At 66.4% G+C, this 54,844-nt stretch carries 56 protein-coding genes and 1 tRNA gene (2 of these 57 running past the window's edge); 40 read left to right on the top strand and 17 right to left on the bottom strand.

All coding sequences use genetic code 11. From position 1 onward, the window contains the following. The 3 genes in view from AC2EAL_RS06470 to AC2EAL_RS06460 are tightly spaced (each overlapping or abutting the next) and all read left to right on the top strand, a layout consistent with a single transcriptional unit that may run on beyond the window. On the top strand, positions 1-872 hold the end of the coding sequence (locus AC2EAL_RS06470; RefSeq protein ID WP_484723346.1) for an ABC transporter ATP-binding protein. Its footprint begins 889 nt before the window's first position; only the last 872 of its 1,761 coding nucleotides appear in the window; its start codon lies off the left edge, out of view; its stop codon occupies positions 870-872. Next, positions 869-2,107, top strand: a complete 1,239-nt coding sequence (locus AC2EAL_RS06465) for a phosphotransferase family protein (RefSeq protein ID WP_484723345.1) — start codon at positions 869-871, stop codon at positions 2,105-2,107. Before AC2EAL_RS06470 ends, AC2EAL_RS06465 begins: the two co-directional genes overlap by 4 nt. After that, the gene (locus AC2EAL_RS06460; RefSeq protein ID WP_484723344.1) at positions 2,107-3,246 is read left to right on the top strand and encodes a hypothetical protein; all 1,140 of its coding nucleotides are present in this window, start codon (positions 2,107-2,109) and stop codon (positions 3,244-3,246) included. Before AC2EAL_RS06465 ends, AC2EAL_RS06460 begins: the two co-directional genes overlap by 1 nt. A gap of 51 nt (positions 3,247-3,297) precedes the next feature. Here AC2EAL_RS06460 and AC2EAL_RS06455 read toward each other — a convergent pair whose 3' ends face one another. After that, positions 3,298-3,942 (bottom strand): FCD domain-containing protein, encoded by a 645-nt coding sequence (locus AC2EAL_RS06455; protein ID WP_484723343.1) that lies wholly within the window; start codon positions 3,940-3,942, stop codon positions 3,298-3,300. 136 nt (positions 3,943-4,078) lie between these two features. Between AC2EAL_RS06455 and AC2EAL_RS06450 the strand changes: the two genes are divergently transcribed. The 11 genes from AC2EAL_RS06450 to AC2EAL_RS06400 all read left to right on the top strand — a co-directional run bounded on the left by AC2EAL_RS06450 (position 4,079) and on the right by AC2EAL_RS06400 (position 15,565). Next, positions 4,079-5,200 (top strand): cupin domain-containing protein, encoded by a 1,122-nt coding sequence (locus AC2EAL_RS06450; RefSeq protein WP_484723342.1) that lies wholly within the window; start codon positions 4,079-4,081, stop codon positions 5,198-5,200. Between the two features lie 9 nt (positions 5,201-5,209). Further along, complete coding sequence (locus tag AC2EAL_RS06445) at positions 5,210-6,133, top strand: fumarylacetoacetate hydrolase family protein (protein WP_484723341.1); 924 nt, start codon at positions 5,210-5,212, stop codon at positions 6,131-6,133. Positions 6,134-6,144: 11 nt separating this feature from the next. Beyond that, positions 6,145-7,071, top strand: coding sequence for a carbon-nitrogen hydrolase family protein (locus tag AC2EAL_RS06440; RefSeq protein WP_484723340.1), 927 nt, complete (start codon positions 6,145-6,147; stop codon positions 7,069-7,071). Further along, positions 7,071-7,703 (top strand): flavin reductase family protein, encoded by a 633-nt coding sequence (locus AC2EAL_RS06435; RefSeq protein WP_484723339.1) that lies wholly within the window; start codon positions 7,071-7,073, stop codon positions 7,701-7,703. The genes AC2EAL_RS06440 and AC2EAL_RS06435 overlap by 1 nt, the downstream gene beginning before the upstream one ends. 129 nt (positions 7,704-7,832) lie before the next feature. Then, complete coding sequence (locus tag AC2EAL_RS06430) at positions 7,833-8,885, top strand: 2,5-dihydroxypyridine 5,6-dioxygenase NicX family protein (RefSeq protein ID WP_484723338.1); 1,053 nt, start codon at positions 7,833-7,835, stop codon at positions 8,883-8,885. After that, positions 8,882-10,222: an acyl-CoA dehydrogenase family protein gene (locus tag AC2EAL_RS06425; protein ID WP_484723337.1), complete on the top strand. Its 1,341-nt coding sequence runs from the start codon at positions 8,882-8,884 to the stop codon at positions 10,220-10,222. The genes AC2EAL_RS06430 and AC2EAL_RS06425 overlap by 4 nt, the downstream gene beginning before the upstream one ends. Further along, complete coding sequence (locus AC2EAL_RS06420) at positions 10,222-11,505, top strand: alpha/beta fold hydrolase (RefSeq protein ID WP_484723336.1); 1,284 nt, start codon at positions 10,222-10,224, stop codon at positions 11,503-11,505. The genes AC2EAL_RS06425 and AC2EAL_RS06420 overlap by 1 nt, the downstream gene beginning before the upstream one ends. After that, positions 11,502-12,185 (top strand): TetR/AcrR family transcriptional regulator, encoded by a 684-nt coding sequence (locus tag AC2EAL_RS06415; protein ID WP_484723335.1) that lies wholly within the window; start codon positions 11,502-11,504, stop codon positions 12,183-12,185. The genes AC2EAL_RS06420 and AC2EAL_RS06415 overlap by 4 nt, the downstream gene beginning before the upstream one ends. Beyond that, positions 12,175-13,515: a glutamine synthetase family protein gene (locus AC2EAL_RS06410; protein WP_484723334.1), complete on the top strand. Its 1,341-nt coding sequence runs from the start codon at positions 12,175-12,177 to the stop codon at positions 13,513-13,515. The genes AC2EAL_RS06415 and AC2EAL_RS06410 overlap by 11 nt, the downstream gene beginning before the upstream one ends. A 4-nt stretch (positions 13,516-13,519) precedes the next feature. Next, positions 13,520-14,038, top strand: coding sequence for a flavin reductase family protein (locus AC2EAL_RS06405; protein ID WP_484723333.1), 519 nt, complete (start codon positions 13,520-13,522; stop codon positions 14,036-14,038). Positions 14,039-14,122: 84 nt separating this feature from the next. Next, positions 14,123-15,565 carry an APC family permease gene (locus AC2EAL_RS06400; protein WP_484723332.1) on the top strand — a complete coding sequence of 481 codons (1,443 nt, stop codon included), beginning with the start codon at positions 14,123-14,125 and terminating at the stop codon, positions 15,563-15,565. A gap of 46 nt (positions 15,566-15,611) precedes the next feature. On the opposite strand, the gene AC2EAL_RS06395 is transcribed toward AC2EAL_RS06400, so the two are convergent. Both AC2EAL_RS06395 and AC2EAL_RS06390 read right to left on the bottom strand, forming a co-directional pair. After that, positions 15,612-16,412 (bottom strand): undecaprenyl-diphosphate phosphatase, encoded by an 801-nt coding sequence (locus AC2EAL_RS06395; RefSeq protein ID WP_484723331.1) that lies wholly within the window; start codon positions 16,410-16,412, stop codon positions 15,612-15,614. A gap of 4 nt (positions 16,413-16,416) precedes the next feature. Then, the gene (locus AC2EAL_RS06390; RefSeq protein WP_484723330.1) at positions 16,417-17,403 is read right to left on the bottom strand and encodes a complex I NDUFA9 subunit family protein; all 987 of its coding nucleotides are present in this window, start codon (positions 17,401-17,403) and stop codon (positions 16,417-16,419) included. 152 nt (positions 17,404-17,555) lie between these two features. Here AC2EAL_RS06390 and AC2EAL_RS06385 point away from each other — a divergent pair. Further along, positions 17,556-17,640, top strand: a tRNA-Leu gene (locus AC2EAL_RS06385). Positions 17,641-17,769: 129 nt separating this feature from the next. On the opposite strand, the gene AC2EAL_RS06380 is transcribed toward AC2EAL_RS06385, so the two are convergent. Next, positions 17,770-18,528, bottom strand: coding sequence for a DUF1013 domain-containing protein (locus tag AC2EAL_RS06380; RefSeq protein WP_484723329.1), 759 nt, complete (start codon positions 18,526-18,528; stop codon positions 17,770-17,772). A 125-nt stretch (positions 18,529-18,653) separates the two neighbouring features. Here AC2EAL_RS06380 and AC2EAL_RS06375 point away from each other — a divergent pair, with 125 nt between their 5' ends. After that, positions 18,654-19,292 carry a ribonuclease T2 family protein gene (locus AC2EAL_RS06375; protein WP_484723328.1) on the top strand — a complete coding sequence of 213 codons (639 nt, stop codon included), beginning with the start codon at positions 18,654-18,656 and terminating at the stop codon, positions 19,290-19,292. A 350-nt stretch (positions 19,293-19,642) separates the two neighbouring features. Here AC2EAL_RS06375 and AC2EAL_RS06370 read toward each other — a convergent pair whose 3' ends face one another. Both AC2EAL_RS06370 and AC2EAL_RS06365 read right to left on the bottom strand, forming a co-directional pair. Next, complete coding sequence (locus AC2EAL_RS06370; RefSeq protein WP_484723327.1) at positions 19,643-20,635, bottom strand: NAD(P)H-quinone oxidoreductase; 993 nt, start codon at positions 20,633-20,635, stop codon at positions 19,643-19,645. A gap of 7 nt (positions 20,636-20,642) precedes the next feature. Beyond that, complete coding sequence (locus tag AC2EAL_RS06365; RefSeq protein WP_484723326.1) at positions 20,643-21,317, bottom strand: COQ9 family protein; 675 nt, start codon at positions 21,315-21,317, stop codon at positions 20,643-20,645. Positions 21,318-21,424: 107 nt separating this feature from the next. Here AC2EAL_RS06365 and rpsU point away from each other — a divergent pair, with 107 nt between their 5' ends. After that, the gene (gene rpsU, locus AC2EAL_RS06360) at positions 21,425-21,631 is read left to right on the top strand and encodes a 30S ribosomal protein S21 (protein WP_008027119.1); all 207 of its coding nucleotides are present in this window, start codon (positions 21,425-21,427) and stop codon (positions 21,629-21,631) included. Between the two features lie 241 nt (positions 21,632-21,872). Continuing rightward, positions 21,873-22,460, top strand: coding sequence for a TetR/AcrR family transcriptional regulator (locus AC2EAL_RS06355; protein ID WP_484723325.1), 588 nt, complete (start codon positions 21,873-21,875; stop codon positions 22,458-22,460). Here the strand turns inward: AC2EAL_RS06355 and AC2EAL_RS06350 are convergent. After that, the gene (locus tag AC2EAL_RS06350; RefSeq protein WP_484723324.1) at positions 22,457-22,921 is read right to left on the bottom strand and encodes an Lrp/AsnC family transcriptional regulator; all 465 of its coding nucleotides are present in this window, start codon (positions 22,919-22,921) and stop codon (positions 22,457-22,459) included. The two genes, AC2EAL_RS06355 and AC2EAL_RS06350, sit on opposite strands and share 4 nt — an antisense overlap. A 140-nt stretch (positions 22,922-23,061) precedes the next feature. Between AC2EAL_RS06350 and ald the strand changes: the two genes are divergently transcribed. Next, entirely contained in the window at positions 23,062-24,180 is a 1,119-nt protein-coding gene (ald, locus tag AC2EAL_RS06345; protein WP_484723323.1) for an alanine dehydrogenase, read from the top strand. Positions 24,181-24,235: 55 nt separating this feature from the next. Beyond that, the gene (locus AC2EAL_RS06340) at positions 24,236-24,841 is read left to right on the top strand and encodes a protein-methionine-sulfoxide reductase heme-binding subunit MsrQ (protein WP_484723322.1); all 606 of its coding nucleotides are present in this window, start codon (positions 24,236-24,238) and stop codon (positions 24,839-24,841) included. 56 nt (positions 24,842-24,897) lie between these two features. On the opposite strand, the gene mscL is transcribed toward AC2EAL_RS06340, so the two are convergent. Both mscL and AC2EAL_RS06330 read right to left on the bottom strand, forming a co-directional pair. Next, positions 24,898-25,272, bottom strand: a complete 375-nt coding sequence (gene mscL / locus AC2EAL_RS06335; RefSeq protein WP_484723321.1) for a large-conductance mechanosensitive channel protein MscL — start codon at positions 25,270-25,272, stop codon at positions 24,898-24,900. Positions 25,273-25,440: 168 nt separating this feature from the next. Continuing rightward, positions 25,441-26,385 (bottom strand): L-threonylcarbamoyladenylate synthase, encoded by a 945-nt coding sequence (locus AC2EAL_RS06330; protein ID WP_484723320.1) that lies wholly within the window; start codon positions 26,383-26,385, stop codon positions 25,441-25,443. A gap of 115 nt (positions 26,386-26,500) precedes the next feature. Between AC2EAL_RS06330 and AC2EAL_RS06325 the strand changes: the two genes are divergently transcribed. Next, positions 26,501-28,204, top strand: coding sequence for an acyl-CoA dehydrogenase (locus AC2EAL_RS06325; protein ID WP_484723319.1), 1,704 nt, complete (start codon positions 26,501-26,503; stop codon positions 28,202-28,204). Positions 28,205-28,490: 286 nt separating this feature from the next. Here the strand turns inward: AC2EAL_RS06325 and AC2EAL_RS06320 are convergent, their stop codons facing one another. The 5 genes from AC2EAL_RS06320 to AC2EAL_RS06300 all read right to left on the bottom strand — a co-directional run bounded on the left by AC2EAL_RS06320 (position 28,491) and on the right by AC2EAL_RS06300 (position 31,641). Next, entirely contained in the window at positions 28,491-29,132 is a 642-nt protein-coding gene (locus tag AC2EAL_RS06320; protein WP_484723318.1) for a CDGSH iron-sulfur domain-containing protein, read from the bottom strand. A 109-nt stretch (positions 29,133-29,241) separates the two neighbouring features. Continuing rightward, positions 29,242-29,418 (bottom strand): Trm112 family protein, encoded by a 177-nt coding sequence (locus tag AC2EAL_RS06315; protein ID WP_484723317.1) that lies wholly within the window; start codon positions 29,416-29,418, stop codon positions 29,242-29,244. Continuing rightward, complete coding sequence (locus AC2EAL_RS06310; RefSeq protein ID WP_484723316.1) at positions 29,415-30,071, bottom strand: LON peptidase substrate-binding domain-containing protein; 657 nt, start codon at positions 30,069-30,071, stop codon at positions 29,415-29,417. Before AC2EAL_RS06310 ends, AC2EAL_RS06315 begins: the two co-directional genes overlap by 4 nt. A 27-nt stretch (positions 30,072-30,098) precedes the next feature. Then, the gene (gene trxA, locus AC2EAL_RS06305) at positions 30,099-31,001 is read right to left on the bottom strand and encodes a thioredoxin (RefSeq protein ID WP_484723315.1); all 903 of its coding nucleotides are present in this window, start codon (positions 30,999-31,001) and stop codon (positions 30,099-30,101) included. A gap of 64 nt (positions 31,002-31,065) precedes the next feature. Continuing rightward, positions 31,066-31,641, bottom strand: a complete 576-nt coding sequence (locus AC2EAL_RS06300; RefSeq protein WP_484723314.1) for a DNA-3-methyladenine glycosylase I — start codon at positions 31,639-31,641, stop codon at positions 31,066-31,068. A gap of 116 nt (positions 31,642-31,757) precedes the next feature. On the opposite strand from AC2EAL_RS06300, the gene AC2EAL_RS06295 reads away from it, so the two are divergent. The 4 genes from AC2EAL_RS06295 (at position 31,758) to yddG (ending at position 36,165) form a co-directional block, all read left to right on the top strand. Continuing rightward, on the top strand, positions 31,758-32,615 hold the full coding sequence (locus tag AC2EAL_RS06295) for an EAL domain-containing protein (protein ID WP_484723313.1): 858 nt from the start codon (positions 31,758-31,760) through the stop codon (positions 32,613-32,615). A 512-nt stretch (positions 32,616-33,127) separates the two neighbouring features. Continuing rightward, on the top strand, positions 33,128-34,303 hold the full coding sequence (locus tag AC2EAL_RS06290; RefSeq protein ID WP_484723312.1) for an acetyl-CoA C-acetyltransferase: 1,176 nt from the start codon (positions 33,128-33,130) through the stop codon (positions 34,301-34,303). A 134-nt stretch (positions 34,304-34,437) separates the two neighbouring features. Then, positions 34,438-35,163: an acetoacetyl-CoA reductase gene (gene phbB, locus AC2EAL_RS06285; RefSeq protein WP_484723311.1), complete on the top strand. Its 726-nt coding sequence runs from the start codon at positions 34,438-34,440 to the stop codon at positions 35,161-35,163. A gap of 141 nt (positions 35,164-35,304) precedes the next feature. After that, on the top strand, positions 35,305-36,165 hold the full coding sequence (gene yddG, locus AC2EAL_RS06280; RefSeq protein ID WP_484723310.1) for an aromatic amino acid exporter YddG: 861 nt from the start codon (positions 35,305-35,307) through the stop codon (positions 36,163-36,165). A 12-nt stretch (positions 36,166-36,177) separates the two neighbouring features. On the opposite strand, the gene AC2EAL_RS06275 is transcribed toward yddG, so the two are convergent. The 3 genes from AC2EAL_RS06275 to AC2EAL_RS06265 form a co-directional block, all read right to left on the bottom strand. Then, a complete protein-coding gene (locus tag AC2EAL_RS06275; protein WP_484723309.1) occupies positions 36,178-36,342 on the bottom strand; it encodes a YdcH family protein in 165 nt (54 codons plus the stop codon). A 100-nt stretch (positions 36,343-36,442) separates the two neighbouring features. Then, entirely contained in the window at positions 36,443-37,201 is a 759-nt protein-coding gene (locus AC2EAL_RS06270) for a tRNA1(Val) (adenine(37)-N6)-methyltransferase (protein ID WP_484723308.1), read from the bottom strand. Beyond that, a complete protein-coding gene (locus AC2EAL_RS06265; RefSeq protein WP_484723307.1) occupies positions 37,201-37,416 on the bottom strand; it encodes a putative signal transducing protein in 216 nt (71 codons plus the stop codon). Before AC2EAL_RS06265 ends, AC2EAL_RS06270 begins: the two co-directional genes overlap by 1 nt. A 48-nt stretch (positions 37,417-37,464) precedes the next feature. On the opposite strand from AC2EAL_RS06265, the gene AC2EAL_RS06260 reads away from it, so the two are divergent. From AC2EAL_RS06260 to AC2EAL_RS06190, 15 genes are all read left to right on the top strand, one after another. Further along, positions 37,465-38,475 (top strand): polyprenyl synthetase family protein, encoded by a 1,011-nt coding sequence (locus AC2EAL_RS06260; protein ID WP_484723306.1) that lies wholly within the window; start codon positions 37,465-37,467, stop codon positions 38,473-38,475. Between the two features lie 229 nt (positions 38,476-38,704). Next, the gene (locus AC2EAL_RS06255; RefSeq protein WP_484723305.1) at positions 38,705-39,538 is read left to right on the top strand and encodes an FHA domain-containing protein; all 834 of its coding nucleotides are present in this window, start codon (positions 38,705-38,707) and stop codon (positions 39,536-39,538) included. Then, a complete protein-coding gene (locus tag AC2EAL_RS06250; protein ID WP_484723304.1) occupies positions 39,519-40,619 on the top strand; it encodes a PP2C family protein-serine/threonine phosphatase in 1,101 nt (366 codons plus the stop codon). The genes AC2EAL_RS06255 and AC2EAL_RS06250 overlap by 20 nt, the downstream gene beginning before the upstream one ends. Before the next feature lie 3 nt (positions 40,620-40,622). After that, positions 40,623-43,181 (top strand): P-loop NTPase family protein, encoded by a 2,559-nt coding sequence (locus AC2EAL_RS06245; protein ID WP_484723303.1) that lies wholly within the window; start codon positions 40,623-40,625, stop codon positions 43,179-43,181. A 133-nt stretch (positions 43,182-43,314) separates the two neighbouring features. Continuing rightward, entirely contained in the window at positions 43,315-45,378 is a 2,064-nt protein-coding gene (locus AC2EAL_RS06240) for a dynamin family protein (RefSeq protein ID WP_484723302.1), read from the top strand. 32 nt (positions 45,379-45,410) lie between these two features. Continuing rightward, entirely contained in the window at positions 45,411-46,367 is a 957-nt protein-coding gene (locus AC2EAL_RS06235; RefSeq protein ID WP_484723301.1) for a dynamin family protein, read from the top strand. An 18-nt stretch (positions 46,368-46,385) separates the two neighbouring features. Beyond that, positions 46,386-46,757, top strand: a complete 372-nt coding sequence (locus AC2EAL_RS06230) for a hypothetical protein (RefSeq protein ID WP_484723300.1) — start codon at positions 46,386-46,388, stop codon at positions 46,755-46,757. Positions 46,758-46,830: 73 nt separating this feature from the next. Then, positions 46,831-47,646 carry a hypothetical protein gene (locus AC2EAL_RS06225; RefSeq protein ID WP_484723299.1) on the top strand — a complete coding sequence of 272 codons (816 nt, stop codon included), beginning with the start codon at positions 46,831-46,833 and terminating at the stop codon, positions 47,644-47,646. 136 nt (positions 47,647-47,782) lie between these two features. Beyond that, positions 47,783-48,628, top strand: a complete 846-nt coding sequence (locus AC2EAL_RS06220; RefSeq protein ID WP_484723298.1) for a flagellar motor protein MotB — start codon at positions 47,783-47,785, stop codon at positions 48,626-48,628. A gap of 90 nt (positions 48,629-48,718) precedes the next feature. After that, complete coding sequence (locus AC2EAL_RS06215) at positions 48,719-50,026, top strand: flagellar hook protein FlgE (RefSeq protein WP_484723297.1); 1,308 nt, start codon at positions 48,719-48,721, stop codon at positions 50,024-50,026. A gap of 6 nt (positions 50,027-50,032) precedes the next feature. Then, a complete protein-coding gene (flgK, locus tag AC2EAL_RS06210; RefSeq protein WP_484723296.1) occupies positions 50,033-51,496 on the top strand; it encodes a flagellar hook-associated protein FlgK in 1,464 nt (487 codons plus the stop codon). Further along, positions 51,496-52,494, top strand: a complete 999-nt coding sequence (locus AC2EAL_RS06205) for a flagellin (RefSeq protein ID WP_484723295.1) — start codon at positions 51,496-51,498, stop codon at positions 52,492-52,494. The genes flgK and AC2EAL_RS06205 overlap by 1 nt, the downstream gene beginning before the upstream one ends. Then, on the top strand, positions 52,491-53,582 hold the full coding sequence (locus AC2EAL_RS06200) for a flagellar basal body P-ring protein FlgI (RefSeq protein ID WP_484723294.1): 1,092 nt from the start codon (positions 52,491-52,493) through the stop codon (positions 53,580-53,582). The genes AC2EAL_RS06205 and AC2EAL_RS06200 overlap by 4 nt, the downstream gene beginning before the upstream one ends. 442 nt (positions 53,583-54,024) lie before the next feature. Next, positions 54,025-54,639, top strand: a complete 615-nt coding sequence (locus AC2EAL_RS06195; RefSeq protein WP_484723293.1) for a ribonuclease D — start codon at positions 54,025-54,027, stop codon at positions 54,637-54,639. Further along, a protein-coding gene (locus AC2EAL_RS06190) for a KpsF/GutQ family sugar-phosphate isomerase (protein ID WP_484723292.1) crosses the window boundary here: on the top strand, positions 54,620-54,844 show its beginning. 738 nt of this gene lie beyond the right edge of the window; only the first 225 of its 963 coding nucleotides appear in the window; its start codon is at positions 54,620-54,622; its stop codon lies off the right edge, out of view. The genes AC2EAL_RS06195 and AC2EAL_RS06190 overlap by 20 nt, the downstream gene beginning before the upstream one ends.

Raw genomic sequence — 54,844 nt, 5'->3', positions numbered from 1 at the left:
TCAGCCCCGGCGACCTGCTGATCTTCACGGCCTACCTCACGACGCTCTACAAGCCGATCCGGAAGATGAGCGCGATGACCTCGCGCATCGCGAAGGCCACCGCAAGCGGCGAACGGCTGTTGGAGATCTTCGAGATCCGGCCTGACATCGCGGACCGGCCCGGACGGATCACGCCCCATGCGGTGAAGGGCGAGCTTGCCCTTGAGGCCGTGACCTTCGCCTATCCGGGCCAGCCGCCGGTCCTGAAGGATGCATCGCTTCAGGTCCGTCCCGGAGAAGTGGTTGCCCTGATCGGCGAAAGCGGGGCCGGCAAGTCGTCGGTCGGTAAGCTGCTCCTGCGGTTCTACGATCCACAGGGCGGGCGCGTGACCCTTGATGGCCATGACCTGCGCAATCTCTCGCTGGCCTCCTTGCGCGACCAGATCTCGGTCGTCCTGCAGGACTCGGTCCTGTTTGCGACCTCGATCCGCGAGAACATTGCCTACGGACGCCTTGATGCCACCGAGGACGAAATCCTCGCCGCCGCCCGCGCCGCCGGGGCCGACAGCTTCATCCGCCGCCTGCCCGACGGCTTTGACACGGTCGTCGGCGAACGCGGGGAAAGCCTGTCCGGCGGGCAAAGGCAGCGCATCGCCATCGCACGTGCCATCCTGCGCGACGCGCCGATCCTGATCCTGGACGAGCCGCTGACCGGCCTCGACGACGCGACCGCACGCGAGCTGGCCGTCACTCTCCGCGCCGTCGCCCGCGGCCGCACGACCCTGCTGATCGCGCATGACGCTGTGTCGCTGACCCTCGCCGACCGGGTGGTGCACCTAAGGTCCGGCCAGTTCGAACCGGTCCAATCCGCAAGACAGGAGCAACGGGCATGACAAAAATGGACCTCTCGGTGCAACTCTGGCCCGACCCGCAGACCCTGCGCGCCCTGATTGCCGAAGGGCCGTCGCCGGCGGCCACCGCAGCGCTTTCTCCGGGCCGCGCCCCGGTCAATGCCCAGGTCGTCCGGGTCCATTTCCCGGCAGCGAAACCGATGCAGGTCATGCTGCGGACGGAAGGCGACCCGGGCATGCTGATCGGCGAATGGGTGGGACCCTCGGCCGCGGCCCGTGCCCTGGCCGAAAGCGCCCGCCTGGCGAAACCAAGGCGCGGGCAGTCGGACGGCGGATTGGCGCCTGCGGTGACCGCCGACCCCTGCAGCGGCCTTGTCCTGCGCCGCCCCGGGTTCGATGCGAAACTGCCGGGCCTTCGCCTGCTGCATGATCCCGCCTGGGCGGCAGAACAGCTTGGGGCTGTAGGGCTCGACCCCGCCTCGGAGATCGGGCTTGTGAGCCACCGCCTGGGCAAGCGCGCAGTCCTGCGGATCAGTGGCCGGTCAGGTACGCAGTACGCACGCCTCAGGCCCGTGACCTCGGGGTCGGGCGAGGCGGCGTACCAGCGGCACCTTGACCTCTGGGCCGCGCTAGAGGGTACGACCGGGCTTGCCATCCCGCGCCCGCTGGGCTTTGTCGCCGCGACGGGGATCGCGCTGTTCTCTGCCCTGCCGGGCGCGCCCCCGGTATTCCGGGGTGTGCCGGGCTACCGCGCCACCCGGGATGTCGTTCGGGCGCTGCGCGTCCTGCAAGGCCTTGCCGTAACGGCCGACCAGCACAGCGCGACGGACGAACTCGCGATCCTGCAAACCTGGGCCGACCGGACCAAATGCGTCTTCCCCGAATTGGCCCGCCGGTTGCGGGACCCTCTGGCCCGCCTGGCCGAAGAGCTGATGGCCCTGACGGTGCTTGATCCGGTCCCGTGTCACCGGGACCTGCACGAAGGCCAGATCCTTCTGCACGACAACTGCGCCGGGCTGCTGGATTTCGATACCCTGCGGCTTGGCGATCCGGCACTTGATGTCGGAAACCTGCAGGCGCACCTCGTCCTGTCCGGACTGCTGGGCGGGCGGTCCAACCAGGCTTTCCTAACGGCCATGGAAACGCCGCTGCGGCAGCTGTCGTCCCGACGGATCGGCATCTGGCGCCGGGCGGCCCTGTTGCGGTTGGCGATGATCTACGCCTTCAGCACCACGCCCGCCAACGTGATCGCCGCCCTGATCGATGAGGCGACGTGATGCTTGACCACAAGCGCGATGCGGTCCTGCCTTCCTACGCCGACCTCGCTCAGATGGACCTGAGCCGGATCACCGGGCGTCCCGGCACCCGGCTTTTGCGGCTGCGCTACCAGCCTGACGCACGCGCCATCCTGCATGTCGCGCTTGGCACCGCCGCCGATGCGCCCGAGGGGTCAATCTGGTTCTTCGCGGGTCACAAGGCCGAAACGCTGGCCCTGCGGCAGTCGCACGCGACCTTCGACCCACAGACCGGCGCCCTGTTCCAGGCCTTTCCGCATGACCACCGCCTGCCGGCCCTGGCCGCCTTTGTGGCTGCGGCGCAGGACCATGCGATCCGGCTGATCGGGGGGCCCGCAAAATCCGCCCCGGTCCTGGTGCGGTACCGGCCCGGGCTTTCCGCCACCTTTCGCTGGACCCGGGCGGACGGGACGACTTTCTTCGTGAAACACGCCCCGGAAACCGGAGTCACCACCCAGGCGCAGACTCTGCGCAATCTGGCCGATGCGGCGCGCGGTCTGGGCCTCGGGTTTCCCGACGTCGCAGGCATGCTGCCCGAGCTTGGGACAATTGCCTTCACCGCCATTCCCGGCGTGGCGCTTTCGGCCACGCTCTGCGACCGGGACGTGGCCCAGGTCCTGGGCGCGCTCCGGACCCTCTGGACCCTGCCCGTGGTGCCCGGGACCATGCTTGACCGCGCCGCGCATCTGGCCCAGGCGGCACGGCAACAGTGCCTGATCGCGCTATTCGATGAGGAGGCGGGGCGACTTGCCGCCGACCTTCTGGCGCGCCTTGAAGTCTGGCATGTGCCCGTCCACTTGCGGCCGATCCATGCGGACATGAAGCCGGAGCACGCCGTTCTTTCGGGTCGAAAGACCTATCTGATCGACATGGACAACCTGGCACTTGGCGACCCGAATTACGACCTTGCCGCGCTGGATGCCCGGATCACTCTGGCACGGCTGGTCGGTTTGGTCGGCGATGCTGATGCCGAAGGCGCAATTCACCAGGTCCGACAACTGGCCAGCCCAAGCTACATGTGGTTCCTGGCCTGCGCCCGCCTGAAATGCGCGACATTCCTCGCGACGCGCCTTGACCAGCAGAACATCCCCATTCTGCGCCGGATACTTGCCGACCCGTAAGGCTCGGACTTACGGCGATGCCCCTTGCCTCCAACACCGTGGGACGGCCGCTCAGGCCGAAGCCAGACCCGAGCGGATCATGGTCGCCGTGCGCAGGTAGTGGTCACGCAAGAGCTGTTCGGCCAGCGCGGTATCGCGGGCGAGAGTGGCGTCGGCAATCGCCCCGTGTTCGGCGTCGATGTCGCGCTTTTGCGGGCCGGCGGCGGTGAGGGCGGGGATGCGGTAGCGCTCGGTTGCGGCGTAGAGGCGTTCGAAGAAGTCGAGAAGCCAGTCTGACCCGCAAGCCGCGAGAAGCGCGCGGTGGAAAGCATGGTGGCGGGTCTTGAGTTCATCCACGTCGCCGTCCGCGCGTCCGGCCTGGCGGCGGAGGGCGTAGAGGGCGGCGACGACGGAGGCCTCCCAGGTATCATCGCCGCGGGCAATGGAGAGGCGGAGGGCCTCGGTCTCCACCAGGAGGCGGGCGTGGAGCGCGTCCTCGAATTCCGCCAGGGACCGGGCCGAGACGCGGAAGCCGCGGAGGGATTCGGCGGTGACCAGGCGTTCGGCCTGCAGGCGGTTCAGCGCCTCACGCAGGGGCGAGAAGCCCATGCCATAGCGTTCCGACAAGTCGGCGAGACGCAGGGGACTATCGGGGGCGAAGCAGCCCTCGACGATGTCCCGACGCAGGGAAACATAGGCTTTTTCGGCCAGGGTCATGGTGGCATCCTTGTCTGGCGGGCAGCTTAGCCAGACGCGTCTGATCGTGCAATTCGATAATTTTCGAAAATCCTGATTGCCATCGAAAATACTCGCTGGCATACTCCGGGCAGCGCTGTCGCAGGAGGAGGGACCCATGGCCAAGGGACGCGAGAACCACCGCGAGGATGTGATCGGGCGGGCCAATGTCGAGGATACGCCGGAGCTTCTGGCCTATTACGACGAGCTGGATCGGTTCCACGCGGGCGCCCTGTGGACGGTGGCGAACAAGATTGAGCCGTGGCAGCCCAAAAGCCGATCGGTGCCGGTGGTCTGGCGGTACAAGGACCTGCGGGACCATGTGATCCGCTCGGTCGACCTGGTGACGCCGGAAAAGGCGGGGCGGCGGGTGATCTATCTGAACAATCCAGGGCGGCAGGACGTGGCGGCGGCGGTGGGCTGGATCTATGCCGGGCTGCAGGTGATGAACCCGGGCGAGGTGGCTTCGGCGCACCGCCATTCGGCCAGCGCGATCCGGTTCATCATGGAGGGGCGCGGGGCCTACACGGTGGTCGATGGCCACAAGATGACGCTCGGTGCGAATGATTTCGTGCTGACCCCGAACGGGACCTGGCATGAGCATGGTGTTAGCGCGGACGGGTCGCTGTGCCTGTGGCAGGACGGGCTGGACATTCCCTTTGTCAACGCGATGGAGGCGAATTTCTACGAGGTGCATCCGGACCTGAACCAGGTGGTGGGGCATGCAGTGGACGACATGACCAAGACCTGGGGCAATCCGGGGCTGACGCCCTATGGGGAAAGCTGGCGCAAGGGCTATAGCCCGATGTTCAAGTACGAATGGGCGCCGACGTATGAGGCCTTGTCGAAGTATGCGGGGTGCACCGAGGGCAGCCCGTTCGACGGGGTGATGATGGAATATGTGAACCCGGTGACGAACGGCCCGGTGATGCAGACCTTGGGGGCGAGCATGCAGATGCTGCGGCCCGGCGAACGCACCAAGGCCCACCGGCATACCGGCAGCTACCTCTACCATGTGGCCAAGGGTCGGGGGCATTCGATCATCAACGGCAAGCGGTTCGACTGGGCGGAACGGGACATCTTCTGCGTGCCGTCCTGGGCCTGGCATGAGCATGTCAACGGCTCGGACCGGGATGACGCCTGCCTGTTCTGCCTGAACGACCTGCCGGTGATGCGGGCGCTGGGGCTGTACCGGGAAGAGGCCTTTGGGGAAAACGGCGGGCAGCAGCCGCTTTTGTAGGGAAAGACCATGAAACTGGTGACGTATCGCGCGTCCGTCGAGGGCGCGGCGCGGCTTGGGGTGATCGAGGGCGACCTGGTCGTGGATGTGGAACGGCTGGCGGCGGCGCAGGGGGAAGCCTTGCCAGCGTCGATGCTGGGGCTGATCGACTTGGGGCGGCCGGGGCTGGACTGCCTTCGCGCCTGTCTGGAGGCGACCGGGGGGCGGCACAAGCCGGGGACAGCGACGGCCTTGGCCAATGTGCGCCTGCTGGCGCCGATCCCGCGGCCGCGGAAGAACATCTTCGGCATCGGGCTGAACTACGTCGAACATGTCGCGGAAAGCGCGGCGTCGCTGGACACCTCGAAGGACCTGCCGAAGCAGCCGGTGGTGTTTTCGAAGCCCCCGACCACGGTGATCGGGCCGGGCGATGCCATCGAGCACAATGCGAAGATGACCAAGCAGCTGGACTGGGAGGTGGAACTGGCGGTCATCATCGGCACGACGGCGCGGCGGGTCGCGCGGGCGGAGGCGCTGGCCCATGTCTTCGGCTATTCGGTGCTGATCGACGTCTCGGCCCGTGACAACCGGCGGGCGGGGCAGTGGATCTTTTCCAAGGGGATGGACAGCTATGCGCCTTTCGGTCCCTGCATCGTGACGGCGGACGAGATCCCGGACCCGCAGGTGCTGGACCTTTGGCTGACGGTGAACGGGGTCGAAAAGCAGCGGTCGAACACGCGGCACATGCTGTTCAAGGTGGACGAGCTGATTTCGGACATCTCGACCGGGATCACGCTTGAACCCGGAGACATCATCGCCAGCGGCACGCCGGAAGGGGTGGGCGCGGGGCGGACCCCTCAGGAATGGCTGAAGCCGGGCGACGTGGTGGTGGGCCATGTGCAGGGGATCGGCACGTTGCGCAATCCGGTGGTAGACTCGACGCCCGAGGGCTGAAGGGGGTGAACATGCAAGGCTTCACGGCGGCGGTGGTGCAGATGGCCTCGGTTCCCGCGGACCCGATGGCCACGGCGGAGAAGGCGGCGGCACGGCTGCGCGAGGCGGCGGGCAAGGGCGCGCGGCTGGTGGTGTTCCCCGAGGCGCTGATCGGCGGCTATCCGAAGGGGGCGAGTTTTGGCGCCCCTATCGGGATGCGGAAGCCCGAGGGACGCGAGGCCTTCGCGCGCTATCACGCGGCGGCCATCGACCTGGACGGGCCCGAGGTCGCCTGCCTGGTGGAGGCTTGTGCCGAGACCGGGGTCTTTGCCGTGGTGGGCGTGATCGAGCGGGACGGGGCGACGTTGTACTGCACCGTCCTCTATCTGGATGGCGACAAGGGGCTGGTCGGCAAGCACCGCAAGCTGATGCCCACGGCCGGGGAGCGGCTGATCTGGGGCTTTGGCGACGGGTCCACGATGCCCGCGTTCAAGACCGAGCTTGGCACCATCGGCGCGGTGATCTGCTGGGAAAACTACATGCCCGCCCTCCGGATGCACATGTATCACCAGGGGGTGACACTTTACTGCGCGCCGACGGCGGATGATCGGGACACTTGGTTGCCGACGATGCAGCACATCGCGCTGGAGGGGCGGTGTTTCGTGCTGACCGCCTGCCAGCATATCACGCGCGGGGCCTATGGGGCGGACCACGAAAGCGCGCTTGGGGATGAGCCGGACCGGGTAATGATGCGGGGCGGGTCGGCGATTGTCTCTCCGCTGGGGAAGGTGCTGGCGGGGCCGGATTTCAGCGGCGAGACGGTGCTGTATGCCGAGATCGACCCGGCGGAGGTGATGCGGGCGAAGTTCGATTTCGACGTGACCGGGCATTATGCGCGGCCTGACGTGTTCCAGCTGGTGGTGGATACCCGCGCGAAACCGGCAGTGCGCGAGGTCTGATGCGCTACGACCTCGACCAGGTGCCCGAACCGATTGCCTACAAGCTTTTGGCGGCGACGGTGATCCCGCGGCCCATCGCCTGGGTGGTGACCAAGGGGACGCAGGGGGTGAACGCGGCGCCCTATTCGTTCTTCAACGTGATGGGATCGGCCCCGCCGACCATCGCGCTCGGCCTGATGGCGGCCCCCGACCGGGGCTTCAAGGACACCGCGCTGAACATCCTGGAGACGGGGGAGTTCGTGGTGAACCTGGTGCCGGAGCGGCTGGTGCAGGCGATGAACCTGACCTCGGCCGATGCGCCGCGCGGGGTGGATGAGCTGGCGCTGGCGGGGTTGGCAACGGTGCCGAGTGAGCATGTGACCCCGCCAAGGATCGCCGACAGTCCGGTGGCGTTCGAGTGTCGGTCGTTGTCATCTGTCGTCACCGGGCCGTGCCAGACGGTAGTGATCGGGCGCGTGCTGGCGGTGCATATCGAGGACCGCTACCTGAAGAACCCCGACCGCGCGCATGTCGATACCGATGCGCTGGACCTGGTCGCGCGCAGTTTCGGGTCGGAATACATCCGGAGCCACGACCGCTTTGACCTGCCGCGCCCGACCTGGGCGGGGTTGCAGGCGGCGGGAAAGGTCTGATCGCTCAAGCCTTTATCGAAAGTCGCAGGATTTTCGAAAATTCTGTTGACAGATTGTCGCAGCCTGACGAAGCTTTACTGGCAAGTAAAGAAATTCGCAAAGCCGCGAATCGTCAACAGGGAAAGCGCGATGCTGCAGGAACGCGTCGAAGGCAAATGGCTGGCGGCATTCCGTCGGGTGCTGGCGCTGAACGGGATCGGCAAGGGCACACCCATCGCCATCCTGTCGGAAACCCAGTCGCGGCCCGTGCTGGTGCATCTGTGCGAGTTGGCGGCCTATGACCTGGGGGCCGAGTTCTGCATGATCCAGATGCCGACCCCGCCGCAGGTGGCTCCGGTGCCCGTGAAGTCGACCGGCACCAGCTGGGCGATCCAGGGCAACCGCGCGGTGATCGAGGCGCTTAAGCTTGTAGATGTCATCGTCGACTGCACGGTGGAGGGGCTGATCCACGCCCCGGAATGGCCCGAGATCGAGGCGGCGGGGCGCACGCGGCTTCTGGTCATCACCAATGAGCACCCGGAAATCCTGGAACGGACGGAGCCGAAGGCGGAACACGGGCCGAAGGTGCAACTCGGCATCCAGATGCTGCGCGAGGCGGCGGAGATGCGGGTGACCTCGGCCCTGGGAACCGACCTGACGGTCGACCTGCGCGGCGCGCCTTGCGGAGGAACGGCGGGGTTCGGGACCACGCCCGGGTCGGTCGCGCATTGGCCGGGCGGGCTGTGCCTGGCCTTCCCGGGTCAGAACGCTGTCAACGGGCGGATCGTGATGGGTGTCGGGGACATGAACCTGACCTTCAAGACGTACCTGACCAGCCAGATCGACTTCACCATCGAGAACGACTTCGTCACCGCGATCAAGGGCGACGGGATCGATGCGCTGCACTTCCGCGAATACATGGAGGCCTGGGGCGACCGGAACGCCTATGGGATGTCCCACGTCGGCTGGGGGATGCACCCGGGCGCGCGCTGGGTGTCGGCGGCGATGTACGACAAGCGCGACATGCAGGCGGTGGAGTTCCGGGCGCTGGCCGGGTCGTTCCTCTGGTCCACGGGCGCGAACCAATATGCGGGGCGCTACACGCTGGGCCATTTCGACCTGCCGATGAGGAATTGCACCATCGCCCTCGACGGGCGCGTCGTCGTGAAGGACGGCGTTCTGCAAGGAGAGCTTGCCCTATGACCATCCAGACCCCCATCGCCGTGTTGCCGATGAGCGAGCCCGCCGACTATTACGACATGTCCCGCGTCCGGCCCGAGGTGGCGGCGGCGATGGCGAAGATCAACGAGATGGGACCGGTCTTCGCCTCGCGCGCCAAGGCGGTGGATGACGAGGCGTCGTTCCCGACGGCGAATTACCGCGATCTGGCCGATGCCGGGTTCCTGGGCCTGTCGATCCCGCAGGAGTTCGGCGGCTGGGGCTTCTCGATGGGCGAATACGCCATGGTCGGGGCCGAGATCGCCAAGTACTGCGGGGCGACGGCGCTGACCTTCAACATGCACAACTCGTCGATGGCCTGGTCGCGGTTCATGTATGACATGCCGAACCTTTCGGACGCGGAACGGGCCGAGTTTGCGCCCCTGCGCGCGCGGCAGTTCACCCGGGCGATGAAGGAACGCGCGATCTATTCGCAGCCGATCTCCGAGGGCGGGCAGAACTGGACGTCGAAGCCGAACCAGACCCAGTGCCGTGCGGTGGAAGGCGGCTGGAAGATCAACGGGTTCAAGAAGTTCGCTTCGCTCGCGGGGTATTGCGACTACTACACCATCGTCTGCACCGAGGTGTTCGAGGGCGTGGAACCTCGGCACGAGGACACGATGCTGTTTGTGGTGCACAAGGATGCGCCGGGCCTGACGGTGAAGGGCGACTGGGATCCCTTGGGGATGCGGGGGACGAACAGCCGCGACCTGATCCTGAAAGACGTTTTCGTCACCAAGGATGACTTGTTGATGCCGCGGGGGATCTTCGGGAAGACGCTGCCGAACTGGCCGCACATGATGGCGACCTTGTCGCCGACCTATATGGGGGTGGCTCAGGGGGCCTATGACTTCACCATCGCTTACCTCAAGGGCCGGGTCCCCGGCCAGCCGCCGATCGACCGGCGGATGTATGCGACGAAGCGGGTGGCGGTCAGCAAGATGTACGCGCGGCTGGCGAACATGCGGGCGCTGTGGTGGCAGGCGTTTTCCGAGGCGAAGGGAATGCCGTCGAAGGCCGAGGTGATGCGGATGTACGCGGCCCAGTACAACGTGATGGAGGGCGCGCAGGAGATGACCGCGCTGGCGATCCGCACCTGTGGCGGGCAGTCGATGCTGAAGTCGCTGCCGCTGGAGCGCATGTATCGCGACAGCCGCTGCGGGGCGCTGATGCTGCCCTATACCAGCGAGATAATGGAGGATTACATCGGGGTCCTCGCGCTGTACGAGATGAGCGAACTGGACTCGGCGCCCGGGGATGAGGGTGGCGCGCGGAACTCGTTGTGGCGGGGGGATAGCGGTTCCCTGAAAGGTTTGCGCTGATGGGGCGTGACGTCGTCCAGGTCCACGGCCATGTGGCACGTGCGCCGGATGACGTCTGGCGGGTGGTCCGCGATTTCTGCGGGGCCTGGCATCCCTGGGTGGCCACGGTGCGCGAGGAGCGGGGGCCGAAAGACGCGCGGGTCCGGGCCTTCACGGTGACGGGGGAGGATACGGTCTATCGGGAGCAGCAGACCTACTTCTCGGACAGCGACCGCGTTCTGGGATATACGCATCTGGAGGGTATCCGCGACTGCGAGGCCTATGACGCTCGGGTGACGGTGTCGCCGGCTGAGGCGGGTGGGTCGGTGGTCAGCTGGACCGCGACAGTCAGGGCTCCGGCCGCGCGGCTGGGGGCGATCTGCGAGGGGACGAAAGCGGTTTTCGAAGCGGGGATCGCGGTGCTGGCGGTGGCGAAGGTACCGGAGGCGGGGACCGGGCTATCCCGGCCGCTTGCCCCGGTCGAAACGCTGGTCTTCGACGACCTGCCCCGGCTGGCCCTGTCGGTGACGCCGGACCTGGGCGACGGGCGGCTGTGCCTGTTACTGCACGGGATCGGCGGTGGGCGGTCGAATTGGGTAGACCAACTGAGGGCCGTGGGCGGGGTGATGCGCGCGGCGGCGCTGGATTTGCGGGGGTATGGCGACAGCACGCTCGGGCCGCAGCAGTCGACGGTTGACGCCTACTGCGCCGATATCCTGCGGGTGGCGGAACGGCTTGGCGCGCGGCGGCTGGTGCTGGTGGGGCTGTCCTACGGGTCGTGGATTGCGACCTCTTTCGCCATGCGGCACCCGGAGATGCTGGACGCCTTGGTCCTGTCCGGAGGCTGCACCGGCATGTCCGAGGCCGGGCCGGAGGAGCGTGAGGCGTTCCGGGTCAGCCGCGAGGTGCCGCTGAACGCGGGCCAGACCCCGGCGGGTTTTGCCCCGGCGGTGGTGAAGGTGCTGGCGGGGCCAGAAGCCAGCGACGCCACGCGCAAGGCGCTTTTGGACAGCATGGCGGCGATCCCGGCGGCGACCTATCGGGACGCGCTGACCTGCTTTACCAACCCCTTGGAGCGGTTCGACTTTTCGCGGCTGACGATGCCGGTGTTGCTGATGACCGGCGAGCATGACCGGTTGGCGCCTCCATCAGAAATCCGGGGGGTGGCGGGGCGGATCTGGGACAGTGCCCCGCGCCCGGATGTGCGGTTCGAGATGATCGCGGGGGCGGGCCATGTCTGCAACGTCGAGGCACCGGGGGCCTACAACGCTCCGCTGTTGGACCTTCTGGGGCGGTTGGAATGACGCTCCCCCGCCGCCAGCAGAACCGGCTAAACCGGGAGCGCGCGATCCTGGATGCGGCGCTGAAGGTCTTTGCGGCGCAGGGCTATACGGGCGCGTCGATGGATGCGGTGGCGGCGGAGGCGGGGGTGACGAAGCCGACGCTCTATTCCTACTTCCCGTCGAAGGAATCGCTCTTCCAGGCGATGATGCTGGGCAAGCGCGACGCGATGCTGGACGTCTTCGAGCATCCCTCGGATCAGGGGATGGTCGCGGACCTCTTGGTCTTTGCCTGGGCCTATGCCGACACGGTGATGCGGCCCGAAATGCTGGCGCTGGCGCGGCTGATCATCGGCGAGGTGCAGAGGTTCCCGGAGATCGGGCGGGCGTACCAGGCGAGCGGTCCTGACCACCTGCTGCGCGGGATCATGCGGTATCTCGATGGCCAGCGGCGGGCCGGGCGGCTGGATTTCGAGGATGCGGAACTGGCGGCGCAGGACCTGTGGGGCCTGATCCTGTCGGCCCCAAGGACCCAGGCGCTGTACATGCCGGATTCCCAGCCCGACCGGGCCACCCTTCAGCGGTATATCCTGAACGGGCTGCGGGTGTTCCTGAAGGCTTACTCGACCGCCCCCGGGCCGGACCTGAACCAACTTGAAGCGCTGACAGGCGCCCCTTCCCGACAGGTGAACCATGACGCTTGACGACTACCTTGCCGACCCCGGCAGCCGCTTTGCCACGGTGGCGATGACGGACACCAACGGCCTGTTGCGCGGGCAGATGGTGTCGGTCGGCAACCTGCGCGGGATTGCCAAGGCCGGGATGGGCATGGCCCCGGCGCAACTGGCGCTGGACCCGACGGATGTGCACCTGAACCTGCCGGGCGTGAATGACGATGCGGGCGACTTCCATGACGACCCGCTGGTGATCGACCCCGCCAGCGTGCGTCGGTTGCCCTGGTCGAAGCCGGGACACGACCTGCTGGTCCTGTCGAACTTCACCGGCGCTTCGGCGGAGCTTTGCCCGAGGTCGATCCTGACCAAGGTCCTGGCGCGGGCGGCTGAGGCGGGCCTGTTCCCGAAATACGGGATGGAGCTGGAATACACCCTGTTCGACGAGACGCCGGAAAGCGCCAAGGCCAAGGGTTACCGCAACCTGAAGCCCGCGACGCAGCATGCGAGCCACGACCTGATCCTGTACCAGGCGGTGCAGACGGAGTGGTACGAGGCGCTGTCGGGGATCTGCGAGCCGTTGAAGGTCGACCTCGCCAAGATGCACGAGGAAATCGGTGCGGGGTTCATGGAATGCTGCATCGCCGCCGGGGGCGGGCTGGAGCCTGCGGACCAGCTGGTGATCCTGAAGAACTTCCTGCGGGCCCTGGCGCTGCGGCAGGGCAAGTCGGTAACCTTCATGCCGCGCTGGAACGAGGCGGCGGACAGCCAGTCGATCCACCTGCACATCAGCCTGAAGGACAAGGCGGGGGTGCCGGTGTTCTGGGACGCCAGCCAGAAGAATGGTGTCAGCCAGACCTTCCGCCATTTTCTGGGCGGGTTGCAGGCCTATATCGGCGAAATGACCCTGATCTTCCAGCCCACGGTGAACAGCTATCGCCGCTTCGCTCCGGGCACCTTTGCGCCGCCGGGCCTGACCTGGGGCTATGAGAATCGGACAACCTGCTTCCGGCTGGTCGGCCATGACCCGGGCAGCCTACGGGTGGAAAACCGCCTGCCGGGGGCGGACACGAACCCCTACCTCACCACGGCGGCGACGCTAGCGGCGGGGATCGCGGGAATCGTCAACAAGATCGAGCCGGACCCGGAGGTCATCGGCTCGGGCTACAGCCAGGAACCGACCCGCGACTTCGCCCGGTCGATGCCCGAGGCGATTGAACGGCTGCGGGAGTCGGACTTTGCCCGCGACTGGCTGGGCGATCGTTTCGTTGACGGCTTTACTGCAACGCGCGAGTCTCAGCATGACGAGTTCCGCCGGAAGGTTCCGGACGTGGAATTGGAGAGGTTCTTTGACCTTGGATAAAGCGATGACCGAAGCTGCCGACCTGCGTGCTGCCTTTGTCGAGGGGATGAGCCGCGCCGCGACTTTCGTGGCGGTGGCCACCACCGATGGCGAAGGTGGACGGGACGGGGTGACGGTGTCGTCGCTGACCTCGGTCTCGGCGGATGGCGAGCAGCCGTCGCTGCTGGTCTGCATCAACCGGCAGTCCCCGGCGGCAACGGCGATACTTCAAAACCGGGCCTTCTGCGCCAACCTTCTGTCGGAAGACCAGCAGGATCTGGCCAACCTTTTCGCCGGGCGCAGCGGGACCGAACGAAAGGACCGTTTCGACCGCATCGCCTGGGAGGCCGGGGCATTGGGCCAGCCGATCCTGTCGGGTGCCACGGCGGTCTTCGAGTGCCGCCTGGCCACGGCGCTGCTCTGGGAGACGCACCACATCATCGTCGGGCGCGTCGCGGCGGTGCGGCTGCACGGGTCGGGCTCGGCCCTGCTGTACGGCCAGCGGGCCTATCGAAAGGCTATACATCTCAGCGGAGATAGTTAAACTGTTAAGTATTCTGCGGAGCACCCGCAGCATCGGCTGACCCAGGCGGACAAGACCCGGGCGGCGCGCAACACGGAGGGAACAATGTCTGACTTTACCGAAATCGGGCCGAACCGGCTCCGGCGGAATACGCTGGGGCTGGTGGCCGTCACCTTCATGGTGGTGTCCGCTGCTGCACCCCTGACCGGCGTCGCGGGGGCAATGCCCATCGCATTCCTGGCCGGGAATGGCGCGGGCATCCCCGCGACTTTCGTCTTCATCACGCTTGTGATGCTGGCATTTTCGGTCGGCTACGTCGCGATGTCGCGCCATGTCGCCAATGCCGGGGCCTTCTACGCCTATGCCGCGCGCGGGCTGGGCGGGGGCGCAGGCGGGGCGGTATCGATGATTGCCATCGTTGCCTACAACGCGATGCAGGTCGGCCTTCTGGGCCTTCTGGGTGGCGTTGCCTCGGGCGTCTTCGGCGAGATGGGGATCGCGCTGCCCTGGTGGGGCTGGAGCCTGATCGCCATCGCGCTGGTCGCGGTGCTGGGGTACCGGCAGGTCGACCTGTCGGCCAAGGTGCTGATCGTGCTGGTGGGCCTGGAATACCTGATCGTGCTGATCGTCGCCTTCGCCATCCTGTTCCAGGGCGGCGCTGCGGGGCTGTCGATCCCGTTCTTCGACTGGCCGACGATCACCTCGGGGTCGGTCACACTGGCCGTCCTTCTGGTTCTGGGGTCCTTCATCGGGTTCGAGGCAACGACGATCTATTCGGAAGAGGCCCGCGACCCCGAACGCACCATCCCGCGCGCGACCTACCTGTCGGTGCTGATGATCGGGGTGTTCTTCGTCTTCGTGACCTGGCTGCTGATTGCCGGGGCCGGGGTGGCCGAGCTGCAGTCCGGCATCGCAGCCCTTCCCGATCCGACCTTCTTCTTCTTCGATCTTGCGGGTCGCTATGTCGGCGGGCCGATCCCTGCCATCGCCGGGGTGCTGCTGGTGTCGAGCATCTTTGCGGCCGTCAGCGCCTTTCACAACTACATCGCGCGCTATTCCTATGTCGCGGGGCGCGAGGGGCTGCTGCCTGCCGCCTTTGGCCGCACGCATGACCAGCACCAAAGCCCGCACATCGGGTCGGTGATGCAGACCATCACCGCGCTGATCGTGGTCGGCATCTTCGCCTGGCTGGGACTGGACCCGGTCCTGAACCTGTTCACCTGGGTCAGCCAGCTTGGCACGCTGGGGGTGCTGGCGATGATGGCGATCACCTCGCTGTCGATCATCGCCTTCTTCCGGTCGGGCCAGGCTTCGGCGTCACCGCTGGCGGCGCTGATCCTGCCTGCGCTGTCGGGCCTGATCATGGCCGGGCTGTTCGTCTATATCTACCTGAACTTCGGCGACCTGACCGGGACCACCGGGGGTTCCTTGGGCTGGATCCTGCCCAGCCTGGTGCCGCTGGCCGGGATCGTCGGCTACCTGATGGCCTCGCGCCTGAAGTCGGCCGATCCCGCGCGCTATGCGAAGATGGGCCAGAACCAGGCCTGACAAACGGGCCGGGGCGGGCGCGGTACGCCTGCCCCGGTCAACCCGATCAATAGCCGAGTTGAAGCGCCACGAGCGCCGCGCCGCCGACGATGATCCGCCACCAGCCGAAGAGCGCATAGCCATTGCGGCTGATGAAGTTCAGCACCCAGCGCACCACGGCAACCGCGGTCACGAAGGCCACGGCGAAGCCGACGGCAATCTCCCACATTGCGCCGAAATCCAGCACGTCGCGGTTCTTGTACAGATCGTAGACCACCGCCGCGCCCATGGTGGGCAACGACAGAAGGAACGAAAACTCGGCCGCCGCGCGCTTTTCGACGCCCATCAGCAAGGCGCCTACAATGGTGGCGCCCGACCGCGATACGCCGGGGATCATCGCGATGCACTGGCAGAAGCCGATGGCGAGCGACTTGCCGAAAGGCAGCGCCAGGGCATCGCTGTGGACCGGGGGCGGGGCGATGCGGTCGATGACCAAGAGCACTATGCCGCCCAGGATCAGCATCACAGCGATCAGCCTGGGCGTTTCAAAGAGGACGGTCTTGACGAAGTCATGCGCCAGGACGCCGACCACGACGGCGGGAAGGAAAGCGAGAAGGATTGAGACGAGCGCCCGCCGGGCGGCGTCCTCATGCCGGGCGCGCAGGAAAAGGCGGGTCAAAAGCGCGGCGTAGACCGAGAAAAGCGCAAGGATGGCGCCAAGCTGGATCACCACCTCGAAGGTGCGGCCTTTGGATTCGAAGCCGAGGAAATGGCCTGCCAGCAAGAGGTGCCCGGTCGAGGACACCGGCAGGAACTCGGTCAGCCCTTCCAGTAGACCCAGAATGGCCGCCGTCAGCGTCGTGTCCACCGGATCAGGCCTTCTTCAGGTTCTTCGCCGAATCCTTGATCGCAGCGAACTGGCCAGCCTTGCGGTAGCGCCAGAGATATTCGGGCAGGACCGCCTCCATCGCCGTGGGGGTGATCCCCAGATCGGCGAGGCTCTTCGCGCCCGGGGTCACGACGTTGTCGCGGGCAAGGTTGCGGACCTGGTCGCGGGTCAGCATCTTGTTCTCGATCAGGCCCAGGGTCACGGCCTGCACCATGTCAAAGCCGAAACCCATGATCTTGGCGACAAAGAACGGGACGCCGATGACGGCGCGGCGGCGCTGGATGACCTTGAGCATCCGGCCCATGAGGCCGCGGAAGCTGTCGACCTCGGGCCCGCCGAGTTCATGGACACCCGGGGCAGCCTGTCCGAGCACGCCTTTGACAGCAGCCTTGGCCACGTCGTCGACATGGACCGGCTGGAATTTCGTCGCTGCGCCGACGACCGGCAGGATCGGCGCAAGGCGGGCCATTCCGGCGAAGCGGTTGAAGAAGCCGTCTTCGGTCCCGAAAATGATCGAGGGGCGCAGGATGACGGCATTCGGGAAAGCGGCCATGACGGCAGCCTCGCCTTCGCCCTTGGTGCGGGCATAGTCGCTGTCCGAATTCACATCGGCACCGATGGCCGAGACATGGACCAGCGTGCCGACGCCCTCTGCAGCCGCGATCCGGGCGATGCGCCCTGCCCCTTCGGCCTGGACGGCGTCAAAGGTGTTCCTGCCGATCCCGTTCAGGATGCCGACGCAGTTCACCACCGCATCCGCGCCCCGGATCATCGCGCGGACCGAGGCATCGTCGCGGATGTTGCAGGCCAGCGGTTCGACCTGGCCCGGCGTTCCGTAGGGCTTGACGAACAGGGCCTCGTTCGGACGGCGGCAGGCGACGCGGACGCGCCAGCCTTCCTTGGCCATGCGGCGGGCGATGTAGCGTCCGACAAAGCCCGAACCGCCAAAGATGGTGACCAGCTTGCTCATCCGCGCAATCTCCAAATGGCACCTTGGGGCACCGGAATCCTGGCGGATGAATATCCGCGCGGGGCAAGCCGGGCAAGGCCAAAGCGGACATTAGAATTTTCGTGGCGGGGCCGTTGACTCTGCCAAATGCCGCCGTTACATCGCCCATCAGTGCCCAGATGGCGGAATTGGTAGACGCACTGGTTTCAGGTACCAGCGCTGCAAGGCGTGGAGGTTCGAGTCCTCTTCTGGGCACCATTCCTCAAAAAGCCCGCAACCGTAACAGGTTGCGGGCTTTTTGCTGTCTGGCCCCTTCGCCTTAGCGCGGAAACGAAGAAACCCGGCCGCAGGGCGACCGGGTTCCGGAAGGGGTAGCGATCCTAGGGATCAGCGACGGCGGTCCTCTTCGTCCTCGTCGTCGTCGTGGCTGTCGGCGGGAAGATTGAAGAAGCTGTCGGCGTCCGAGAAATCCGAAGCCGGGCTGTCGTCCTTTTCCTCGTCGCCGAAGACCTCGAGCCCCGAGAGGCCCGAAGGCATCCGCGCCTCGGGCGCCATGCCGAGCGACTGTTCGGTCGAGACCAGCTTGCGGCGTTCGTCGTCGGACATCACGCTGCCCTCGGCGGCCTTCTTGCGGGCAGCAGCCTGGACGGCAGCGTCAAGTTCGGACTGCTTGCAGAGGCCGAGGGCGACGGGGTCGATGGGCTGGATCTGGCCGATGTTCCAGTGGGTGCGTTCGCGGATCGACTGGATGGTGGGCTTGGTCGTGCCCACGAGCTTGCCGATGGCGCCGTCGCTGAGTTCGGGGTGGAACTTCACCAGCCACAGGATTGCGGCGGGACGGTCCTGGCGTTTGGACAGCGGGGTGTAGCGCGGGCCGCGGCGCTTTTCCTCGCCCACGGCGGCGGCGTTGTATTTCAGCTTCATCCGGTACAGCGGATCAGCCTGGGCGCGGGTGATCTCGATCGGGTCAAGCTGGTTGTTGGCGATCGGGTCGAAACCCTTGACCCCGGTGGCCACGTCGCCGTCGGCAATGCCCTGCACTTCCAGCTCATGCATCCCGCAGAAATCGGCGATCTGCGCAAAGCTGAGCGTCGTGTTGTCCACCAGCCAGACGGCAGTGGCCTTGGCCATAAGCGGTTTCGACATCGGATCTCTCCTTTACAAACCTGTCCCGTGCCGGGAAAACGGCTGCGGGCCTGGCCCGCGAGTTCCACGATTTCGGGGAATTCAGGCGCCCATATAGGGTGGAATCGCGCAAAGGGGAAGCGAAAATGCGGGCGTTCCTGTTGGCCATCGCGGCCTTGTGCTGGGCCGGGGCGGCACGGGCCGAAGGCGAGCGGGCCGGGGACTTCGACTATTATGTGCTGGCGCTGTCGTGGTCGGCGGCTTGGTGCGCGCTGGAGGGGGATGACCGCGACGATCCGCAATGCGCCGACGGGCGCGGGTTTACCTTTGTGCTGCATGGGCTTTGGCCGCAGTATGAGGACGGCTGGCCGTCGTTCTGCCGGACTGGAGAGCGCGATCCGTCACGGGCAGACACCGCAGCGATGGCGGATATCATGGGCGGGTCGGGGACGGCCTTCTATCAGTGGAAGAAGCACGGGCGTTGTTCCGGCCTGTCCGCGCCCGTGTTCTTTCAAACGGCGCGCGACGCCTATGGCCGCGTCGCCATTCCGGAGCTGTTCGAAGAGGTGTCTCGCCCGCTGACGCTGCCTGCAAGCGTGATCGAGGACGCGTTCCTGGAGGCCAATCCGGACCTTCAGCGCGATCAGATCACGATCACCTGCAAGGAGGGCCTGATCCAGGAGGCGCGGGTCTGCCTGACGAAGGACCTGGCGTTCCGCCGCTGCGGCGATGACGTCATCCGCGACTGCCGCCTAAAGGATGCGGTGCTGGAGCCGGTGCGGTAGCTGGAAGGGGTGGCGGGACCGGCAATCTGAAAAGCAACCGTTGAGGGGAAACTTTGGGGAAAAGTGCTTTGTCAAATGTTCGGTGCCTTTGGGCGTCTGGGGAAGCGCCTGCAGGCTTTGAGTTGTGGATCGAAACCTCCGATCCCGCCTGAGACTGGTTTACCAAACGTCACTCTGTCTTGCGCGTTAAGAAAGCGTCAAAGCGCCCCGCTTGCCACGAAGGTAGGGAAATCCTTACGTCCCCGGCCCCAGAGTCTGTCCGACGCTGATAGAAGCGCCGAACAGCCTCTAGGCTTTTCGTGGCCGCCTGTCTTTCGACAAAACCGGATTCAACTTTTGTCGGACAGGCCCTACGGCGCCACCTTCAGGACGATCTTGCCGACATGACCGCCGGATTCCAGCCGCCAATGCGCGGCGGCGGCCTGGGTCAGCTCATGTTCGCTGTCCATCACCACCTTGACCGCGCCGCGTTCGATCAGCGGCCAGACCTCGGCTTCGACTGCGCGGGCGATCTTGGCCTTGGCGAGGTCGGATTGCGGGCGCAGGGTCGAGCCGGTCAGCGTCAGGCGGCGCGTCATCATCTCGGCCAGGTTCAGGGTGACCTTGGCGCCCTGCAGGAAGGCGATCTGCACCAGCCGCCCGCCATCGGCCAGCGCCTTGATGTTGCGTTCGATATAGGGACCGCCGACCATGTCGAGGATCAGGTTGGCCCCGCCCGCGGCTTTCATCACCTCGACGAAATCCTCGGTCCGATAGTTCACCGCAACCTCGGCGCCAAGCTCACGGCAGGCTTCGCACTTCTGGTCGGTGCCGGCGGTAGTGAAGACCCGCGCGCCAAGGGCACGGGCGATCTGGATCGCGGTGGTGCCGATGCCGCTGCCGCCGCCGTGGACGAGGAAACGTTCGCCCGCGCGCAGCCCGCCACGGGTGACCACGTTGGACCAGACGGTAAAGCAGGTTTCCGGCAGGCAGGCGGCTTCCCGCAGCGTGAGGCCCTTGGGGATCGGCAGGGCGTGCGCTTCGGGCGTCACGGCATATTCGGCATAGCCCCCGCCGGGCAGCAACGCGCAGACCTGATCGCCGATCTGCCAGCGGGTCACACCAGGCCCGACCTCGACCACCGTACCGGAGCATTCCAGCCCCGGCAGCGGCGAGGCCGAGGGCGGCGGGGCGTACATCCCGGCCCGTTGCAGCGCATCGGGGCGGTTCACCCCGGCATAGGCGATGCGGATGATGATCTGGCCATGGCCCGGCACCGGAACCGGCACCGCAGCGGGCAAAAGCACGTCAGGCCCCCCCGGCGAGGAGATTTCGATGGCAAGCATGCTGTGGGACAAGGTCATGTGCGTCTTAGCCTTGATGGTGGCCCGGAAGGTCTTCTGTCCTTCTTGGCGCACGAATGCTTGCGAAAAGCTTTCCAGGTCCGGCCAGGAAGGCCTTTCCCAGCGGATTTTCCCGGAATGAGGCCTTCAGCTTCTCGACCTGCATCACCTGGTCGATGCGGCGGTCGAGAAAATCCCAGGTCGCCTGGTGCCCGGCCGAATCATCGCCGAGCCAGTAGAGCACCGTTGCACCGTAGACGGCCGACAGCGTCGCGCGCTTGCTGTACCAGTTCAGGTCGTCCGAGGTGTCGCCGAGCGCAGTCCAGATCGCATCCGCCGTGCCCCAGACCGCGCGGGCGCCGTCGGCGGCATGCGGGGGCAGCGAGAACAGCGTGCTGCCGCGCCGCACCAGCTCGCGGTCGGCCAGTTCCAGCCGCAGCTGGACGGCCCGAGCGATCCGGTCGCGGAAGCGCAGGGCCGAGAGATCGGTCTGCGCCAGCTGGTCAACCATCGCCGCATCCCCGCGCCGGTGGTAGGCGAGCGCCAGGTCGACACCGCCGCGCGGAAACATCGACCGGGCAAGGCCCAGGGGAATACCCGCATCGGCCGCGGCGGCCGCGAGGGTCCGGTCCGACCAGCCGTCAAAGGGCACATGCCCAAGGGCGGCATCCAGAAGCTGCGCCTTCACCTGATCTTCGGCCATTTCCGTCCCCTTTCGTCCATCGGTGGACAAGCCACCCGGTGTTTGATATAGGCCGCCAGCCTGCACAAGTCAGTGCAACTCTAGCTTAGGAAGGTGGTGACAACCACATGCAGGTCAGCGTCCGCGACAACAACGTCGAACAGGCTCTCCGTGCTCTGAAGAAGAAACTTCAGCGTGAAGGGGTGTTTCGGGAAATGAAGCTCAAGCAGCATTTCGAGAAGCCCTCGGTCAAGAAGGCACGCGAACAGGCCGAAGCGGTCCGCCGCGCAAGGAAACTTGCCCGGAAGAAGCTTCAGCGTGAGGGCGGTCTGTAAGACACCGCGACTCTGGGGAAGCGATTCCCGCCCGATCAACCCCCGTGCCCCGCGCCCGGGGGTTTTTCATTGCCAGGTCCCGCTCCTGATCCAGTGTCTGGTCGGCATTTTGCAACCTCAGATTGTATGGCAAAATCATGGCGGCCCTGTGGTGCAACTTGGGCGGGCGTCAACAGATTATTTCCAATTTGTGCCATATTTTGTTGTTTGCCAGTCGCCAAAGCCGCCGTAGGTCTGGGTCATGATCCAGCTTCGCAAACATCCCCGCCAGAACCGCTCTCGTGCCAAAGTCGAGGGCATCCTTGCCGCTGCCGCCGACATCATGTCGGGCCAGGGTCTGGAAGCGGTCACGACCAACGCGGTTGCGGCCCAGGCCGGGGTGTCGATCGGGTCGCTGTACCAGTACTTCCCGGGCAAGACCGCGTTACTGGCGGCGCTGATCCGGGACGAGCGGGCGAACCTTCTGGAAGCGGTAGAGCGGATCGTCAGCTCGGACGCCGCGCACAACCTGTCGGACCTGGTGGATGAGCTGATCGAGGCGACCGTCGCGCATTACCTGGCGCGCCCGGCGCTGTCGCGGACGCTGAACCTGGCGCAGACCCATCTGCCGCCGGACCCGGCCGCGTCCGAGTTTTCCGACCGGATCACTGTGCTGATCGCGGCGCGGCTGGACGAACTGGAAATCCCGCGCCCCGAGACGACGGCGCTGGACATCCTGGCGATCCTGCGCGGGATGATCGATGCCGCGAGCGGCACCGAAGTTGGCGACCGTTCCGCCCTGACCAACCGCACCCGCCGCGCGGTGATGGGCTATCTGCAGGCCGCCTAGACCGCCAGCGCGGTCGTCCTGACCACCGTCCGCAGCGCGAAGGACGACTGCATCTGCCGCACGCCCGGCAGGCGTGACAGGAACTGGCGATGGATACGGGCGAAGTCCTCGGTATCCTCGGCCATCAGCTTCAGCAGATAATCCGCCGTCCCGGCCATCAGGTGGCATTCCAAGAGGTCCGGCACCTTGGCCACCTCACGCTCGAACGCGTCTAGCAAGTCTTCGGCCTGGCTTTGCAGGGTGATTTCCACGAAGACCGTCGTCATCCGCCCCATGCGGCGGGCATCGAGCAGGGCGACATACCCGGCGATGTAGCCCTCTTCCTCCAACCGCTGGACGCGACGGTGGCAGGCCGATGGGGAGAGATTCACCGCCTCGGACAGTTCGGCATTGGTGATGCGGCCGTTCTTCTGCAAGACGGTCAGGATGCGGCGGTCGGTGGCGTCAAGATCGGGTGTCATGCAAGATTCTGCGGTCTGGGGGCCAAAGCTTCGAAGAAGCTACGCTGATGGGGGCCTGAGGCCAACCAGAATTCAAAGCATCGCCAGAAAATCGGTTCAGGATGATCGCATGGGGACCAGGTCCCACCAGGGAGGAACACATGAAGATCGGATGTCCGAAAGAGATCAAGCCGCAGGAATTTCGGGTCGGCATGACCCCGGATGCGGCGCGGGAAGCGGTGGCGCATGGCCACAAGGTCATGGTCGAGAAGAATGCCGGGGTCGGCGCGGGCTTTACGGATGCCGACTACAAGGCGGCAGGGGCCAAGATCGTCGACACGGCGGAAGAGGTCTTTGAAAAGGCCGACATGATCGTCAAGGTCAAGGAACCGCAGGCGGTCGAACGCAAGCGGCTGCGCGAGGGACAGGTGCTGTTCACCTATCTGCATCTGGCCCCCGATCCGGACCAGACCAAGGACCTGCTGAAATCCGGCGCGACCTGCATCGCCTATGAGACGGTGACCGATGACCGGGGCGGCCTGCCGCTCCTGGCGCCGATGTCCGAGGTTGCTGGTCGTCTGGCCCCGCAAGTCGGCGCCTGGACGCTGCAGAAGGCCAATGGCGGACGCGGCGTTCTGCTGGGCGGCGTACCAGGGGTGTCGCCGGCCAAGGTGCTGGTGATCGGCGGGGGCGTCGTCGGCACCCACGCGGCCAAGGTTGCCGCCGGGATGGGCGCGGATGTCACCGTGCTCGACCGGTCGATCAACCGGCTGCGCTATCTGGACGATGTATTTGGCGGCACGTTCAAGAACGCTTATGCCAGCGCCGGCACTACCATCGCGCTGGCCCGCGAGGCCGACCTGATCATCGGCGCGGTGCTGATCCCCGGCGCGGCGGCGCCGAAGCTGATCTCGAAGGCGCAGCTGAAGGAGCTGAAACCCGGCGCGGCGCTGGTGGATGTGGCCATCGACCAGGGCGGCTGCTTTGAGACTTCGCACGCCACCACCCACCAGGACCCGATCTACGAGGTCGACGGGATCATGCACTACTGCGTGGCGAACATGCCGGGCGCGGTCGCGCGGACCTCGACCCAGGCGCTGGGCAACGCGACGATGCCCTTCATGCTGGCCCTGGCCGACAAGGGCTGGAAGAAGGCCTGCGCCGAGGACAAGCACCTTCTGAACGGCTTGAACGTTCATGCGGGCAAGTTGACCTATGAAGCTGTGGGCCTGGCTCTGGGCCTGCCGACGATTCCAGCCGCCGAGGCGCTGAAGCACTGACGCGACGGAACTGCTGCACTGCAGCGTACATGGGGCACCAGACAACAGGTGCCCCATGACATTTCTCGGCTACAAACCCTCGACCCTTCTGCTTTGGGTCGTCTTGTCCTTGCCCGGCCTGCCCCTGATCCCCGCGCTTCTAGGCGACGATGCGCAGGCTTTTCACCACCTCTTGCATCCGACCGGGGAATGGGCCGCGCGATTCATGATCGTCGGCATGATGGCCTCGGGCCTGATGCTGCTGTTCAAGGGCCGCCACTGGCCGCGCTGGCTGGTCCATCACCGCCGCGACATTGAGGTTGCGGCCTTTGTCTATGCCGCCCTGCACACCTTCGTCTACGTCGTCGACCGGGGGACCCTGGACCGCATCGTCGAGGCCCTGCCCCATACCGAGATCTGGACGGGGTGGCTGGGGATGGCACTGTTCGTGCCGCTGGCCGTCACCTCGAACGACGCGGCGCAGAGATGGCTGCATGCGGGCTGGAAGACGCTGCAGCGCCTGGCCTATCCGGCGGCCGTTCTGATCCTGATCCACTGGGCCGCCCTGCATGACTGGGGCAGCTGGCCGCCTGCGGCCGTTCACTTCGGCCCACTGATCGCGCTCTGGGTCTATCGCCTGTGGTACTGGTACCTGCGCCCGCGCGCGCCGCTGCCCGCCTGAAACGAAACGGCCCGCAGGATCGCTCCTGCGGGCCGTCTTGTTTCCGGGCGTCGGGGTTACTTCTTCAGCGCCGCAAGGATTTCCTTCAGGAGGTCATTGTCCGACGGTCCAGCCGGAGCGGTCGGAGCCTCTTCCTTCTTCGGCATCAACCGGTTCACACCTTTCACGATCAGGAACACCACCCAGGCGATGATCACGAACTTGATGATCGCCGTGATGAAGTTGCCGTACATGAACTGGGCATCGCCGACGCCGACGCTCAGCCCGCTGAAGTCGACGCCGCCCACGATCAGACCAATCAGCGGATTGATCAGGTCGTCGACCAGCGACGTGACGATTGCAGTGAAGGCGGCGCCGATGACGACACCGACAGCAAGATCGAGCACGTTGCCGCGCGCGATGAAGGCTTTGAATTCGTTAAGCATTTCCACGGTTCCCTTGTGTCCGCCTGCCTTTCATGCGGCAGGTGTTGTGACTCAGGCTCTCTGGCCCGGGCCGACTATGCCACAGGAATGCCATATTCTTAACGGGGAAAATCTTCGTTGAATGAGCAAATCTGCGGGTTGCGGCTTGCGGATGACACAGCAGGCTTGGCGCGCCTAGCTGCGTGGGGCGGCGGCGCGGCGCAGGCGGTCGTTGATCGCGCGGCCAAGCCCGGTCTCCGGGACCGGGGCAAAGGCGATGCGGCCGCCGGGTCCGGCCAGCCGGTCGGCCTCGCGCAGGGTCTGGAACAGGCGGGCGGCGGCCTCGACCAGATCGCCGGTGGCTGACAGGCTCAGCGCGCCCGGGACCGGGCCGAAGCCAACCAGCACTTCGTCCCCCTCTGCCCGGGTGGCATTCAGCCGGACCCCGGCCTCGGGCGCGTAATGCGAGGCGAGCTGGCCGGGCGCGGTGGGCTTGTCGACCGAGCCTCCGGTGGCCAGTGGGGTGCCAAGGGCGGCCTCCAGCGCCTCGACCGGCAGGCCGCCGGGGCGCAGAAGGACCGGGTCGGGGTCGGGAAGGACGATGGTCGATTCAAGTCCCACGGCACAGGGGCCGCCGTCCAGAACCGCCGCGATCTTGCCGGCAAGGCCGTCCAGCACATGGTCGGGCCGGGTCGGGGAGACGCGGCCCGAGGGGTTGGCCGAAGGGGCCGCGACCGGCCCGCCAAATGCTCGCAGCAGGCGCTGCGCCAGCGGATGCTCCGGCACGCGGATCGCGACGGTGGGCAGGCCTGCGGTGACCAGGGGCGAGATGCCGGCGTCGTCGCGAAGGGGCAGGACCAGGGTCAGCGGGCCAGGCCAGAAGGCCGCCGCCAGCCCGCGCGCGTTCGGGCCGACGTGGGCAATCGCCTCGGCTGCGGCAAGGTCGGGTAGGTGCACGATCAGCGGGTTGAAGCTGGGCCGCCCCTTGGCCGCGAAGATGCCCGCGACGGCCCGGTCAGACCGTGCATCACCACCCAAGCCGTAGACCGTCTCGGTCGGGAAGGCCAACAGCTCGCCCTGCCGCAGCAGACCGGCGGCCCGGGCGATGCCCGCGTCATCGGGGGAAAGCAGAAGGGTCATGGGCTTCTGACGCAGCGTCCAGCTTGAAGGGTTGTGCGAAACGAATAGCGTTTGATCGGGGCCTCCCCTTACGGCAGGGCCCCGGTTTTGCCAAGGCTTTGCAAGGGAGAGGTCCATGCCCTATCGCGCCCCGGTCAGGGATATCCGGTTCATCCTGGACAATGTGGTGGGCTTTGCCGATGTGGCGGCGACCCCTCGGTTTGCCGGGGCGACGGTCGATCTCGTCGAGGCGATCCTGACGGAGGCCGGGCGGCTGGGCACGGATGTGCTGGCGCCCTTGAACCGGGTGGGCGACCTGACCCCGGCGCGGCTGGAGAATGGCGCGGTGGTGTCGAGCCCAGGCTATGCCGAGGCCTATCGCGCGCTTGCCGAAGGCGGCTGGGTCGGGATGGCGGCCAGCCCGGACCATGGCGGGATGGGGTTGCCGATTTCGCTGGCGCTGGCGGTGGACGAGATGATGTCGGGCTCCTGTCTGGGTCTGCACCTGAAGCCGCTGTTGACCAAGGGCCAGATCGAGGCGCTGGAGCATCATGGGTCGGCCGAGTTGCAGGCCTTGTACCTGCCGAAGCTGACCTCGGGCGAATGGTCGGGGACGATGAACCTGACCGAGCCGCATGCCGGGACGGATGTGGGGTCGCTGCGGTCGAAGGCGGTGCCGAACGGCGATGGGACCTATGCGGTGACCGGGCAGAAGATCTTCATCACCTGGGGCGACAGCGACCTGGTGTCGAACGTCTGCCACCTGGTGCTGGCCCGGTTGCCGGACGGGGTGGCGGGGACCAAGGGGATCAGCCTGTTCATGGTGCCGAAGTTCATCCCCGATGCGGCGGGCAATCCGGGGCGGCGGAACAGCCTACGGGTGGTCAGCCTGGAGCACAAGCTGGGCATCCATGGCAGCCCGACCTGCGTGATGCAGTTCGACGAAGCGACCGGTTGGTTGGTGGGAGAACCGCACAACGGGATGGCGGCGATGTTCACGATGATGAACAACGCCCGGCTGTCGGTGGCGGCGCAAGGCGTGGGCGTGGCCGAGGCGGCGCTGCAGCATGCGCTGGCCTATGCCGAGGGGCGGAGGCAGGGGGTGACTCCGCTGTCGAAGGACGGGACGATCATCGAACACGCTGACGTCCGCCGGATGCTGGCCCGGATGCGGGCCGAGGTCTTTGCGGCACGGTCCATCGCCCTGTCCTGCGCGGTGGCGATCGACATGGCAACGGCGACGGGCGCGGCGGAGTGGAAGGCGCGGGCGGCGTTCCTGACGCCGATCGCCAAGGCCTACTGCACCGACATCGCCTGCGAGGTGGCGCATCAGGGGGTGCAGGTCCACGGGGGCATGGGGTTCATCGAGGAGACGGGCGCGGCGCAGTACCTGCGGGACGCGCGGATCCTGCCGATCTATGAGGGGACGAACGGCATCCAGGCGATGGACCTGGTGGGCCGCAAGATGGCCGATGGCGGCGAGGCGGCGTTCCGGCTGATCGACGAGGTCCAGCGCGGGGCCGAGGCGGCGCGGGGGCGTCTGCCGGACCTGGCGGGCGAGGTCTGGGCGGCCTCTGAGGCGCTGCGCGAGGGGACCGAGGCCTTGCTGGCGATGGAATTGAACGACCGGTTCGCCGGGGCGGTGGCCTATCTGCGGGCCTTCGCCCAGGTCCTGGGGGCCCAGGCCCACCTGAAGGCCGCCCTGGCTGACCCCGGGCGCGAGACCCTGGCCCGGGTGATGATCCGCCGGGTCCTGCCGGGGCATGCGGCCCTTCTGGCCGAGGCCCGCGAAGGCGCGGCGGGGCTGTACGCGGTGGGGTCGGACGACCTGGCCGCCTGATCTGTCCACGGTGGACAAACTCTGATCGACCAATGATTTTAATATCTTGGTCGCGGACGTTAGGGATTTGGTAAGGTTTGCTTCTGGTCCCGCTCGTCGGGGACTTTGTCCCTCCTCGCTGAGGGCGGGAAGCCTTGAAGGCGGTCTGGAGAAGCGCGCATGGCAAAGCTCGTCGGGGACTTCGTCCCTCCTCGCTGATGGGCGGTTTGGGCTCGTCGGGGACTTCGTCCCTCCTCGCCGGAGAACTTCCCGACGAGGAGCCGAAGGCGAACGAGGAGGCGGGCGGTCAGTCTGCGGTGAAGCCTGCGGCCTTGTGGCTGCCGTCGCAGTAGGGCTTGTTCTTCGACGCGCCGCAGCGGCAGAGGAAGGTCTTCACCACCTTGTCGGTCGTCCGCCCGGTGCCCGAGACCACCTCAAGGTTTCCCGTCACCATCAGCGGGCCGTCCTTCAGGGGCTGGACGTTCAGCGGGCCGTTGCGGACCTCAAGTGCTGCGAACTCCTTGGCGGCGGGTTCGCCCGTGGCGGTGAAACCGGCGGCGGCATGGGCACCGTCGCAGTAGGGCTTGTTCGCCGACTGGCCGCAGCGGCAGAGCGTCGCGCGGGGGGTGGCTTGCGCCTCTCCGCCGATCTGCAGCTCGGCCTCGAAAGCCAGGGGGCCGTTTTCGCGGATGCGGACCGTATTCACCACCGGCGCAGTGTCCGAGGACGCCGAGCCGTCATTGCGCGACACCCGGATCGCGCCCGAGGGGCAGGCGAGTGCCGTGTGCATCACCACCTCGGCGCTGGCGGCGTCGGGGTGGATCCATTCGCCCTTGACGTTCGGGACATAAACCTCGGGGTGGCCGAGGACGCAGGTGCGCGAATGGATGCAGCGGCTGGCGTCGAAGCGGATGGTGACGTCGCGGCCTTTGACGACTTCCTCGGTCATGGGAGCTCCGGTGGCTGTGGGTGGATCGCGTCAGCAGAGCCGAGAAACGCCCGTCAAGCAAGGATGACGGCTGTGCAGTCGGGACAGACATGGTGCGCTGTAGCGCACCCTATTCCGTTTCCCGCGCCTCGCTGACCAGCATCACCGGGATACCGTCGCGGATCGGAAAGGCGAGATGCGCGGCCTTCGACACCAGTTCCTGGCGTTCGGCGTCATAGGTCAAGACGGCATGGGTGACCGGGCAGACCAGCGCCTCCAACATCCGGCGGTCGGCGGGTTCGGTCATTGCAGGGTCTCCACCTCGCCGCTGCCGCGCAGGGCAAATTCGATCAGCGTGACAATGGTTTCGCGCCGGGTGACCAGCGTGGGGGTTTCAAGAAGGGCCTGCTTGTCCTCAGGGCTGAAGGGGCAGAGCATGGAGAGCGAATTGATGAGCAGTTCCGGCTCGGCCTCTTTCAGGCTGTTCCAGTCGGTCGACAGTTCCAGCTTGGTGAAATAGCGCGCGAGCAGCCCCATGAAATCCTCGCGGCGGAAGCCGGGATCGTCTTCGCTGGGGCCAAGATCGCGCGAAAAGTCGGACCAGTCCACGAGACAGCGGCGATAGGGGGTGAAGCCCTGGACTTCCTCTTTCACCCGATAGCGCGAGATGCCCGAGAGGGTGATCATGTAGCGGCCGTCTTCGGTTTCGGAGAAGCCGGTCAGCCGCCCGGCGCAGCCGATGGCCTGCAGACGCTTTTCGCCGCTGCGCTTTTCGCTGGCGGGCGTCTCGCGCGGCTGGATCATGCCGATCAGGCGGTGCTTGGTCTTCATGCAATCCTCGATCATCGCCAGATAGCGCGGTTCGAAGATGTGCAGCGGAAGCCTGGCCCGGGGGAGCATCAGCGCCCCGGGCAGGGGGAAGACCGGAATGGTGTCCGGCAGGTCGGCGGCTGTGAACATGGTCACCTAGCTAGCCCGCGAACGGGATCAGGCAAATATCATCGACGACAGTTTGCGGCGTCCGGCGAGAACGATCGGGTCTTGCGGCTTCAGCGCCTCGAAGATGGTGAAGAGCTGGGTCTTGGCCGCCCCGCCGTTCCATTCCCGGTCGCGGCGGAAAAGCTCGAGGAGTTCATCGACGGCAGCCTTCGGATCGCCCGCAGCCAGCAGGGCGGCGGCGAGGTCAAAGCGGGCCTGGTGGTCGTTGGGGTTCGCTTCGACCGCGGCGCGAAGCTCAGCCTCGGGCCCCGCATTGGCGGCCTGTTTCGCCAGTTCCAGCTGCGCGCGGGCGGCGTCCAGTTCCTTGGACTTGGCGACGGTGGGCGGCGCGGCGGCGATCAGCCCTTCGGCCTGGTCGAGATTGTTCAACGCCAGGTGGGCGCGGATCAGGCCGCCGTAGGCAGCAGCGTTTTCGGCGTCTTCGCCCAGGATCGCGGCGAAGGTTTCGGCGGCATCGACGGCGGCGCCTTCGGTCAGCATGTCCTCGGCCGCCTGGATCGCCTCGGCAAGGCCGCCGTCCCCGGCCAGAGCCGAGACGCGCTCGATGAAGGCCTTGAGTTCCGAGGCCGGGACCGCGCCCTGGAAGCCGTCGACCGGCTGGCCCTGCCAGAAGGCGTAGACGGTGGGGATCGACTGGATGCGAAGCTGGCCCGCGATGCGCTGGTTCTTGTCGACATCGACCTTGGCCATCCTGACCTTGCCACCGGCGGCGGTGACCGCGGCCTCAAGCATGGGGCCGAGCGTCTTGCAGGGGCCGCACCAGGTGGCCCAGAAGTCGACAATGACCGGAACCTCGCGGCTGGCCTCGATCACGTCGGCCATGAAGGTGGCTTCGGACACGTCCTTGATCAGATCGGTTGCAGCTTGCGGCTTTTCGCCCAGACCCAGCATGGCGGCCTCCTCGTAGACTGTTTGCGCATATATGGCGGCTGGGGTCGCAAAGGCCAAGGGGAGATCAGGGGGCCGGGTTGCGCCAGGCGCAGGTGGCGAGGTGGTCGTTGACCATGCCGGAGGCCTGCATGAAGGCATAGGTGATGGTGGGGCCGACGAAGTTGAAGCCGTGGGCCTTGAGCGCCTTGGACATGGCCTGGGACTGTGGGGTTTGGGCGGGGACCTCGGCCAGGGTTTTCGGATGGTTGATGCGGGGCTGGCCGCCGGTGAAGGACCAGAGGAAGGGGGAAAAGCCCTGTGCCGCCTCGATCCGCTGGAAGGCCCGGGCGCCGCGAATGGCGCCTTCGATCTTGCCGCGGTGGCGGACGATCCCGGGGTCTTGCAGGAGGCGGGCAACCTCGGGCTCACCCCAGGTGGCGATGTGGTCGGGGTCGAAGCCCTGGAAGGCCGCGCGGAAGCCGTCGCGCTTGCGCAGGATGGTGATCCAGGACAGCCCGGCCTGGAAGCTTTCGAGGATGAGGAGCTCGAACAGTCGCCGGGGATCGCGTTCGGGGCGGCCCCACTCATGGTCATGGTAGGCCTGGTACAGCGGATCGGTCCCGCACCAGGGGCAACGTGAAGAATTTTCAGCACTTTGCATGGGAAAACCCGCGGATTCCGTGTGGGCAAAATTAGAACAAAATGCGAAGTTTGACGATGCATTTACCCCGAGAGGTCTAGGGTGTCGACAAGGAATTGACCGGCCGGGGGCTATGCATGAGCTATATGAAGGAACCAAGGGCGTCGAAGTACGATCGCGACCCTGCCACATCAAGCCCGTTGAATGTTGCGATCTCGGCCCAGGACCGCGAGACCGTCGCGATGGTCACGCAGGCGCTGAAGGACCGACGGATGCGGCTGGCGTTCCAGCCGGTGGTCTATGCCGCCGACCCGTCGCTGATCGGGTTCTTCGAGGGGTTCATCCGGCTGTTGAACCTGCGCGACCAGGTGATCCCGGCGCGCGACTTCATGCCGGTGGTGGAACAGCGCCAGCTGGGCCGCGACATCGACTGCGCGGCGCTGCAGCTGGGCCTGATGGCGATGCAGCGCAATCCGCAGATCCGGGTGTCGATCAACATGTCGGCGCGGTCGGTCGGCTATCAGCCCTGGATGAACATCCTGCAGCGCGCCCTGCAGGACAGCCCGCGCCTGGGGTCGAACCTGATCCTGGAAATCAACGAGAACTCGGCGCTGCAGGTCCCCGATGTGCTGAAGCCGTTCATGGCCGAAATGCGGGACCGCGGCATCGTCTTTGCGCTGGATGATTTCGGTGCGGGAACCACTTCGCTTCGGGTGCTGGAGGAGCTGGATTTCGAGATCGCGAAGATTGACGGCGTCCTGGTCAAGAACGTGGACCGCACCCCGGCGGCCAAGTCGGCAGCGCGGGCGGCGATCGCCATGGCGCAGGAACTGGGCATGTATGTCGTGGCCGAGTCGGTCGAGACCGAGGAAGAGGCGAACTGGCTGCGCAACGCCGGCGTGGGCTGCATGCAGGGCTATCTGTTCGGACCGCCCACCGTCACTCCGGACTTCCGCGCCTTCCGGCATGGGCGTCCGAACATCGCGGTGGGATAGGCGGCGGTCTGGCGGGGTGAGCGGGCCCCGGGCAAGGGCTGCGGACCTGACTTGGGCAACGTCGAACTTCGGCCCTTGCCATTTCCTTCGCGGTCGTCGTGGCGGTTGCGGCGAGTGCTGCTCTCACCGTCGCCGTGCCGGTACTGGCAGCGGGTTGGGTGGCCGGACGGCCAATCGGGTTCTGCCGTCATGCCCCCGGAAAAGGCGCGAGGCCTGCGCAGGCGGGGCGGCGTGCGACCAGAGTACAGACGCGGACGCAGTGACACCGGCACGTGTCTTCCGGCAAGGCCACCCGGGGCTTGATCAGGCTGCCGGCAAGCCGACCCCGCTCTTGACCGGTATCCTCTACCCGATGCAACGCGGGCATGCGCGTCCCGCCAGGGCTGCGGTAAATCGCCCCCAACCACCATCTGTCTTGCGCTTGCAGCAATCTGCCCTTAGGGCATGACTGAAGCGGCGCGTGCCCTTTGGCCGCGGCGGCACAGCTTGGCGCTTAGGGAGAGGATCCGGAAATGACCAATGTCGTAATCGTGTCGGCGGGCCGCACCGCCGTAGGCAGCTTCAACGGCTCGTTCGCCAACACGCCGGCGCATGACCTGGGCGCAGCGGTGATCGAGGCGGTCGTCGCCCGTGCTGGCATTGACAAGGCCGAAGTCGAGGAGACGATCCTCGGCCAGGTGCTGACCGCGGGCCAGGGCCAGAACCCGGCGCGGCAAGCACATATCAAGGCGGGTCTGGCGAAGGAATCCAGCGCCTGGTCGCTGAACCAGGTCTGCGGTTCGGGCCTTCGCGCCGTGGCACTGGGGGCGCAGCATGTGCAGCTGGGCGATGCACGGATCGTCGTCGCGGGCGGGCAGGAATCGATGTCGCTGTCGCCCCATGTGGCGCACCTGCGCGCCGGACAGAAGATGGGCGATCTGAACTTCATCGACTCGATGATAAAGGACGGGCTCTGGGACGCCTTCAACGGGTATCACATGGGCCAGACGGCGGAAAACGTCGCCAACCAGTGGCAGATCAGCCGCGACATGCAGGACGAATTCGCACTGGCCAGCCAGAACAAGGCCGAGGCCGCGCAGAAGGCCGGCAAGTTCAAGGACGAGATCGTGCCCTTCACGGTGAAGACCCGGAAGGGCGACATCGTGGTCGATGCGGACGAATACATCCGTCACGGCGCGACCATCGACGCGATGCAGAAGCTGAAGCCCGCCTTCACCAAGGACGGCTCGGTCACGGCGGCGAATGCAAGCGGCCTGAACGACGGCGCGGCGGCGGTGGTGCTGATGACGGCCGAGGAAGCCGCCAAGCGTGGACTGAAGCCCCTGGCGCGGATTGCCTCCTATGCGACCGCCGGACTTGACCCGTCGATCATGGGCGTGGGCCCGATCCATGCCAGCCGCAAGGCGCTGCAGAAGGCGGGCTGGAAGGTCGGTGATCTGGACCTGGTCGAGGCGAACGAGGCCTTTGCCGCCCAGGCCTGCGCAGTGAACAAAGACATGGGCTGGGACCCGTCGATCGTGAACGTGAACGGTGGCGCCATCGCCATCGGCCACCCGATCGGCGCGAGCGGAGCGCGCATCCTGAACACGCTGCTGTTCGAGATGGCACGTCGCGGGGCGAACAAGGGCCTGGCGACGCTCTGCATCGGCGGCGGCATGGGAGTCGCCATGTGCCTGGAACGGGCCTGACCCCAGTGTTGCTGCGGCGCAGCAAATCGCCGCAATAGCGAAACGGGCGCGCAATAATGTTGCGCGCCCGATTTCGTTTCGGTAACAGGATTTCAACGGCATACGGTAGCATACCCCAAGGGAGGAGAATCACGATGGCACGGGTTGCATTGGTCACGGGCGGGTCGCGCGGCATTGGCGCGGCGATCTCGGTCGCGCTGAAGGCGGCGGGCTACAAGGTCGCGGCGAACTATGCCGGCAACGACGAGGCGGCGGCGGCCTTCACCAAGGAGACCGGCATCCCGACCTACAAGTGGTCCGTGGCGGATTACGACGCCTGTGCGGCGGGGATCGCCAAGGTCGAGGCCGAGGTCGGCCCGGTGGACGTGCTGGTGAACAACGCCGGGATCACCCGGGACGCGATGTTCCACAAGATGACGCCGCAGCAGTGGAAAGAGGTGATCGACACCAACCTGACGGGTCTTTTCAACATGACGCATCCGCTGTGGTCAGGCATGCGGGACCGCAAGTTCGGGCGGGTGATCAACATCAGCTCGATCAACGGCCAGAAGGGTCAGGCGGGCCAGGCCAACTATTCGGCGGCCAAGTCGGGCGACCTGGGGTTCACCAAGGCGCTGGCGCAGGAAGGCGCGCGGGCCGGGATCACCGTGAACGCAATCTGCCCGGGCTATATCGCGACGGAGATGGTGAAGGCCATCGACGAAAAGGTGCTGAACGAACGCATCATTCCGCTGATCCCGGTGGGCCGCCTGGGCGAGCCGGAAGAGATCGCGCGGATCTGCGTGTTCCTGGCGTCCGAGGATGCCGGGTTCATCACGGGATCGACGATCAGCGCGAACGGCGGGCAGTTTTTCGTCTGACGCCTCCTCGTTCGACTGCGTCTCCTCGTCGGAGGGCCTGCGAGGAGCGACGAAGTCGAACGACGAGCATTCCGGGGCCGTCCTTCGGGGCGGCCTTTTCCTTTGCGGCGCGGGCGGTTATGCAACAGCGACGGAGGGACCATGACCAAGGCTCGCGCAACGCTGATCGGGTTCACCGCCGTCCTCATGTGGTCGCTGCTGGCCCTGTTCACCATCGGCAGTGCTCCGGTCCCGCCCTTATTGCTGAACGCGATCTGTTTCGGGATCGGCGGGCTGATCGGGCTGGTCTGGACCGCGCGTCAAGGATTCGGGGTGCTAAGGGGCGTCAGCTGGAAGGTCTATGCCTTCGGGACCATTGGCCTTTTCGGCTATCACTTCCTGTATTTCACCGCGTTCCGGCTGTCGCCTAGCGCAGAGACCGGGTTGATCGCCTATCTGTGGCCGCTGTTCATCGTGCTGATGTCGGGCCTCTTGCCCGGTGAGCGGTTGCGCGCGCCGCATGTCATCGGGGCGCTGATCGCCTTTGCAGGGGCGGCGGTGATTGTCCTCGGGCGTGGGGGAGAGGGCGATGGCTCGGCCCTGGGGCTGGCGCTGGCGTTCGGCTGCGCGCTGACCTGGGCGGGGTATTCGGTCCTGTCGCGGCGGTTGGGCGAGGTGCCCACCGAAAGCGTGACGGTGTTCTGCCTGGCAACTGCGGCCCTGTCGGTCGTGGCGCATCTGTCGCTGGAGACGACAGTCTGGCCTGAGGGGGCGCTTGGCTGGGCTGCGGTGCTGGCGCTGGGGATCGGTCCAGTGGGCGCGGCCTTCTTCACCTGGGACATCGGGATGAAGCGGGGGGACATCCAGCTGTTGGGCGTGGCAAGCTATGCGGCGCCGCTGTTGTCGACCCTGGCCCTGGTTCTGACGGGGATTGCCAAGCCGTCCTGGACCATCGCCGTTGCGGCGGTGCTGATTGCGGCGGGTGCGGCGCTGGCCGCCCGGGCCAGCGCCAAAAAGACTTAGTGCCGGACGGGCTTAGTGGCTAAGCCGCTCGATCTCCTCTTTCAGGCGCAGCTTCTGCTTCTTGAGTTCCGCGATCTTCAGGGCATCCGTTGCGGGGCTGCGCTGGGCTTGCTCGACCATTTCGGAGAGTGCTTCGTGCTTCCTGCGCAGTTCCACCAGATGCGATGCGATCGTCATGGTCGTCCTCCTGTAAAAGCTACCCACGGGGGAAGTGCAGCACGAAACCCGAGTCGTGTCATCCCCCGTTGACATCGTGCTACAGAATGATGCGTCGAATTCAGCGGAATGCCGCGAGGAGGTCAGCCCCGTCGCGCAGGACGGCGTTGGCGGCGGGGGTGTAACTTTCGCGGTCGCCGTCATGGGCGGCGCCGGCGTGGATGACGAAGGGCGCAAGGAGGCGGAAAGGCGCGCGGCCACCCTTTCGGGCCTGGACGATGACGCGGAGCGCGGGCCGGCCTTCGCGCGGGGCAAGCGGCAGGACGGCGGCGGAACCGAGCTTGGGCGGCAGGGCGGCCAGCACCTCAGGCAGGCCATCGGCGCCGCAGATCAGGGTCAGCCAGCCCCCGGGGCGCAGGCGCCGGGTGGCGGCGGCGACCCAGGTGGACAGGGGCGTCTCAACCTGCATCGCGCGTGCCCGGGCGGCGATGGGCGAGGGGCTGCCGCCGGCGGGGTAGTAGGGTGGGTTCGCGATGACATGGTCGAAGTCGCGGCGGAGGGCGGAGGGCATGCGGGTCAGGTCGCCCTCATGCACCTCGACCGCGATGCCGTTGCGGTCCGCGTTACGGCGGGCGAGGTCGGCATAGGCGGCTTGCAGTTCCAGGCCAGCCAGCGCAAGGCCCTGCACCCGATGCCCGAGACAGAGGGCGGCGGCCCCTGCCCCGCAGCCGAGGTCAAGGACGCTGTGTCCCGGTTCGGCCGGACAGGCGGCGGCCAAGAGGACCGGGTCGGTCGCGGCACGGTAGCCCTTTAACGGTTGCAGAAGGCGCAGGCGGCCGCAGAGGAACTTGTCGTCGGACAGTTCATCCTCGGCGAACATCAGGGGACCGTCTCGATGTTGTTGTCGCGCAGGATCGCCCGGGCGAGGAACAGGTCCCGGTCGGCCACCATCAGGCGCTGCGGCAAAACGCCAAGGCTGCCGTCAAGGACGCTCATGTGGACGTCCAACGGAAACGCGGCTATACCCTCGCCCTCAAGAAGGACCGTGGCAAAGGCGATCACCGTGGGGTCGGTCGTGCGGAGAAGTTCCTTCATCACATCGGGTTACAACCGCAGGTCGGGCGGGGCAAGGGCGGCAGGGATATGGACGGGGCTGGCGAAGGGCAGAAGGCGGTGAGCCCGCAGGACAGGCTGAGCGCCCTTCTGGCTGACGACATGGCGGCGGTGAACGCGCTGATCCGGGAACGGATGGCCAGTGAACACGCCCCGCGCATCCCGGAAGTGACGGCGCATCTGGTCGAGGCAGGCGGTAAGCGGCTGCGGCCGCTGCTGACGCTGGCCTCGGCCAGGATGATGGGCTACGGCGGCGGCGACCACGTCAAGCTGGCGGCAACGGTCGAGTTCATCCACACGGCGACGCTCTTGCATGACGACGTGGTCGACGAAAGCCAGCGCCGGCGCGGGCGGCCGACGGCGAACCTGTTATGGGACAACAAGTCGAGCGTGCTGGTCGGCGACTACCTGTTTTCCCGCAGCTTCCAGCTGATGGTCGAAACCGGAAACCTGCGAGTGCTGGACATCCTGGCCAATGCCAGTGCGACGATTGCCGAAGGCGAAGTGCTGCAGCTGACCGCGGCGCAGGACTTGGCGACGGACGAGCGGATCTATCTGCAGGTGATCCGGGGCAAGACGGCGGCGCTGTTTGCCGCTGCGACCGAGGTCGGCGGGGTGATCGCGGGGGCGGATGAGGCCGAAGTCACGGCGTTGCGCGACTATGGCGACGCCTTGGGGATCGCCTTCCAGATCGTCGACGACATCCTGGATTACGGTGGGTCGGACGCGGTGATCGGCAAGAACACCGGGGACGATTTCCGCGAACGCAAGCTGACGCTGCCGGTCATCAAGGCCGTGGCGCAGGCCGATGCCGAAGAGCGCGCCTTCTGGACCCGGGTGATCGAGAAGGGCGACCAGCGCGAGGGCGACCTGGCGCAGGCGATGCTGATTCTGCGCCGTCATGATGCAATTTCGGCCAGCCGCTCCGCGGCGCTGGACTGGGCGGCACGCGCCAAGTCGGCACTGAACAACCTACCCGAGCATTCACTCCGCGACATTCTGTCTGAACTTGCAGATTTCGTGGTCCGTCGCCTATTCTGAACCGAATGTAGACTATGATCCGCGAAATGACCGAATTCGGATCATTTTTTGGACAAAGTCTCTGCGTAACAGAAAAGGTGTGTGTGCGAGGTGTTCGGCGTCGACGGGGTTCAGGCAAAGGTGATGCGGCGGGTCGCGTTTCTGGCCTCCGCAGGGTCGTTGAGACCTTGGTAACTTTGCACTGAGAAGATGGAATTGCCCGGGGTCAGTCCCGGGATGGAGTGGGAAGATGAAGTTTTTCGGCTGGCTTTTTGGTCGGAAGGCCAAGGCATCGCGCGCAGGCCGCTTCAACGGCAGTGAGGCAGAGGAGATTCAGGCCACGAAGGCCGCAATCGACTCCGTGGCGCGCGGCAATGGTCCGGCTGCCGGACGCTTCCCCAAGCTTGCTGATGGCGCCCCCGAGGTCCTGACCCAGACGGCGAACAGCGCTGTCGTCGCCAAGGAAGGTCCGAAACCCGCGGTGAACATCTGGGAGATGGAGGAGGAGGCCGCAGCCCCTGCCTCGGTGCCCGTCCCGACCCCGGCGCGCGAGATTGCCGCCGATGCGGGTGCGCGCCGGCGTGCGACCCGGACCAAGACCCGCGTCCTTGGGTTCGAGCCGCAGCCCGCCGCAGTCGTGCCGCTGTTCGACGAAGGGCGGATGGAAGAATCGATCGAGCCCGGCGACAAGTCGGGCGTGGTGATGTACCCGACCGGCTGGCTGGTCATCAAATCCGGCCCGGGCCGCGGCGCAGCTTTCCCGGTGATGCGGGGCGTGTCGCAGATCGGGCGCGGCGCAGACCAGACCATCGCGCTGGATTTCGGCGACATGGCGATCTCGCGCCAGCATCATGCAGCAATCGCCTATGACCCGATGACGCACCAGTTCCATCTGGGGCATGGCGGAAAGTCCAACCTGGTGCGCCTGAATGGCAAACCCCTTCTGTCGACGTCCGTGGTGGGCGATGGCGACGAGATCCAGATCGGCGAGACGACACTGGTGCTGAAAGCGCTGTGTTCGGCCGAGTTCAACTGGTCGGCAGTAGACTCCGAGGGGGATGCGGATGATATGGCGATCGCGTGAGCCACGCTATGACGTAGCCTCCGGGATCAGCCAGGGCGCGCGAGACTATCAGGAAGACGCGATCACCGCGGACTTCCCGGTTGGTGCCGAGGCCGGATTTGTCGTCCTGGCCGATGGCATGGGCGGCCATGCCGCGGGCGACGTGGCCTCGAAAGTCGTCCTGACCGAGGTTTTCAGCGAGCTGAAGTTCCACTTTGCCGATGTGCAATCGTTCGAGGCGCGGGCGCCCGAAATCCTGCGCAGCGTGGCGGATTTTGCCAACGAAACCCTGCGCCAGCACACCCGCAGCCACCCCGAGACCGAGGGGATGGGATCGACGCTGGTTGTGCCGGCGCTGATCGAGAACCGGCTGTGGTGGATCTCGATCGGGGATTCACCGCTGTTCCTGTTCCGCGGGGGCAAGCTGACCCAGTTGAACGAGGACCACTCGATGGCGCCGCAGATCGACTTCATGGTGAAGTCGGGCCTGATGGACCCCGAGGTGGGAGCCAACCATCCCGACCGAAACTGCCTGATCTCGGTGCTGATGGGCACGCGGATCCCGAAGATCGACTGCCCGAACCGGCCCCATGAGCTGCAGGAAGGTGACATCGTGCTGTGCGCCTCGGACGGGGTGCAGTTCCTGACCAATGCGCAGATCGAAAAGGTGCTGAACAAGTACCGCAAGGCGCGGTCGACCGAGATTGCCGAGCGCCTGCTGGAAGAGCTGGCCCGGCTTGACGACCCGGACCAGGACAACATCAGTTTCACGATCATCAAGGTGAACAACGCCTCGGTGCGAGCGAAGGAAGCGCGCCCGGCCGGACCCTCGGCCACGGTTGCACGCCCGCGTCGCCTGACAACGATCGCGCCCGACCAGCTGTCGGTGCCGGCGCGCAAGGCCACGGCGGCTGCGCAGCCTGCTCAAGGTATCGCGCCTTTGCCGCCGCAGGACCCGAACCCGATGCCCCTGCCGGAAGCGAAAGTCGCTCCGACCCCGCGCCGGGTTGTCCAGACCCTGTCGGAAAGCACGCCGGGGCCACAGGTCGAGGATTTGTCACCAGTGCGGTTGCGGCCAAAGCGAGTCACCGTCATAAAGTAAGACATGGCAAACTCCGATGAGGAACTGACAGTCGCCCAGCGGCTTGGCCGCGCGCTTGACCGCGGGCTCTTGCCTGCAGGCGGTCCGGCAGAGGCTGCAGAGCGCCTGATCGAACGGCTGGAGCGTCCCGCCCGCATCGCGCTGTTAGGCCTGCCGGGCTCGGGCAAATCCTCGATCCTGAACTTGCTTGTCGGCACTATCGTCGTGCCGGAAACGCTGCGCCTGCCGACGATTGTCGTGCAACACGGCGACAGCGCCCGGATGATCTGCACGCTGACCGATGGCAGCACCAAGATCCTGGCCGGCAGCGATCTGGCCGAAGTGCTGCCGCTCGCCCCCGCGCTGGTCACGCTGGAGATGAACCTGCCCGCGCTGAAGGTGATCAGCCTTCTGGAAGTGTCGGTCGGCCCGATGGAGGCCGAGCAGAAGCGCGCGGCGAACTGGGCCAGCAAGCGCGCGGACATCGTGATCTGGTGCACGACCTCCTACCTGCCGAAAGAGCAGCTGGTCTGGGAAAGCCTGCCCGATTCGGTCAAGGACAACAGCTTCATGTTCCTGACCAAGGTGGACCTCCTGGGCAGCCGGCAGTCGGCGGCGGCCATGCACGAACGCGTCGAGCTGCGCGCGGGCGAGGAGTTCCGGCAGATCCTGTCGATCTCGGCCAAGGAAGCGCGGGCCGCGGTGCCCCCCGGTGGTCCGGTCAACCGCGAACTGTTCCGCGACAGCGGCGCGGCCGCAGTGATCGCGGCGATCAAGACGCGGGTCCAGTCGGGCCGGCGCGCGGACATGGACACGGCAGAACTGCTGCTGGCCCGGCATGTCGAGGCGGGCGAACTGGTCGCGCGCCGCTTTGCCGAGCCGGGGGAAACGGACGCGGCCGAGGGCTGGACCCCGCCGCCCGAGCCGGCGGAGTTTGGGTCGGCGACCGAACCCGCAGCGGACCTGCCCGAGGCAGAAGAAACGGAAGCGGCAGTCGAGGAGGAATGGGCTGAGCCCGCCGAAGCGGAGGAGGATGAAGTCGCCGTCGCGGAGCCGGAGCCCGAGTCTGAGCCTGAGCCCGAGCCTGAGCCCGAACCAGTGGTCGAGGTGTCGCTCGACCCCGAACCCGAGCCCGAGCCGGTGCAGCCAGCGCCTCCGCCTGTCGTGGAGGAGGAGCCGAAGCCCGAAACCCGTCGGCGCTTTGCCGACCGGATCAAGCGCGTGGCGGGCGAAGGCGATCCGGTAGCCGCCCCGCTGGTTCCCTTGCGGACAACCTGGAAGTCCAAGGCCGAAATGGCTGCCGCGCCCGAACCGGAACCCGAACCTGCGCCCCGTCCGCCGGAACCGGTGCGGCGGCCAAGGCCCACCTCGCAACCGGTGGCGGAAGAGACCCCGGTGGTCGCACCGCCGGACATCCCGGAAGAGCCCGAGGAGGTTCCGCCCGAAGTCGTCGCGGAAGAGCCGGTTCGGCCCCGGGAGCGGGTGCCCCGCGCGATAACCCCGCGTCCGGAACGGGCGATCGAGGTGCCGTCGGACGAAGAACCGGAGCCCCGGCGGCGCGAACCTTTGGACGCAGAGCGGGAGGCGCCCGGGACCGAACGGCGCACCCTGTTTGGCGCAGCTCGTCCGGCACCGTCAGGCCTGACCCGCGGATCGCCCCTGCCCGACCTGTCCGCCCTGCGCGCCCGCCCCGAAGAGATCGCGGCGGATGACGACGGCACCCTGCCGGACCTGGAGGATGTGGACGAGGACGACGTTCCGGAGATTGCCGATTACCTGGACGCCGAAACCGGGGACCTTGTGGAAGAGGTCGCCGAGGCGGCAGAACCCGAGTTCGTCGCGGAAGACGAACCGGAGCCGGAACCTGAGCCTGAGCCAGAGCCTGAGCCGGATCCCGCGCCCCGGCTGGACCCGATGCCCGCACCCGCCACTCCGGTCGAGCGTCCCAGCCTGTTCAAGCGGGACCCGCGTCCGCGCCCGACCGAACCGGCGGCCCCGCCGCGCGAGGAGCGTGTGCCGCCGATGGAGCGCAGGCCGCGCGAGGCCCCGGTCCAGCGGCTGCCGGCCTCGGCCCGGGCGGCAGTGGCTCCGGCTGCGCCCGCCGCACCGGCGATGGATGAGGCCATGTTCTCGCCCATGGCGATCATGCGACGGGATCAGCAGGCGGCAGCCGACCAGCCCGCCCCGCGCCGGGAACGCCCTCGGATCGCGGCACGCGCCGTCCCGACCAGCCCTGCCCCAGCCGCTGCCCCGGCCATCGACATCGGGGCGGATGGCGGTCTTGCCGACCAGGCGATTGCGATGATAAAGGCACGCGCGGCGGCACTGGAAAGCGAGATCGATTTCGACGCGAAGGTGCCGGTTGATCTGATTCTGGAGCACACGCGCGAGACGGGCGAACAGGTGATGGCAGTGGTCTCGCAGGGTCGGTCCGACGCGATGCGCCGAATCAACAGCGACCTTGGTGAGGTACTGGACCACATCATGTTGATGCAGTTGGAAAAAGGTCACGCCCCCGCTGACGACGCGCTGACCATGATCTTGCAACTTAGGCGCGAACTGGAAACATTGCGCGCGGTGTAAGGTCATTGTGAGCGTAGAATCGTCAAGAATGTGCCTAATTGGGACCACTTTCCCAACTTATGACACGATTGCGGGGACTTGTGTCGCACGGCGCTCGAACTAGGCGGAACTCGCCCGCGATTATGAGGTGAACATGGGACTCGGTGCGGTTGCAGAGAACGAGGACGATCGGGACGGCATGGTTGCCGCAGAGCCGGAAGTTGCCCTGAAGCGCAACTTCCCTGGGCTGGCCCGTATCGCGGATTCGATCAAGCAGTTCGAGGACGTGCTGCGCGACTTTGTCACGATGGCCGACCCGGACACGTCGAAGAAGGTCACCCGGATCATGGGCCAGGTGCGCGAGGTTGAGCCCTCGGTCACCGTGATTGGCCAGATCAAGGCGGGGAAGACCTCGCTTTTGAACGCGATGATCGGTGCGCCGGGGCTGTTGCCGACGGACGTGAACCCGTGGACTTCGGTCGTCACCTCGCTGCACATCAACACGCCCTCGCCCGAGCTGAACGTGCGGGCGAAGTTCAAGTTCTTCGACAATGCCGAATGGGAAAAGCTCGTGTCGAACGGCGGCCGGATCGGTCAGCTGGCGGCGCGCGCGGGCGCGGACGAAGAGCTTGAGAAGCTGCGCCTGCAGGTCGTGCAGATGCGCGACAAGGCGCAGGCGCGCCTGGGCCGCAAGTTCGAGATGCTGCTGGGTACCGAGCACCGCTATGGCACGGTCGATGACGCGCTGTTAAGGCGGTATGTCTGCGTCGGCGACGAGGAATCCGGCGGCGCCGAGGCAGGCCGGTTCACCGACATCACCAAGTCGGCCGACCTGTACATCGAGCGCGAAGATTTCCCGATCATGATGTGCATCCGGGACACCCCCGGCGTGAACGACACGTTCATGATGCGCGAGCAGATCACGATCAACGCGGTCCGCGACAGCCGGTCCTGTATCGTCGTGTTGTCGGCCCACCAGGCGCTGACCACGATGGACATGGCGCTGATCCGCCTGATCGCGCACCGGCAAAGCCGCGAGATCATCATCTTCGTGAACCGGATCGACGAACTGCCCGATCCCGCGACCCAGGTGCCGGAGATCCACCGCGCGATCCTGGAGACGCTGGAAAAGAACAACGCGCCGCCGGACGTCGACATCATCTATGGCTCTGCCCATTGGGCGAACGCGGTCCTGGAAGGCAAGATCGACGAGATGACCGACGACTCGACCGAGTCGGCGATCAACTGGACCCGCGCGGCCTTTGCCGACAAGATGTCGGAATGGACGGCGGAACAGCTGGTCTGGCATGCCTCGGGCGTGCCGGCGCTTCTGGATGCGCTGGGCCAGCGGATGTACGAAGGCCCGGTCCGTGAAGCGCTGCAGAAGTCGTCGCGCCAGGCGCTGAACCTGGCCCAGTCGCTGGACGTGGTGGACCAGGTCCGCATCCTGGAATCGGACGGCCAGCTGAACCGGACGATGACACCGCAGCAGCTGGACGCCGAACTGCGCAAGATCGAGCAGGCGGCGGTCGAGAAGCTGACGCACCTGACGAACAACGTCTGCAAGGATTTCACCAACCGCATCGACCAGAGCTATGAACGCTTCCTGGACCGCGCGACGAACAGCCTGATCGAGCATCTGCAGACCAATGGCGAGGATGCGACCTGGCACTACAGCCCGCTGGGGCTGCGGATGCTTCTGTCGTCCAGCTATCAGGTCGTCTTGAAGAAGATGCACGCCATCGCGGCCGAAGTGAACAACGAGACGGCGCTGCATATCGCTGATCTCTATGGCAAGACCTTCTCGATCACCGTCGAAGGCTTCAAGATCGAGACGCCGGTCGTGTCCTACATCCCGCCGCCGATCAACCTGGGCCAGACCATCGCGCTGGACCTGCAGGTCGGCTGGTGGAAGGGCTGGTGGCAGCGCCGCCGGGGCTACAAGGCCTTTGCGCAGGACTTCAACAAGCTGATCCGGGCGGAAACCGACCCGATCATCAACGACCTGAAGACAATCCAGATCGGCCTGTTCCGCGAACGCACCCAGACCACCCTGCGAGACTTCTTGCAGGAACAGCGCGAACTTCTGATGAGCGCGCTGGCCTCTTCCGAGATTTCGATGGAAGAGATGAAGGAGTTGTTCGGCGTGAACGCCTGGGAAGACCGGCAGGAATGCCTGGCCTCGATCATGGACGAGCTTGCGATCTATGCTGACTGAGTAGCGTAAAGGGTTACGAAAGGACCTGAGTTATGCCACTGACCCGCAAACCGCGCATCGCCATCATGGGCGAATTCAGCTCGGGGAAAAGCACGCTCTGCAACGTGCTGATGGGGGCGCGGCCCCTGCTTGAGAAGGTGACGGCAACCCAGCTTCCGCCGGTCTGGCTGAGCTATGGCCCGGATGACGCCTACACCCAAGGGTTGGACGGACACGCCTACGACCTGGACCTGGCCGAGCTGGAGCAGGTCAGCCTGGAGACGACCGAGCACGTCCGCATCTTCATGAAAAGCGATATCCTGCGGTACTGCGACCTGATCGACATGCCGGGGATTTCCGACCCGTCGATGTCCTCGGAAGTCTGGGAGCGGATGGCCTATCTTGCCGATGGTGTGCTGTGGTGCACCCATGCGACGCAGGCCTGGCGGCAGTCGGAATCGGGCGTCTGGTCGACCTTCCCGCAGGAAATGCGCCGCAACAGCCTGCTTCTGATCACCCGGTTCGACAAGATCGTCGGCGAGAAGGACCGCGCCAAGGTGCTGAAGCGCGTTCAGCAGGAAACCGAAGGCCTGTTTGCCGAAGTCTATCCGGTGTCGCTGTTGCAGGCGATGCGGGCCGGTGAAGACGAAGGCATGTGGATGGAAAGCGGGGCCGACGCCTTCACCAAGGCATTGTTCGAGATCGTCCACCGGATCATCGACGAGGGCCACCCGGAGCCGGGCGAAGAGGGCAAGCCTGCCATCAAGCCGGACCCCGCCGAAGAAACCGAAGTTGGCCAGAGCCTGATCGCCGAGGCCTTCGAGCGCCTTACGGTGATCCGCAACACTCCGGTCATCAAGATCCAGCCGCGCCGGGTCGAGGCGAAGACCGAACGGTTGCTGCGCACCGAACGGCCGACGGCCGAATCCGGCCCGACGCTGGTGACTTTTGCCGACAACATCGTCGGCACGGGCGATGCGCTGCCGTTGGGACGGCTCAAGACCTCGTAACGCGGAAAGGACGCCGGATTGGGTGTGACTGAAGGCCTTGGGGCGGTTGTGAAGGCCTTTCCGCAGGCCCGTCTTGTGGCATTTGCCGACCTGTCCTCGCGCATGATCCTGACCAGTGCGGGGCCGATGGTGACCACGCAGGAACACCTGGACCAGCTGTGCAACCAGGCCCGTGCCTGTTTCGATGACCCCCTCTTTTCCCTGTCGGTCGAAGCCTTTGGCGAGCCGCACACGGCGCTGGTGCTGGGGCCTGCCAACCTGCGGCTGTTCATGCGGTCCGAGACCGAGCCGGCCGATGCCCTGTGCTGCGTCTGCGATCGTGGCATTGACCTTCCCGCGTTTGTGGCCAAAATCCGCGAGACGCTCGAAGGCATTTCCCATGGCGGGTGATGCGCGTGGGTGACTGGGGTCGAAGAAACCGTTGAACAAGGGCAGCGTTCCAATCCTTGCTCGTCTGCGCAGCTTGCAGGCGGATGTTCTGGCGCATCCCGGCGGAGTGCGGATCATTGCCCAGTCGAATGACCGCAACCCCCTGGCCCAGCTGTTGCGCACGATGAACGAAACGATGTTGGGTCGGTCGCTGGAATTCCGGTCGTCGTCGGGGGCCTCGATCACCCTTGACGTTGCCGGTCGCCGGGTGCTGCGTCTAACTGGCAGCCTGGGCGTGCAAGGGGCAGAGGCGTGCCTGAGTGCCCCGGCACTGGAGGACGAACACAAGGACGACCTGATCAAGCTGATGCAGGCGGTGGCTGCGCCCCGGCAAGAGCTGCGCGTCATCTCGGGGCCTATCGGGCGCGGCGACGATGAGATCAGCGTTGGTCTGCCGGTCGCGCTTTTGGCCGACCTTCTGCTTGTCGAACTGAACGAGACCGAGGTCGAAGACCCCCTGCCCGAGGAAGTGGCCGAGCCGGTCGTGGTCTACGAAGCGCAGAGGGTCCAGCTGGCCGGCAAGGGCATCCGCGACTTTGCTGACGGGGTCGGCCCGACGCTGATCGCCTGGCTGGTGCGGGGGGGCGAGCAGGACGGCATGAGCTTTGGCCCCGAAGAGATGGTGTCGCACCTGCAGGGCTTTCTGGATGACGAGACCCAGTCCGTGGTGCAGCAGCTTGACCTCTTGTCGGCCCAGCCGGGCGATCCGATCTGCCTGATGCTGGGTGCCACTCTGATCGAGGGCCACAGCATCGTGTGTGCCCGCGTGCAGGACGCCCTTCTGTTGGGCGTGACCGAAGGGGATGGCACCGCCTCGGCACTGGCGGCCTGGAACGCCCTCTTACACTGACCGCGCCGGGGCAGACAGGCTTGCCCGTCCAAATGTGACCGAATCGCGGAAGTTCCCTAAAACCCAATCGGTTAACAGGACGTAAGGCCTGATGCTGCTATGAATGACCTTGGGTGTTAGATTTGGGTGATGTTGGATGGCAGCGCAGGGTAATGCGGCGCCAGTCATCATCAAGCGGAAGAAGGTTGTTGCCGGCGGGGGTCACCATGGTGGGGCCTGGAAAGTGGCCTACGCCGACTTCGTGACCGCCATGATGGCGTTCTTCCTCTTGATGTGGCTGCTGAACGCGACGACGGAAAAGCAACGGAAGGGGATCTCGGATTACTTCAATCCGACGATTCCGGTGAACCGCATCTCGGGCGGCGGAGACGGGGTCTTTGGCGGCGACAGCGTCTTTTCGGAAGAGACGATGGCCAATACCGGCACCGGGGCGATGGAGAACAAGTCGTCCGCTGCTTCGGCCGAGAATGAGGGCGAGAATGCGGGCCAGGGCGCCGCTGGCGAAGGCCGCGCGCAGTCCGAGCTTGAGGACGTCGAGAAGGCGCTTCTGGCCCGCGGCGGTGAAAGCAACACGATGGAGCAGCTTCTGCGCCATGTCGTGACCAAGGTCACCGACGAAGGCCTGGTGATCGAGCTGTTCGATCTGCCCGGCGCGCCATTGTTTGTCGATGACACCGAGAAGCCCTCGCCCGTCGCGCTGGCGTTGGCCGATCTTCTGGCCGAGGTCTTGAACCTGACCACCAACGAGATCGCGGTCAGCGGGCATCTGCGCGCCCTCCCGGTGACACTGATCGACAACCCGGTGTGGGAACTGTCGGCGCTGCGGGCGCAGGAAACCCGCAAGTTGCTGGAGACCGCCGGGATCGACCCGGACCGGGTGCAGCGGATTTCCGGCTTTGCCGACCGCAAGCCCGCGGTGGCCGACCCGGCGGCGGAACGCAACAACCGGATCGAGATCATCCTTTTGCGCCGCAACAGATAATCCTTCGACTTTTAGCCGTTAGGGCGCTGTTAAGCGGACCGGGTGCAGCTTTGCCGGAACGAAGGGCGAAGCAGCAGAAAGGCGCTTTCCATGACGATTTCCTCCTCGCTAAGCGCGGGTGTGGCCGGGCTGAACGCGAATGCCACCCGTCTGGCCTCGATCTCCGACAACATCGCCAACTCCAGCACCTACGGCTACAAGCGCGCCTCGACCGACTTCACCAGTATGGTGATCACGTCGTCGCGGGGGGCTGGCACCTATTCGGCCGGGGGGGTCCGGGCCTCGACCGTCCGGCTGATCGACGAACGCGGCGACCTGGTGGGTACCGGCAACCCCCTGGACCTGGCGATCGCTGGCCGCGGCATGCTGCCGGTGATCAACGAGGTGACGCTGGGCAACGCGATGTCCGACACGCCACTGCTGATGACGCGGACCGGCAGCTTCCGCACCGATGCCGACGGTGTCCTGAAGACCGACTCGGGCCTGGTGCTCTTGGGCTGGGCCGCGAACGCCGACGGCACCATCCCGTCGAACGCACGCGACACGATCTCGGGTCTGGTGCCGATCGTGATCAACACCAACCAGACGGCGGGCGACCCGACCACCATGATGAACCTGGGCGTCAACCTGCCCGCGACCTACACCAATGCCGGCTCCACTGCCGTGCCGCCGCCCCTGTCGGTGGAATACTTCGGCAACCTCGGCACGTCAGAAGCGCTGGAGATCACCTTTGTCCCGGTCGTGCCGGCAACAGGGTCCTCGAACGCGTGGTCCATGCAGATCCGCGACAGCGCCGGGGGCGGCACGCTGATCGGCGAATACGACCTTGTCTTCGACGACAGCCGTGGCGCGGGCGGTACGCTCGCTTCGGTGACCGTGGTGTCGGGCGGGGCCTACAACCCGGCCGACGGCACGCTGGCGCTGACCGTTGCGGGTGGCCCGATGACGGTGGGCATCGGCCGTTTGGGTGACCCGAACGGGCTGACCCAGCTGTCGGACAACTTCGCCCCGGTGTCGATCACCAAGAACGGCTCGCCTGTCGGCAACCTGACCACGGTCGAGGTTGACGAAAAGGGCTATGTCAACGCGACCTACGACACCGGCTTTACCCGGCGGCTGTACCAGATTCCGCTGGTCGACGTGCCGAACCCGAACGGGCTTCTGTCCCTGTCGAACCAGACCTACCAGGTCTCGCCGGAATCGGGGTCGTTCTTCCTGTGGGACGCGGGCTCGGGCCCGACCGGGTCGATCCAGGGCTATTCCCGCGAAGGGTCGAAGACCGACGTCGCCGCCGAACTGACCAACCTGATCCAGACCCAGCGCGCCTACTCCTCGAACGCCAAGGTCATCCAGACGGTGGACGAGATGCTGCAGGAAACCACCAACATCAAGCGGTGATAGACGATGAGCATCACCTCTGCCCTGGCCGGAGCCCTGACGGGCCTGTCGGCCACCTCGCGGCAGGCGGAAATCCTGTCGTCGAACGTGGCCAACGCCACGACGCCCGGCTATGCCCGGCGCGAGGTGGGGCTCAGCTCGGCGGTCCTCGCGGGGACCGGGCAGGGCGTGCAGATCATCGGCGTGACCCGCGATGTCGACCGCCACCTTCTGGGCGAACGCCGGATCGCCGAGGCCGGAAGCGGCGACCGCGATGTCCGGGCGGGGTTCATGACCCGGCTGGAACAGGCGATTGGCACGCCGGACAACCCGGGCTCGATCGCCGCGCGGCTGGCAGCCTTTGACAGCGCGCTGATCGAATCCGCCGGGCGCCCGGAATCGCAGACCCGGCTCCTCTCAGTGGCCACCACGGCCCGGTCGCTGATCGACGGGCTGGCGGCGGTCTCGGACGACATCCAGGCGGCCCGCGCCACGGCCGACCGCCAGATCGGCGAGGAGGTCGTCAAGCTGAACGCAACGCTGGGCCAGCTGCACGAGCTGAACGTCGAGCTGCGGTCGTTCACCGGTGCCGGGCGCGATGTCTCGGCGCTTCTGGACGAACGCCAGCGGCTGATCGATCAGGTCGCGGCAATCGTCCCGGTGCGCGAGATCCCGCGCGACCTGAACCAGATTGCCCTCTTCACCGTCGGTGGCGCGCCGCTTCTGGAAGGCTCGGCGGCGGTCATCGGCTTTTCGCCGACCCATACCATCACCCCCGAGATGACCCAGGCGCTGGGCGGTCTGTCGGGAATCACGATCAACGGCCGCACCTATGACACCGCCGGTTCGGCCAGCCCGATCCTTGGCGGTACGCTCGGCGCGCTGTTTGCCGTGCGGGACGATCTGGCCGTCTCGGCACAAGGCAAGCTTGACGCCGTCGCGCGCGACCTGGTGGAGCGTTTCTCGGCCGCGGGTGTCGACCCGACGCTCGCCCCCGGCGCGCCGGGCCTGTTCACTGATGCGGGCCTGCCCTTCGACCCGCTGGACGAAATCGGCCTGTCCTCGCGCCTGCGGCTGAACGCGCTGGCCGATCCGACACAGGGCGGGGCGCTCTATCGTCTGCGCGACGGTCTGGGCGCCGTGACCGAGGGACCGCCCGGCAACGGTACGATCCTCCGGGCGTTGCACGATGCGCTGACCGGCTCGCGCGCCCTGTCCTCGACTGCCTTCACCGCCGGAAACCGCAGCTTTGCCACGCTGACCGGGGACCTTCTGTCCGACGCCTCGGCCCGCCGGCTTTCGGCCCAGTCGGAACAGAGCTTCGCCGCCGCCAAGCTGACCGCGCTGAGCGATCTTGAAGCGCAGAACGGCATCGATACCGACCGCGAGATGCAGGAGCTACTGGTGATCGAGAAAAACTATGCAGCCAATGCCAAGGTCATTCAGGCGGCGGCCGACATGATCGACATTCTGATCAGGCTGGATCGCTGATGCGGATGTCGGTCGGTGACGCCAGTCTGACGAACATCCTCGCCCGGCAGGGTGCGGACCTGCGCGCGCAGGTGAACCGCGCCTCGCAAGAGGTGGCCTCGGGCAAGCACGCCGACCTGGGCCAGGCCGTGCGCGGGGATTTCTCGCCGCTTCTGGCGATCGACGCCAGCCTTGCCCGACTTTCGGCCTTCAAGTCCACCGCAACCGATGCGGCGTTTCAGACGGCGGCGCAGCAGTCGGCGGTCAGCGGGTTGTCAAGCCTTGCACGCGGGATCTCCACCATGCTCCTCGGCGCGCGCGATACTTCGACCTCGGCGCAGATCGACACGCTGGCCTCGGATGCCAGGGGCAGGCTCGAATCGGCTTTCGGCCTCTTGAACACGCAGGCCTCGGGCCGCGCGGTGTTTTCCGGGCAGGCCACGGACACCCTGCCGCTGGGCGATGTGGATGACATGCTGACCGCGCTGGAAACCGCCGCGGCGGGTGCGCTTACGGCCGGCGACGTCGTCAGTGCCGTGACGACGTGGTTCGCCGATCCCCTGGGCTACGGAACCTTCTACCAGGGCACAGCCGGCCTGACCGCGGCCCCGATCGCCCCGGGCGAGGAGGCGGACCTGTCCACCACAGCGCTGGACCCGGCCATCCGCGACACGCTGGCGGCCCTGTCGATGGCGGCGCTTCTGGATCGCGGCATGTTAGCGGGCCAGCCGGTGGACCGAGCCCAGCTTGCCGCGACCGCCGGACGGGAACTGATCCGCAGCGAAGACGCGCGGATCACGCTTTCGGCCCGCATCGGCACGGTCGAGGCGCAGATCGAGGCCGCCCGCACCCGGAACGCCGCCGAGGAGACCTCGCTGGGCATCCTGCGCTCGGACATCGGTTCGGTCGACCCCTACGAGGCTGCGACCCGACTGGAAACCGCCCGGGCGCAGCTTGAATCGCTCTACCTCGTCACCGCCCGCGTCTCGCGCCTCAGCCTTACGGAGTTCATCCGATGATCCGCCTGTTCCTGGCCCTCATGTTCCTTGCCACCTCTGTCTCAGCCGAGCAGATCCGGATCAAGGACCTGGTCGAGTTCGACGGGGTGCGCGGCAACGACCTGGTGGGCTACGGCCTGGTGGTCGGTCTGAACGGCACCGGCGACGGCTTGCGCAACGCGCCCTTCACCGAAGAGATCATGGCCAACCTCCTGGAGCGGCTGGGGGCCAATGTCACGGGCGAGGAGTTCCGACCGAAGAACGTCGCGGCGGTTTTCGTGACGGCGCAACTGCCGCCCTTTGCCCGGGCCGGGGGGCGGATCGACGTGACGGTCTCGGCGATTGGCGATGCGAAAAGCCTGCTTGGCGGGACGCTGGTGATGACGCCCCTGAACGGGGCGGACGGGCAGATCTATGCGGTGGCGCAAGGGACGATCATTGCGGGCGGCGTGACGGCCGAGGGCGATGCCGCGAAGGTGACGCAAGGCGTGCCGACGGCCGGGGTGATCCCCTCGGGCGCGCGGGTGGAACGCGAGGTGGAATTCGACTTTGCCGGACTGCCGGTCCTGCGACTGGCGCTGAAATCGGCCGATTTCACCACGGCGGAGCGGATCGAGCGTGCCGTGAATGCCGAATTCGGGGCGCGGGTCGCGCTTATGCTGGACGCGGGCACGGTCTCGGTCGATATCGGCGCGACCGGCATGGGCTCGCCCGCGCATGTGCTGGCGCGGCTGGAGGGGATCCTCGTAGAGCCCGAAACCCGGGCGCGTGTGGTGGTCGACCAGCGATCCGGGACAATCGTGATGGGGGCCGACGTGCGGATCAGCCGGGTCGCGGTGGCGCAGGGCAACCTGACCCTGCGGGTCGAGGAAAGCCCTCTGGTCGTGCAACCCAACCCCTTTGCCGAGGGCGAGACCGTGGTGGTGCCGCGGTCGGCCGCCGAGATTGCCAAGGACGGGACGGGGCTGGCCGAGATCCGCGGCGGGACCGACCTGGCCGAGGTGGTGGCCGGGCTGAACGCGCTGGGGGTCGCCCCGCATGACATGATCGACATCCTGAAAAGCATCAACGCCGCCGGGGCCCTGCATGCAGAGTTCGTGGTGAACTGACGGGGCCGTCCTGCGTGGACAGGATTCGGCACCCAGTGAAAACAATGGCTTGCCCGTGGACATTGGGAGTTTCTTTACCGTGATGCGGTGGCCCCTCACCCTGACCCTCTTCCCCCCCGGGAGAGGGGACGCAGGGTGAAAAGCGGAGGCGCCTGATCCCGAAGCCTAAGCGGCAGACCGGGACAGGCAGCAGCATCCGGCGCGGGAGAGCTTTGGAACAGCAATGGTCGGCATCCCGCAACCCGGGCCTGCCATGAACCGCCAAGGAACCCGCCTTTGGCGGGGACGGACGCACTCCCTGCAACCGCAGCCACAGACGCCCACGCAGCGAGGAGGAAACGCAGTGCCCCGACGAGCGGTCCGGTGCGGGGACTGGCGGGCCGCAGTTGACCCTTGGGGGCCGGGGGCGTAATCCGGGGAGAACCCAGGAAAGAGCACCGCATTGACCATCCATCTGCACCGATCCGACCTTCCCGACGGGCTGTCCCTTGGCCCTGTCGTCGCCATCGACACCGAGACGATGGGCCTCGACCCGCGCCGCGACCGGCTTTGCTTGGTGCAGCTGTCCGATGGCAACGGCGACGCGCATCTGGTGCAGATCGCCAAGGGCCAGACCCGCGCGCCGAACCTTGAACGCCTGCTCACCGACCCGGCCACGCTGAAGCTGTTCCATTTCGGCCGCTTCGACATCGCCGCGCTGAAACAGGCCTTTGGCGTCACCACCGCGCCGGTCTGGTGCACCAAGATCGCCTCGAAGCTGATCCGCACCTTCACCGACCGGCACGGGCTGAAATACCTGCTGGCCGATCTGGTTGGCGTCGATGTCTCGAAACAGCAGCAGACCAGTGACTGGGGCGCCGTCGAGCTGACCGAGGCGCAGAAGGAATATGCGGCGTCGGACGTGTTGTACCTGCACCAGCTGAAGGCCGAACTGGAGGCCCGCCTGATCCGCGAGGACCGGCTGGAGCTGGCAGAGCGCCTGTTCGCCTTCCTGCCGACCCGGGCGGAACTGGACCTGATGGGCTGGGAAGACGCCAATGACATCTTCCTCCACTGATCTTCTGGCCACCGGCCGCCGGGTGATCCGCCGCGAGGCGGGGGCGCTCGACATCCTGGCCGGGGCGCTGGATGACAGCTTTGCCCGCGCGGTCAGCCTGCTGATGGCGGCCAGGGGGCGGGTCATCGTCTCGGGCATGGGCAAGTCGGGGCATATCGCGCGGAAGATCGCCGCGACCTTTGCCAGTACCGGCACGCCCGCGCAT

It is taken from the genome of Tabrizicola sp. T74 (assembly GCF_057219935.1).
The sequence above is the reverse complement of the archived record's forward strand: the minus strand, read 5'-3'. Positions and strand labels throughout refer to the sequence as shown.

Excerpts from the sequence above, each read along its gene's own strand:
- flgK (WP_484723296.1), top strand. The coding sequence starts at position 50,033 with ATGAGCATCACCTCTGCCCTGGCCGGAGCCCTGACGGGCCTGTCGGCC.
- AC2EAL_RS06315 (WP_484723317.1), bottom strand. The coding sequence starts at position 29,418 with ATGACCGAACCCGCCGACCGCCGGATGTTGGAGGCGCTGGTCTGCCCG.
- AC2EAL_RS06240 (WP_484723302.1), top strand. The coding sequence starts at position 43,315 with ATGGGACTCGGTGCGGTTGCAGAGAACGAGGACGATCGGGACGGCATG.
- AC2EAL_RS06200 (WP_484723294.1), top strand. The coding sequence starts at position 52,491 with ATGATCCGCCTGTTCCTGGCCCTCATGTTCCTTGCCACCTCTGTCTCA.
- AC2EAL_RS06415 (WP_484723335.1), top strand. The coding sequence starts at position 11,502 with ATGACGCTCCCCCGCCGCCAGCAGAACCGGCTAAACCGGGAGCGCGCG.
- AC2EAL_RS06245 (WP_484723303.1), top strand. The coding sequence starts at position 40,623 with ATGGCAAACTCCGATGAGGAACTGACAGTCGCCCAGCGGCTTGGCCGC.
- AC2EAL_RS06390 (WP_484723330.1), bottom strand. The coding sequence starts at position 17,403 with ATGAGCAAGCTGGTCACCATCTTTGGCGGTTCGGGCTTTGTCGGACGC.
- AC2EAL_RS06340 (WP_484723322.1), top strand. The coding sequence starts at position 24,236 with ATGACATTTCTCGGCTACAAACCCTCGACCCTTCTGCTTTGGGTCGTC.
- AC2EAL_RS06235 (WP_484723301.1), top strand. The coding sequence starts at position 45,411 with ATGCCACTGACCCGCAAACCGCGCATCGCCATCATGGGCGAATTCAGC.
- AC2EAL_RS06400 (WP_484723332.1), top strand. The coding sequence starts at position 14,123 with ATGTCTGACTTTACCGAAATCGGGCCGAACCGGCTCCGGCGGAATACG.
- AC2EAL_RS06220 (WP_484723298.1), top strand. The coding sequence starts at position 47,783 with ATGGCAGCGCAGGGTAATGCGGCGCCAGTCATCATCAAGCGGAAGAAG.
- AC2EAL_RS06270 (WP_484723308.1), bottom strand. The coding sequence starts at position 37,201 with ATGTTCGCCGAGGATGAACTGTCCGACGACAAGTTCCTCTGCGGCCGC.
- AC2EAL_RS06420 (WP_484723336.1), top strand. The coding sequence starts at position 10,222 with ATGGGGCGTGACGTCGTCCAGGTCCACGGCCATGTGGCACGTGCGCCG.
- AC2EAL_RS06275 (WP_484723309.1), bottom strand. The coding sequence starts at position 36,342 with ATGACGATCGCATCGCATCTGGTGGAACTGCGCAGGAAGCACGAAGCA.
- AC2EAL_RS06320 (WP_484723318.1), bottom strand. The coding sequence starts at position 29,132 with ATGACCGAGGAAGTCGTCAAAGGCCGCGACGTCACCATCCGCTTCGAC.
- rpsU (WP_008027119.1), top strand. The coding sequence starts at position 21,425 with ATGCAGGTCAGCGTCCGCGACAACAACGTCGAACAGGCTCTCCGTGCT.
- AC2EAL_RS06325 (WP_484723319.1), top strand. The coding sequence starts at position 26,501 with ATGCCCTATCGCGCCCCGGTCAGGGATATCCGGTTCATCCTGGACAAT.
- AC2EAL_RS06310 (WP_484723316.1), bottom strand. The coding sequence starts at position 30,071 with ATGTTCACAGCCGCCGACCTGCCGGACACCATTCCGGTCTTCCCCCTG.
- ald (WP_484723323.1), top strand. The coding sequence starts at position 23,062 with ATGAAGATCGGATGTCCGAAAGAGATCAAGCCGCAGGAATTTCGGGTC.
- AC2EAL_RS06355 (WP_484723325.1), top strand. The coding sequence starts at position 21,873 with ATGATCCAGCTTCGCAAACATCCCCGCCAGAACCGCTCTCGTGCCAAA.
- AC2EAL_RS06405 (WP_484723333.1), top strand. The coding sequence starts at position 13,520 with ATGACCGAAGCTGCCGACCTGCGTGCTGCCTTTGTCGAGGGGATGAGC.
- AC2EAL_RS06445 (WP_484723341.1), top strand. The coding sequence starts at position 5,210 with ATGAAACTGGTGACGTATCGCGCGTCCGTCGAGGGCGCGGCGCGGCTT.
- AC2EAL_RS06260 (WP_484723306.1), top strand. The coding sequence starts at position 37,465 with ATGGACGGGGCTGGCGAAGGGCAGAAGGCGGTGAGCCCGCAGGACAGG.
- phbB (WP_484723311.1), top strand. The coding sequence starts at position 34,438 with ATGGCACGGGTTGCATTGGTCACGGGCGGGTCGCGCGGCATTGGCGCG.
- AC2EAL_RS06290 (WP_484723312.1), top strand. The coding sequence starts at position 33,128 with ATGACCAATGTCGTAATCGTGTCGGCGGGCCGCACCGCCGTAGGCAGC.
- AC2EAL_RS06375 (WP_484723328.1), top strand. The coding sequence starts at position 18,654 with ATGCGGGCGTTCCTGTTGGCCATCGCGGCCTTGTGCTGGGCCGGGGCG.
- AC2EAL_RS06300 (WP_484723314.1), bottom strand. The coding sequence starts at position 31,641 with ATGCAAAGTGCTGAAAATTCTTCACGTTGCCCCTGGTGCGGGACCGAT.
- trxA (WP_484723315.1), bottom strand. The coding sequence starts at position 31,001 with ATGCTGGGTCTGGGCGAAAAGCCGCAAGCTGCAACCGATCTGATCAAG.
- AC2EAL_RS06330 (WP_484723320.1), bottom strand. The coding sequence starts at position 26,385 with ATGACCCTTCTGCTTTCCCCCGATGACGCGGGCATCGCCCGGGCCGCC.
- AC2EAL_RS06205 (WP_484723295.1), top strand. The coding sequence starts at position 51,496 with ATGCGGATGTCGGTCGGTGACGCCAGTCTGACGAACATCCTCGCCCGG.
- AC2EAL_RS06465 (WP_484723345.1), top strand. The coding sequence starts at position 869 with ATGACAAAAATGGACCTCTCGGTGCAACTCTGGCCCGACCCGCAGACC.
- AC2EAL_RS06440 (WP_484723340.1), top strand. The coding sequence starts at position 6,145 with ATGCAAGGCTTCACGGCGGCGGTGGTGCAGATGGCCTCGGTTCCCGCG.
- AC2EAL_RS06460 (WP_484723344.1), top strand. The coding sequence starts at position 2,107 with ATGCTTGACCACAAGCGCGATGCGGTCCTGCCTTCCTACGCCGACCTC.
- AC2EAL_RS06365 (WP_484723326.1), bottom strand. The coding sequence starts at position 21,317 with ATGGCCGAAGATCAGGTGAAGGCGCAGCTTCTGGATGCCGCCCTTGGG.
- AC2EAL_RS06250 (WP_484723304.1), top strand. The coding sequence starts at position 39,519 with ATGATATGGCGATCGCGTGAGCCACGCTATGACGTAGCCTCCGGGATC.
- AC2EAL_RS06215 (WP_484723297.1), top strand. The coding sequence starts at position 48,719 with ATGACGATTTCCTCCTCGCTAAGCGCGGGTGTGGCCGGGCTGAACGCG.
- AC2EAL_RS06455 (WP_484723343.1), bottom strand. The coding sequence starts at position 3,942 with ATGACCCTGGCCGAAAAAGCCTATGTTTCCCTGCGTCGGGACATCGTC.
- AC2EAL_RS06350 (WP_484723324.1), bottom strand. The coding sequence starts at position 22,921 with ATGACACCCGATCTTGACGCCACCGACCGCCGCATCCTGACCGTCTTG.
- AC2EAL_RS06425 (WP_484723337.1), top strand. The coding sequence starts at position 8,882 with ATGACCATCCAGACCCCCATCGCCGTGTTGCCGATGAGCGAGCCCGCC.
- AC2EAL_RS06255 (WP_484723305.1), top strand. The coding sequence starts at position 38,705 with ATGAAGTTTTTCGGCTGGCTTTTTGGTCGGAAGGCCAAGGCATCGCGC.
- AC2EAL_RS06410 (WP_484723334.1), top strand. The coding sequence starts at position 12,175 with ATGACGCTTGACGACTACCTTGCCGACCCCGGCAGCCGCTTTGCCACG.
- AC2EAL_RS06450 (WP_484723342.1), top strand. The coding sequence starts at position 4,079 with ATGGCCAAGGGACGCGAGAACCACCGCGAGGATGTGATCGGGCGGGCC.
- AC2EAL_RS06380 (WP_484723329.1), bottom strand. The coding sequence starts at position 18,528 with ATGTCGAAACCGCTTATGGCCAAGGCCACTGCCGTCTGGCTGGTGGAC.
- AC2EAL_RS06265 (WP_484723307.1), bottom strand. The coding sequence starts at position 37,416 with ATGAAGGAACTTCTCCGCACGACCGACCCCACGGTGATCGCCTTTGCC.
- AC2EAL_RS06435 (WP_484723339.1), top strand. The coding sequence starts at position 7,071 with ATGCGCTACGACCTCGACCAGGTGCCCGAACCGATTGCCTACAAGCTT.
- AC2EAL_RS06370 (WP_484723327.1), bottom strand. The coding sequence starts at position 20,635 with ATGACCTTGTCCCACAGCATGCTTGCCATCGAAATCTCCTCGCCGGGG.
- AC2EAL_RS06295 (WP_484723313.1), top strand. The coding sequence starts at position 31,758 with ATGAGCTATATGAAGGAACCAAGGGCGTCGAAGTACGATCGCGACCCT.
- AC2EAL_RS06430 (WP_484723338.1), top strand. The coding sequence starts at position 7,833 with ATGCTGCAGGAACGCGTCGAAGGCAAATGGCTGGCGGCATTCCGTCGG.
- yddG (WP_484723310.1), top strand. The coding sequence starts at position 35,305 with ATGACCAAGGCTCGCGCAACGCTGATCGGGTTCACCGCCGTCCTCATG.